We start from the raw sequence: 56865 nt of genomic DNA, 5'->3' as shown, positions 1-56865 counted from the left end.
GGCGGTGGATCGTACGGGACACGTCGGTGCCTCTCGTGAGAGCTGCTCGCTGATGACGAACACGAACTTAAGTTAGAACTCTAATCCTCGTCAATGTATTAACCCCAGTAAAGGCATTAACCCCTGCATGCGCGACTACCATGCCCGGATGACCTCCATGCCCGCCTCCGAGCGTCTCGGCTCCCACCTCAAGCGGGCCGAGCAGGCGCTCAACGCGACCAAGAACGCGGTGCTGAAGCCGGCGGGCCTCACCGTCGCGCAGTACGCGGCGCTGCTGTATCTGTCGGAGAACCCCGGCATCTCGGCCGCCGCGCTCGCCCGGCTGTGCGGGGTCACGCCGCCGACGATGAACACGGTGCTGAAGAACCTCCAGGACCGGGCCCTGATCGAGCGCACCCCGCACGCGTGGCACCGCAATGTGCTGGAGACCCGGCTGACCGACGAGGGCCGCACGGTGATGCGGGACGCGGACGAGCGGGCCGTACGGGTGGAGCGGGCGCTGGCCGCCGAGTTCACCGAGGAGGAGCGCGAGGCGCTCGTCGGGCTGCTCGGCCGGTGCGTGGAGCTGCTGGAGCGTGAACGGCCGTAGCTGACGGTCGATCATGTCCGGTGCATGGCACGCCTGTTACATCCGTGCAGGACCCTTGTGCAATTCCTGCGGAACCCTCAATCTTTCGGCTGACGCACAGGAGCGCCACAGCGGATTGACATGTCCCTGCCGCGCCCGCGGGTGTCTGCTCGATGAACCATCCCCCACCAGCAGCGCACCACCGATTGAGGAGGACCCCTCAGATGGCAGCGATGCGTACTCCCGGCGGAACCCCCCGACGAAGACTGGCCGCGATCGGTGTGGCGGCGAGCGCCGCGCTCACCGCGGGTCTCGTCTCCGCCCTGCCCGCCGGAGCGGCCCCCACCGCCCCCGAGGGCCGCATCCAGTACGAGGGCGCGGCGAACGCCGTCGCCGACAGCTACATCGTGACCCTCAAGGCCGACCGCGCCCGCTCGGCCACCGCCGCCGGACGCGCCGTGGCCGCCAGGTACGGCGCCGAGATCGAGCGGACGTACACCAAGGCCCTCAACGGCTACGAGATCCAGGCGAGCGAGGCCGAGGCCAGGCGCCTCGCGGCCGACCCGGCGGTCGCCTCCGTGGTGCAGAACCGCACCTTCCACATCGACGGCACCCAGCCCAGCCCGCCCTCCTGGGGCCTGGACCGCATCGACCAGCGCGCGCTCCCGCTGAACAGCTCCTACACCTACCCGGACTCCGCCGGGCAGGGCGTCACCGCGTACATCATCGACACCGGTGTCCGCATCACCCACAGCGACTTCGGCGGCCGCGCCTCCTACGGCTACGACGCCGTCGACAACGACAACACCGCCCAGGACGGCAACGGCCACGGCACCCACGTCGCCGGCACGGTCGCGGGCACCTCCTACGGCGTGGCCAAGAAGGCGAAGATCGTCGGCGTCCGGGTCCTCAACAACTCGGGCTCCGGTACGACCGCCCAGGTCGTCGCCGGCATCGATTGGGTGGCCCGCAACGCGGTCAAGCCGGCCGTCGCCAACATGTCCCTGGGCGGCGGCGCCGACTCCGCGCTCGACACCGCCGTACGCAACGCCATCGCCGCCGGTGTCACCTTCGCCGTCGCGGCCGGCAACGAGACCACCGACGCCTCCACCCGCTCGCCCGCACGCGTCACCGAGGCGATCACGGTCGGCGCCACCACCAGCTCGGACGCCAAGGCCAGCTACTCCAACTACGGCTCCGTACTGGACCTGTTCGCGCCCGGCTCGTCGATCACCTCGTCCTGGAACTCCGGCGACACCGCCACCAACACCATCTCCGGTACGTCGATGGCGACCCCGCACGTCGCCGGAGCGGCGGCGATCTACCTCGCCGACAACCCGACGGCGACCCCGTCGCAGGTGAGCAGCGCGCTGGTGAGCGCGGCCACCCCGAACGTGGTCACCAGCCCCGGCAGCGGCTCGCCGAACCGGCTGCTCTACGTCGGCGGCGGCAGCACGACCCCGCCCGGGCCGCGCTTCGAGAACACCGGCGACTACGCGATCAACGACAACGCCACGGTCGAGTCGCCGCTCACCGTCTCCGGCGTGTCCGGCAACGCCCCCGCCACGCTGGCCGTCGAGGTGCACATCGTGCACACCTACATCGGCGACCTCCAGGTCCAGCTGATCGCCCCCGACGGCACCGCCTACACCCTCAAGGGCTACGGCACCGGCGGCAGCTCGGACAACATCAACACCACGTACTCCGTGAACGCCTCCTCGGAGGTGGCCAACGGCACGTGGAAGCTGCGGGTCAGCGACAACGCCAACTACGACACCGGGCGCATCGACGCCTGGGCGCTGCAGTTCTGACGGCCTGACGGTCAGCCGCCACTGACCGCGTCACACTCGTCCTCGCGGAAGGGCTCGGGTTCCTCGACCCGGCCCGCCGCGAGGACGAGCCGTTTGTCCGGTTCGTCACCCGTGTTCCGCCTTCGGTCGTGCCACCCGTACGATGCGCCCAGCCGTACATCAGTTCTGCCGCCGAACCAGGAGCACGGTAGCCGTGTCCATACCTCCGCCGCCCGGGCCCCAGGGCCCGTACCAGCCGCCCGGGCCGCAGGGCCAGTACCCGCCGCCTCAGTGGCCGTACGGGCAGCAGCCGTATCCGCAAGTCCAGCCGTGGCCGCCGTACGGCCAGGGCGGCAGCCCCTCGGTCAACGGGCTCGCCGTCGCGGCTCTGGTGCTGGGCATCGTGTGCCTCCTGCCGGGGCTGGGCCTGGTGTTCGGGCTCGTGGCGCTGCGGCAGATCAAGCGGGGCGGCCAGCGCGGGCGGGGCATGGCGATCGCCGGAAGCGTGCTGTCCGCGGTGGGGCTCGTGCTGTGGGTGCTGTTCTTCACGACCGGCGCCGCCTCCGAGTTCTGGGACGGCGCCAAGGAGGCCGCGCGGGACAACTCCGCGGTGTTCTCGGTGAAGAAGGGCGAGTGCTTCGACACCCTCACCGGCTCCCTGGAGGGCATGGCCTACGACGTCGACAAGGTGCCCTGCTCCGGACGGCACGACGGTGAGGTCTTCGCCGTGGTCGAGCTTCCCGGCGGCGCCTTCCCCGGGGACAGCCGCGTCACCGACATCGCCGACGACAAGTGCTTCGCGCTGGAGAGCGACTACGTCCTCGACACCTGGGCCCTGCCCGAGAACGTCGACGTGTACTACCTGACGCCGACCCGGCAGAGCTGGGCGATCGGCGACCGCGAGATCACCTGCATCTACGGCAACACCGACGCCGAGGGCTCCCTGACCGGCTCGCTGCGCGCCGACGAGACCACCCTGGACGCGGACCAGCTCGCGTACCTGGAGACGGTCCGCGCCCTCGACGCCGTGCTGGAGAAGGAGCCCGAGGACTACCCCGACGAGGACCTCGAGGCGAACACCGGCTGGGCCGAGGACATGGAGGGCGCCCTCGTCGAGCAGGCCGCCGCCCTGCGCGCGCACCCCTGGCCGGCGGGGGCCCAGAAGCCCCTGGAGGCGCTCGCCGCCGAACTGGAGGCCTCCGCGGACGACTTCGGCAAGGCCGCCGGCGCCACCGACCCGGACGTCTTCTTCGAGCACTACGAGTCCGGCTACGAGGTCGTCGACGGCCCCGCCACCATCGACGCGCGCGAGGCGCTGGACCTGTCCACGACCCCGCCGGCGTACGACTACGACGACAGCTCCGGCGAGGACGGCGAGGCGGGGGACGGCTCCCTGAACGCGTAGGCGTGATCGCGCAGGTGAGAGCGTGCAGGTGTGAGCGCGGCCATAGCGGGGAGAAAGTGCCTGCGTAAAGCCCTCCCGCGGGCCTTGTCATCACATCGAGTGATTCTCTGGCCTTTGCTTGCACGGCTCAACCCACGGTTGCCACGCTGTTGCTGTCTGTACAACCTGATGGGAGCGGCCAGTGACATTCGGTGAGCAGCCGGCCTACCTGCGCGTCGCGGGAGATCTCCGCAAGAAGATCGTCGACGGTTCGCTGCCACCGCACACCCGCCTGCCCTCGCAGGCCCGCATCCGCGAGGAGTACGGCGTCTCGGACACCGTCGCCCTGGAGGCGCGCAAGGTGCTCATGGCGGAGGGCCTGGTCGAGGGCAGATCCGGCTCCGGGACGTACGTCCGCGAGCGCCCCGTGCCACGCCGTATCGCCCGCTCCGGCTACCGCCCGTCCGGCGGGGCCACCCCGTTCCGGCAGGAGCAGGCCGACGCGGGCGCCCGCGGCACCTGGGAGTCCAGCAGTCGGCAGGCCGAGGCCGGCCGCTGCGTCGCCGAGCGGCTCGCCATCCAGCCCGGCGACCGCGTGATGTGCACGCGCTACGTCTTCCGGGAGGCGGGCGAGCCGATGATGCTCTCCACCTCCTGGGAGCCCCTCGCCGTCACCGGCCGCACTCCGGTGATGCTGCCCGAGGAGGGCCCGCTCGGCGGCATGGGCGTCGTCGAGCGCATGCGTGCCATCGACGTCATCGTGGACAACGTCACCGAGGAGGTCGGCGCCCGCCCCGGCCTCGCCGAGGAACTGCTCGCCCTCGGCGGCGTCCCCGGTCATGTCGTCGTCGTCGTCCAACGCACCTTCTACGCCTCCGGGCGCCCGGTGGAGACCGCCGACGTGGTCGTCCCGGCCGACCGCTACCGCGTCGCGTACCACCTTCCCGTGAAGTAGCGCACACCAGTCCGCACGCCCGGTGAAGTGGGGCGCGCCCGTGTGGAGTTCGTCCTGCGGTGCGCCCGACGCGCCCCGGTGTGCGCCCCGTTGGTTTCGGTCGTTCTCGCAGGTCGTCCAGGGTGAGTGCGAGGGGCCGCCCGGCGGATGAGCCGCAGCGCGCGGGCGCCCTGCTCGCCGTTGTGCGCCCCGGAGTTACTGGCCGGTTGCCCACCCTTGCCATGTCTCTTTGTGAAAAGCCGTATTCGCTCCGTGAAGGTTGGGCGTAGGCTCGGGCATATGCGGAGTGCGGTTTCCTCAGCGGGCGGGCCGCGGCGTGGACCGCGGACGGGATCTGGAGGGGTGCGATGACCGAAGGCGGCACCATCGCGCTGCCCTGGCTCGTCATACGCCAGGACGACAACGGCAACCGCTACCGCGTGGGGCGTTACGCCACCAAGGCCGAGGCCCAGAAGATCGCCGACAGCCTCGACACCCGCGGCCACAAGCAGCTCTACTGGGTCGAACGGATCGGGCAGAACGGCAACGGCTCGCGGAACTGAGCCGGCGCACGCTCCCGTAGGCTCCGGCGCATGAAGGAACAGACCGTGGTCGTCGGCGCCGCCCTGATCGAGGGCGGCCGCCTCCTCGCTGCGCGCCGTAGTGCGCCCCCTGAGCTGGCCGGGCGCTGGGAGCTGCCCGGTGGGAAGGTCGAGCCGGGGGAGTCGGCGGAGGCCGCGCTGTGCAGGGAGCTGCGGGAAGAACTCGGCGTCGAGACCGAGGTGCTCTCGCGGGTGCCGGGGGAGTTTCCGCTGAGGTCGCCGTATGTGCTGCGGGTGTGGACGGCCCGGTTGGTGCCAGGGTCCGGCGAGCCTGAGCCGCTACAGGATCATGACGCGCTGCGGTGGCTGTCGGTCGAGGAGCTGTGGGACGTCGAGTGGCTGCCGCAGGATGTGCCGGCTGTGCGGGCCGTCGTTGCGATGGGGGTTTTCCCGGAGTCCCGCCGTTAAGGGTTGCTGTTCGGTCCCGGGTGCGGGTTGTCGTGGGTTGCTCGCGCAGTTCCTCGCGCCCCTATAGGGCGCCCCCCTGAAAGGGACGCTCCCCCCGTGCGCCGTTCGTGTCACCGTGCGCCTCCTTGGGCGGTAGCGAGGTCGGCATATCGGGTATGTGCCCATTAACCCCCTGAAAACGGACAGGGTGGGCTCGCTGGCTGGGAAGTGATCGGCGTGATCGACACCGAAGGCGACCGCGCCGAGTGGACGTTCCCGGCGGACCCCGGAGCCGTCCGCACCGCGCGGGCCTGTGTGCGCGGCCAGCTGCACGGCTGGGACCTCGACAGCGTCGGCGACATCACCGCCCTGCTGGTCAGCGAGCTGGTCACCAATGCGCTGCGGCATGCCACCGGCCCCATCGGGGTCCGCCTGGTGCGCCCCGCCGGGCTCCCCGAGACCCTGCTCGTCGAGGTCTCCGACCCGCTCCCGGACATGCCGCGCGAGCGCGCCCCGCGGCCCGACGACGAGAGCGGCCGGGGCCTGCAACTGGTGGCCTCCACCTCGCGCCGCTGGGGCACCCGCCCGGGGGAGACCGGCAAGACGGTGTGGTTCGAACTCGCCGTGCCGCGCTGAGGCGGCCCGCTGGACACGGCTCCACGGGGGTGGCACGGGTGTACAGCCGGAGCACTTCCGTCGGGGGCGCGATCCGGCCGCCGAGAGGTGCCCGTCGGTGGGGTTCGACGACGTGTGCGCTGGTTAGAAGTCTGGAAGTGTTCTCGCAGCACGGTCCGAAAACCAACTGGACCATGCTGTGATCGTGAACACCGTGTTGTGCGGCCCCGTTGTACTGGATACTGCGGGCAGCCGCCGCCGGTGACCGGTGCCGGACGCGGTGAGCTGGAGGGGACGGTTCGCGTGAGCGAGATACCAGCGAAGGCCACGGAGTTCGAGGATCCGTCGGACGGCGCGAGGACGGCGCCCGAGGCGGGCCTCGGCACGGGTGTGCCGGCCGGTGATCCGATGTGGCAGTCCAGTCCGCCCGGCTCGATGTACGACTACATAAAGGTCGCCTCCTTCTCCATCGGCCCCGACGGGCTCGTCGAGCAGTGGAGCCTGCGTGCCGAGCAGGTCTTCGGCATCCCCGCCGAGCGGGCCCTCGGCATGGACCCCATCGAGACGTTCATCCACCCCGACCGGCGCGAGCGCGGCCAGCGCAAGATGGCCGAGATCCTCGACGGCCGGGAGTGGACCGGGGTGGTCCCCTTCCGGCTGCCGGACACGCCGGACGGCACCCGCGGGACCGACGGGCTCGCCGAGGTCTATGTGATGCCCACCCGCACGGAGGAGGGCGCCAAGGCCGCCGTCTGCATCGTCGTGGACGTCCGGGTGCTGCGCACCATCGAGACCGACCTCGCGGCGTCGCAGGCGATTTTCGGCCAATCGCCGTTCGGTTTCCTGCTGATCGACACCGACCTCAAGGTGCGCCGCGCCAACCAGCGGTTCGCCTCCATCTTCGGCGGCACCCCCGACGACCACCGCGGCAAGGGCGTGCACGACTATCTGCCGCGCGCCGAGGCCGACCGGGTCTCCGCCACGCTGCGCCGCGTCCTGGAGACGGGCGACTCCATCACCGACATGCACGTCACCGGCTATGTGCCCGGCTCCGAGGAGCGCCGGCACTGGTCGATCAACCTCTACCGCGTGCACAGCGGCAGCGGCCGCCCCATCGGCGTCGCCTGGCTGGGCACCGACATCACCTCACGGCGCGCCGCCGCCCGCGAGGCCGCCGCGGCCCGCCGCAACCTCGCCCTTCTCAACGAGGCCGGCGCGCGCATCGGCAACTCCCTGGACCTGGAGACCACGGCCCGCGAACTCCTCGACGTCGTCGTCCCCGGCTTCTGCGACCTCGCCACCGTCGACCTCTACCAGGGCCTGCTGGCCGGTGACGAGACGCCGCCCGGCCTCGCCGACGGCAGCGCCGAGCTGCGCCGCGTCGCCTACGCCAGCGCCGTCTCCGACGCCCCCTTCGACGGGGCCGACACCCCCGTCACCGTCGGCGCGGTCCACCACTACTCCTTCAACTCGCCCTGCGCGGACGCCCTGCGCACCGCCCGGCCGCGTGCCGTCCCCGCCGAGGACGGCGGCCTGGTGCAGTCCACGCTGGCCGTGCCGATGGTCGCCCACGACACCGTCGTAGGACTCGTGCAGTTCTCCCGTACGAAGGGCAGCGAGCCGTTCGGCGACCGGGACCGCGACCTCGCGGTGGAGCTCGCGGCGCGCGCGGCGGTCTGTATCGACAACGCCCGGCTCTACCGGCGGGAGCACGAGCGGGCGTTGATACTGCAACGGTCCCTGCTGCCGCCCGGCGACCCCGTCGCCTCCGGCCTGGACATCGCCTGCCGCTATCTGCCCGGCAACGCCTCCACGGGACGGCCCAGCGAGGTCGGCGGCGACTGGTTCGACGTCATCGAACTGCCCGGCCACCGCACAGCGTTGGTGGTCGGCGACGTCATGGGCCGGGGACTGCGCGCGGCCGTGGCGATGGGCGAACTCCGTACGGCGGTGCGGACGCTGGCGCTGCTGGATCTGGAACCGGCCGAGGTGCTCTCGCAGTTGGACGAGATCGCCCGCGGTCTCGGCGCGCCCGGCGGCGTCCAGCAGGCAACGAGGGCCGCGCGGCGCCCCCGCGAGGCGGACCTGTCCGAGGTGTACCTCGCGACCTGCGTGTACGCCGTCTACGACTCGGTGACCCGGCGCTGCACCTTCGCCAACGCCGGCCATCTGCCGCCGGTGCTGGTCGAACCGGGCGAGGCGGCCCTCATGCTCGACGTGCCGCCGGGCATGCCGCTCGGCGTCGGCGGCGAGCCCTTCGAGGAGGTCGAGGTCGAACTGCCGGAGGGCGCGCTGCTGGCCCTCTACACCGACGGCCTGGTGGAGTCCCGCGACCACCCCTTGGACGAGGGACTGCAGGCGTTCGTCGGAGCGCTGACGGACCCCGCCCGGCCGCTGGAGGACGTCTGCGACCACGTCCTCAACACCCTCGACACCCATCACGGCGAGGACGACATCGCCCTGCTCATGGCCCGCGTCCAGGGCCTGCCCGCCGAGTCCGTCGGCGACTGGACGCTGCCGCGCGAGCCGCGCAGTGTGGGCCGCGCCCGGGAGTACGCCCGCGGGCAGCTGCTGTCCTGGGACATGGAGCCGCTGGTCGACACGGCCGAGCTGCTGGTGAGCGAGCTGGTCACCAACGCCCTGCGCTACGGCGAGGGCGAGATCAGACTCCGGCTGCTCCTGGACCGCACGCTCGTGTGCGAGGTCTGGGACTCCGGCCTCGTCCAGCCGCGCCGCCGCCGCGCCCGCGACACCGACGAGGGCGGCCGGGGCCTGCAGCTCGTCGGCCTGCTCAGCGCGGCCTGGGGCTCGCGCCGTACGCCGCGCGGCAAGACGGTGTGGTTCGAACTGCCGCTGCCCGACGGCGAGAACGGCCCGGTGGACCCGGCGGAGGCGCTGCTCAGCCTGTTCTGAGGCGCTCAGGGCGCCGACGTGCGGCGGCCGCGGCCGGCCGGGCCGCCGAAGCTCGCGGGGGTGTCGTCCGGGGCGTCGTCGAGCAGGACGCCTCCGACGTGGGCTCCGCCCTGGCCGCTGCCGGGGGCGTCGGTGCCGGCGAGCGGGTGGCCGTGCACACGGACGTCCTGTTCGGCGAGGTGCCGGGCCTGCCGGGCCAGTTCCTCGGCGTCGGTCCGGCCCTCGGGCCCGGTGCCCAGGAGCCGCCGGGCCTCCGCGAGCCGGGTGCGGGCCTGCGCGCCCACCGCGCCCCGGTGCGTGGCGACGAAGGCGTCCGCGTCCGCGACGGACTCCTCAGCCACCAGCCGCGCCGCCGCCCCCAGCACCCCGTCCTCCCCGCCCCCCAGCGGCACCACCGCCCGCACGATCCGCCGCAGCGCGTCGAGCGGGTCGTACGCCCCACCCGCCCGCTCCTCCCCCACGGCGGTCAGCACCAGCTCCAGCCGCAGCAGCCGGGCCCGCACCTCACCGACCGGCACGTCCACGGCGTCCTCGGCGGAAGCCGTGTCGCTGCCGATCTCCGCCGCCTCCGTCAGGGCGTCCGGCACCAGGGCGGCCGCCTCGGCGAGCGAGGTGTCGAGACGGTGGAGGGCGTCGAGGAACACGGCCGCCTGCGCGATCGCGGACTCGGCGGCGCGCAGGTGGGCCGCGGCACGGGCGGGAGCGCCCAGGTCGGCCGACTGGCGGGCCTGGTTGAGCCGGGTGGTGGCGAACACCAGGCGGTCCTTGGCCTGTTCGGTGTACCCGGTGACCGGGTTACGGGTGCTCGGCGGGAAGCGGCCGGCCAGCTCGGCGAACATCGACTCCGCCGTGACCGTACGCCCCGCCAGCTCACGGAACCTGGTCTCGGCCAGCTCCAGCGCGCGGGGGAGTCCGTCCCCCTCCAGATCGCGCAGGGCGTCGAACCCGGCGCTCTCCGCGTCCAGCCGCCGCCCCGCCTCCGCGCACCGCCCCACGATCCCGGCCAGCGCGTGCCGCCGCTCGGCCGGGTCGGCGGGCACGCCCTCGTCATACCGCTGCCGTATCCGGAAAGCGGCTGTCAGCTCCTCGCGGGCCTCGGCGACCGCCCGCGCGAACGGCTCGACGGCCTCTTCGCCCACCTGCTCCCGTGCCCAGCCCAGTTCCTCCTCGCTGGTCCGCACGCTGTCGTCCGCCGCGATCAGCGCGCGCCGGCAGCGTTCCTCCAGCTCGGCGACGGGCGGGGGAGCGGCGGGCCCGGGAGCGGGACGGGCCGGCACGGCCGGGGTACGGGCGCGGCGGGTCCGCCGTACATAGCCGTACGCCGCGAGGGCGCCCGCCGTGCCCACGGCGACCAGCGGCAGCACCAGGTCGGCCGTCGCCGTCTCGTCCTCCTCGGGCCCCTGCGCCACCGCACGGGTGCCCGGCCCGGCAAGGTCGGACCCGGCCCCGGCCGGCACCGTCGGCAGCACCAGCCACACCAGCCCCGCCGCACCGCCGAGCACGGTGTGGGCCACGCGCACGGATATGTGGCTCCGGCCCGGCCCGGGCCGCCCGCGGAAGGTGGAAGGCGTCACATTCGGGAGCGTATGGCCGGTTTCAGGCCCTCGCTACCGGGGTGCGCCGGGAGGCTTGGCTACCGCGACCGCCGTCCGATCTTCGAGCCCAGCCACACCAGCGGGTCGTACTTGCGGTCCACGGCCCGTTCCTTCAGGGGGATCAGGGCGTTGTCGGTGATCTTGATGCCCTCGGGGCAGACCTCGGTGCAGCACTTGGTGATGTTGCAGTAGCCGAGGCCGTGTTCGTCCTGGGCGGTGCGTTTGCGGTCCAGGCCCGTGTCCTCGGCGGCGTCCAGCGGGTGCATGTCGAGTTCGGCGATGCGCATCAGGAAGCGGGGGCCGGCGAACGCGGACTTGTTCTCCTCGTGGTCGCGCACCACATGGCAGGTGTCCTGGCACAGGAAGCACTCGATGCACTTGCGGAACTCCTGCGAGCGGTCCACGTCCTCCTGCATCATGCGGTACTCGCCCGGCGCCAGGTCGGCCGGCGGCACGAAGGCCGGGACCTCGCGCGCCTTGGTGTAGTTGAAGCCGACGTCCGTCACCAGGTCCCTGATCACCGGGAAGGCCCGCAACGGCGTGATCGTGACGGTCTCCGCGCGGTCGAACACCGACATCCGGGTCATGCACAGCAGCCGCGGACGCCCGTTGATCTCCGCCGAGCACGAACCGCACTTGCCCGCCTTGCAGTTCCAGCGCACCGCGAGGTCGGGCGCCTGGGTGGCCTGGATGCGGTGGACGATGTCGAGGACGACCTCGCCCTCGTTCACCTCGACCTCGAAGTCCGCGAGGCCGCCGCCGTCCTGGTCGCCCCGCCACACCTTGAACCGGGCCTGGTAGCCGCTCACTCGTACAGCTCCTCTTCGGCGAGGTACTTGACCAGCTCGTCCTTCTCGAAGAGGGCGAGCAGGTCCGGGCGGATGGGCGGGGTCGTCTCGCGCTCCAGGGCGATCTGCCCGCGCACCGGATCGGTCGCGGCGAGCCCGCCCGTCGGGTCGGTGAGCCGGCACAGCAGATTGACGTTGCGCCATCTGCGGTCCATGCCGGGGAAGTCCTCGCGGGTGTGCCCGCCGCGCGACTCGGTGCGCTCCAGCGCGGCCCGCGCCACACACTCGCTGACCAGCAGCATGTTCCTGAGGTCCAGGGCGAGGTGCCAGCCCGGGTTGAACTGCCGGTGCCCCTCGACGCCGGCCCGCCGGGCGCGCAGCCGCAGCTCGGCCAGCTTCTCCAGGGCCTGCCCCATCTCGGCCTCGCGGCGGATGATGCCGACCAGGTCGTTCATGGCCTGCTGAAGTTCCTGGTGCAGGGTGTACGGGTTCTCCGGCGGCCCGGTCTCGCCCTCGGTCTCCGCGGAGAAGGGCCGCAGCGCCTCCGCGGACGCCGCGTTGACCTCGGCCTCCGAGACCGACGGGCGCACCGTCTGCCCGGTGGCGTACTCGGCGGCGTGCCAGCCCGCCCGGCGCCCGAAGACCAGCAGGTCGGACAGGGAGTTGCCGCCCAGCCGGTTGGAGCCGTGCATGCCGCCGGCCACCTCACCGGCCGCGAACAGCCCCGGCACCCCGCGCGCGGCCGCCGTGTCGGAGTCGACCGCGACACCGCCCATCACGTAGTGGCAGGTGGGCCCGACCTCCATCGCCTCGGCCGTGATGTCGACGTCCGCCAGCTCCTTGAACTGGTGGTACATCGACGGCAGCCGCCGCTTGATCACCTCGGCCGGCATCCGCGTCGACACATCCAGGAAGACCCCGCCGTGCGGGGAGCCGCGGCCCTCCTTCACCTCGGAGTTGATCGCGCGGGCGACCTCGTCGCGGGGGAGGAGCTCAGGGGGACGCCGGTTGTTGTCGGGGTCCTCGTACCAGCGGTCGGCCTCCTCCTCGCTCTGCGCGTACTTCTCCTTGAAGACGTCCGGGATGTAGTCGAACATGAACCGCTTGCCGTCGGAGTTGCGCAGCACCCCGCCGTCGCCGCGCACCGACTCGGTGACGAGGATGCCCTTCACCGACGGCGGCCAGACCATGCCGGTCGGGTGGAACTGCACGAACTCCATGTTCAGCAGCGGGGCTCCGGCCAGCAGCGCCAGCGCGTGGCCGTCGCCGGTGTACTCCCAGGAGTTCGACGTCACCTTGAAGGACTTGCCGATGCCGCCGGTGGCGATCACCACCGCGGGCGCCTCCAGCACGAAGAAGCGGCCCGACTCACGCTCGTAGGCGAAGACCCCCGAGACCCGCCCGGCCTCGTCCTTGAGCACCCGCGTGACCGTGCACTCCTGGAACACCTTCAGCCGTGACTCGTAGTCGCCGGTCTCGCGGTGGTCCTCCTGCTGGAGCGAGACGATCTTCTGCTGGAGCGTGCGGATCAACTCCAGGCCCGTTCGGTCACCGACATGCGCGAGGCGCGGGTACTCGTGGCCGCCGAAGTTGCGCTGGGAGATGCGGCCGTCCTTCGTACGGTCGAACAGCGCGCCCCAGGTCTCCAGCTCCCACACCCGGTCCGGGGCCTCCTGGGCGTGCAGCTCGGCCATCCGCCACTGGTTGAGGAACTTGCCGCCGCGCAGGGTGTCGCGGAAGTGGACCTGCCAGGTGTCGTGCTCGTTGGCGTTGGCCATGGCCGCGGCGATGCCGCCCTCGGCCATCACCGTGTGCGCCTTGCCGAACAGCGACTTGCAGATCACCGCCGTACGCGCGCCGCGCTCGCGGGCCTCGATCGCGGCGCGCAGCCCGGCGCCGCCCGCACCGACCACGACGACGTCCCACTCCTGGCGGTCCACCACGGGCATCAGAACAACCTCGGATCGTCGAAGGCACCGGACGCGACGAGATACACGTAGAAGTCGGCGAGCGCCACGCTCACCAGGGAGGACCACGCCAGCAGCATGTGCCGGGCGTTGAGCTTCCCGACCAGCTGCCACATGCGGTAGCGCACGGGGTGCCGGGAGAAGTGCTTGAGCTTGCCGCCGACGATGTGCCGGCAGGAGTGGCAGGACAGCGTGTACGCCCAGATCAGCACGATGTTGACGACGAACACGAGCGTGCCGAGGCCCATGTGGCCCCACGCGTAACTCTCGTCGCGGAAGGCGAGCACGGTGTCGTAGGTGAGGATCCCGGCGACGGGGATGGCCGCGTAGAAGAAATACCGGTGGATGTTCTGCAGGATCAGCGGGAAGCGCGTCTCACCGGTGTACTTGCCGTGCGGCTCGGCGACCGCGCAGGCGGGCGGCGACGCCCAGAAGCCGCGGTAGTACGCCTTGCGGTAGTAGTAGCAGGTCAGCCGGAAGCCCAGCGGGAAGATCAGGATGATGATCGCGGGGGAGATGCCCCACCAGCCGCCGAACAGCTCCCAGTTGGGGCCGTGGCGCATCGGCGCGCAGTTCTCCGCCAGGCACGGCGAGTAGAACGGCGAGACGTAGGGCGCCGCGTAGTAGTCGGAGTTGGCGAAGGCCCGCCACGTCGAGTAGACGACGAAGGCGAGCAGACCGGCGGCGGTGGCGGCGGGCGCCAGCCACCACCGGTCGGTCCGCAGATGCCGGGCGCTGATCGCGGCGCGCGTCGCGGACCGTACGCCGCCGCCGAGCGGATGGGGTTCTTCTGTTCCTGGGGGTTCCGTACCTGTGGCCAAGGAGGGACTCCGTGTCTCACGGTGAGGGGCTCAGGGGGCGCGCCGATCGCGGGCGCCGAGGCCCTCGTCGTCGATGTCGACCCACAGGCTGTCGTCGTACGGGGTGTCGGGGATGGTGACCAGCTCCGGCTTGCGGGGCTGCCCCTGCGCCGAGGTCGCCTCCCTGAGCAGGGCGACGCTCTCGCGCAGGTGCTCGGCGTCGGCGCGGACCCGGCGCATGTCCAGGCCGGTGCTGCCGAGCTGCTGTTCCAGTCGGCCCACCGACCGGGACAGATCGTCGAGGCAGCGCTGGACCGACGTCAGTTCGTCGTGCACGGACATGACGTGACCTCTTTTCCATCGGCTGTGCGGCCGGGGGCCTTGCTCTCGATGGTGACGTTCATGCGCCTGCGAGTGTTGCGCGTCACACCGGTGGGTGGGAAGGGATGTGCACCGATTGGCCGAGGCGTACTGGTGCATTCCCCGGTGCGTTGCGCCGCACGGGTGGGCTTGTGGGCCGTCGCCGCCGTGTCGCCCCCTGCTGCCGAACCCTTTCCTCTTCAGTGGCAGCGGATATCCGAAAACATGTGATCAGCTCCAAATACCGCCAAACGTGATCATAACCCGCGGCTTCCGGAGGTAACCAGAGATGTCTCACGTCGGTGTCGGACCACGGGCGGTCATGCGCTCGGTCGCTTTCCTCACGTCGGGCGCCCTCGCGGTGACCCTGCTCGCCGGGTGCGGGTCGCCCGACGAGGCCGGAAAGCCCCTGGCCGGGCAGGACATCGGCCGTGCCGCCCGGGCGCAGATCGCCGACGGCGGCACCCTGCGCTGGGCCGTGGACGCCGTCCCCGAGACCCTCAACACCTTCCAGTCCGACGCCGACGCCGCCACCACCCGCATCGCCCAGGCCGTCCTGCCGTCGATGTACCGGCTCGACGCGAGCGGGCGCCCCGAGCGCAACGCCGACTTCCTCGAGTCCGCCAAGGTCGTCGAGACCGAGCCCCGCCAGGTCGTGCTGTACAAGCTCAACCAGCAGGCCGTCTGGAGCGACGGCCGCGAGATCGGCGCCGCCGACTTCGCCGCCCAGTGGCGCGCCCTGTCCGGCAAGGACAGCGCCTACTGGACGGCCCGCAACGCCGGCTACGAGCGCATCGAGAAGATCGAGCGCGGCGCCAACGACCTGGAGGTCAAGGTCACCTTCGCCCGGCCCTACGCCGACTGGAGGTCGCTGTTCTCGCCGCTGTACCCCAAGGAGGTCATGGGCACCCCGGACTCCTTCAACGACGGCGCCCGGCGCAAGCTCAAGGTCACCGCGGGACCCTTCTCCCTGAAGAAGGTCGACCGCAGGGACGACGAGGTCACCCTGACCCGCAATCCGCGCTGGTGGGGCGCGCCCCCCAAGCTCGACAAGATCGTCCTGACGGCCGTGCCGCGCGAGGAGCGGACCGCCGAGCTCGCCGCGGGGAAGATCGACCTGGCCGAGATCGACCCGGAGGCGGCCGCCCGTGTCGAGGGCGCCGCCAAGGGCTCGGCCGGGCCCCTCGCCGGTCCGGGCGCCGGGCGTACGGCGGCCAGGGCGCTGCGCTCCTGGGCCCTGGCCAACGGCTCCGACGAGGAGGCCGCCGAGGACGAGGTGTACGCCCGCACGAAGCTGCGCAGGGCGATCGCCCGGTGGGAGAAGGAGCGGCAGGCCCTGCGCGGCGTCGAGATCCGCAAGTCCCTGGAGCCCGCCTACACCCAGCTCGCCCTCAACGGCTCCGGAGGCCCCCTCGCCGACGAGCGGGTCCGCCGGGCGGTGGCCCGTGCCCTGGACCGCGACGAACTCGCCCGCGTGGTGCTGGGGCCGCTCGGCCTGCCCACCGAGCCGGTCGGCAGCCACCTCGCCCTGGCCGGGCAGGCCGCCTACGCCGACAACAGCGGCGCCCTCGGCGGCCAGGACACCAAGGAGGCCCAGGCCCTGCTCGCCGACGCCGGTTGGGAGCGGGGCGGCCCGCTGAAGGAGCCGGAGAAGGCCGAGGAGGCGGCCGGGGCGGCGGGCCGCAAGGCCAAGGAGGACAAGGCCAAGGAGGACAAGGCCAAGGAGGAGAAGGCCGAGAAGGACAAGGCCGAGAAGGACAAGGCCGGGGACTCCGAGCGCCCCGACGAGGGCGACGACGAAGGCACGTACATCGTCGGCGAGGACAGCGGGGACAGCGGGAACAGCGGGGACAGCGGGAACAGCGAGGACAGCGGGACCAGCGGGGACAGCGAGGACAACAAGGCCGACCAGGACGACCGCCGGCACAGCCGGGACGAGTCCCGCAACCTCGCCCAGGACGGCAAGCAGTACGCCGACGGGCGCCTCCAGCGGGGCGGGGCGCCGGGAGCGTACGCGCCGAAGGGCACCGCCGCGCCCGCGGGCGCGAAGCCCGGGACGCTGGCGAAGGACGGCGAGCCGCTGACCCTGCGGTTCGTGGTGCCCTCCGGGGACGGGTCGCGGTCGCTGCGGACGGTCGCCGAACGCATCCGGCGGATGCTGGACCGGGTCGGCATCCGCACGCAGATCACGAAGGTGTCCGACGAGAGCTACTTCAAGGACCACATCGCGTCCGGGGAGTACGACCTGGCCCTGTACTCCTGGCCCGCGTCCGCCTTCCCGGCCACCGACGGCAGGCCCATCTACGCCAAGCCGGTGCCCGCAGCGGACGGGTCGCTGAGCGTGGAGCAGAACTACACGCGCGTCGGCACCGACCAGGTGGACCAGCTCTTCGACCAGGCCGCCGCGACCCTGGACGAGGAGGAGAGCCGGGGGCTGATCCGCAAGGCGGACTCCCGGATCTGGGCGGCCGCGGGATCGATCCCCCTGTATCAGCGGCCCCAGCTGGTGGCGGTCCGCAAGAACCTCGCCAACGCCGGTGCCTTCGGCTTCCAGACGCCCGTGTACGAGGACATGGGATTCCTCGAGAAGGGCGTGAAGCTCTCGCCCTCGTCCTCCCCCTCGTCCCCGGGCAACTGATCATGGAACAGCCCCTGCGGAGGCCGTCTCCCGCAGGGGCACGTACGATGGGGTGAGGCCGTGGCGTGTCAAGCCCGGCAGGGCCCGCGTCACACGGACGTACGCGCGCGCCACCCAACACTCCGGGAGAACGCCTCACTATGGCCACGCGCCACGACATCCGCAACGTCGCCATCGTCGCCCACGTCGACCACGGCAAGACGACCATCGTCGACGGCATGCTGAAGCAGGCCGGTGCCTTCGCCGCCCACCAGCTCGACTCGGTCGACGACCGCATGATGGACTCGAACGACCTGGAGCGTGAGAAGGGCATCACGATCCTCGCCAAGAACACGGCGGTGAAGTACCACCCGAAGGACGGGGGGGACGTCATCACCATCAACATCATCGACACCCCCGGTCACGCCGACTTCGGCGGCGAGGTCGAGCGCGGTCTGTCGATGGTGGACGGTGTCGTGCTGCTGGTGGACGCCTCCGAGGGCCCGCTGCCGCAGACCCGCTTCGTGCTGCGCAAGGCGCTGCAGCAGCGCCTGCCCGTCATCCTGTGCATCAACAAGACGGACCGCCCGGACTCCCGTATCGACGAGGTCGTGAACGAGACCTACGACCTCTTCCTCGACCTGGACGCGGACGAGGAGCAGATCGAGTTCCCCATCGTCTACGCCTGCGGCCGTGACGGCATCGCCTCGCTGACCAAGCCGGAGAACGGCACCGTCCCGGCGGACTCCACCAGCCTGGAGCCGTTCTTCTCCACGATCCTGGAGCACATCCCGGCCCCGACCTACGACGAGGAGGCCCCGCTCCAGGCCCACGTCACCAACCTGGACGCGGACAACTTCCTCGGCCGTATCGCGCTGCTGCGCGTCGAGCAGGGCGAGCTGCGCAAGGGCCAGACGGTCGCCTGGATCAAGCGTGACGGGTCCATCACCAACGTCCGCATCACCGAGCTGATGATGACCGAGGCGCTCACCCGCAAGCCTGCCGAGAAGGCCGGCCCGGGCGACATCTGCGCCGTCGCCGGTATCCCGGACATCATGATCGGCGAGACCCTGGCCGACCCCGAGAACCCGGTGGCGCTGCCGCTGATCACGGTCGACGAGCCCGCGATCTCGATGACCATCGGCACCAACACCTCCCCGCTGGTCGGCCGCGGCGGCACCGGCAAGGGCGCGGACGCCAAGGCGGCCGTGAAGGACCGCAAGGTCACCGCCCGCCAGGTCAAGGACCGCCTGGACCGCGAGCTGATCGGTAACGTCTCGCTGCGCGTCCTCGACACCGAGCGGCCCGACGCCTGGGAGGTCCAGGGCCGTGGCGAGCTGGCGCTGGCCATCCTGGTCGAGCAGATGCGCCGCGAGGGCTACGAGCTGACCGTCGGCAAGCCGCAGGTGGTCACCAAGGACGTCGACGGCAAGACGTACGAGCCGGTCGAGCGCATGACCATCGACGTGCCCGAGGAGCACATGGGCGCCGTCACGCAGCTCATGGGCGTCCGTAAGGGCCGTATGGACAACATGTCGAACCACGGCTCCGGCTGGGTCCGCATGGAGTTCGTGGTGCCCTCCCGCGGCCTGATCGGATTCCGGACGGAGTTCCTGACCCAGACCCGCGGCACCGGCATCGGTCACTCCATCCACGAGGGCTTCGAGCCCTGGTTCGGCAACCTCCAGACCCGTAACAACGGCTCGCTGGTCGCCGACCGCTCCGGTGCCGTCACGGCCTTCGCGATGACGAACCTCCAGGAGCGCGGCGTGCTCTTCGTGGAGCCGGGCACCGAGGTGTACGAGGGCATGATCGTCGGTGAGAACTCGCGTTCCGACGACATGGACGTGAACATCACCAAGGAGAAGAAGCTCACGAACATGCGGTCGTCCTCGGCCGACTCGTTCGAGGCGATCGTGCCGCCGCGCAAGCTGTCGCTGGAGCAGTCCCTGGAGTTCTGCCGCGACGACGAGTGCGTGGAGGTCACCCCGGAGGCCGTTCGCATCCGCAAGGTGAACCTGGACGCCCGCGAGCGCGCCCGCGCCGCGAGCCGCGCCAAGCACGGCTGACGCCGACTCAACAGCAGTCCCAGAGGACCCGGTTCTCCCGGAGCGGAGGGCCGGGTCCTCGGCGTGCCCGGCCGGATCTGTTCAAGCCGCGGTCGAACACCGCTGGAACGCTGTTCGGATATCGGAGATCCAGCGATCAAGTTTCGGACATGTAAACAAAAATCCCTACCCGAATGTCCGAAATGCCGGGTCAGCGTCTCACCTGTCAAGCGCGCCTAGGTGTCAATCTTCGCAATTTTTGCTCAAAAATTTGAAGTTAGGGAGATCCCTATGTCTTCCGCCCTTGACGCGCGTTGATGCACTTGGCGAAAGTTCCCCCAAACCACAGAACCTGCCGGTATCTGTGCTGCGCTCAACTCTCCAACCCCCCGGGGGAAGAACACACATGACCAGTCCGACGAAGGCCGAGGGCTCCGGGTCCGCGGTCGCCTTGGACCCTGAGCTCGAGGCGACCTCCGAAGTCGCCAAGGGTGAGAAGAAGCTTGAGGGTCGTTCCCCTGGGCAGTTGATGTGGCAGCGCTTCAAGCGTGACCGTACAGGCATGGTCTGCGCCGGCGTAGTCATTTTCTTCTTCGTCGCGGCCCTCGCCGCTCCGCTGCTGACCATGCTCAGCGGGAGCGACCCGTACACCCTGTACGGGCAGGACCCGACCTACGCGGACAAGCCGGTCCTGGACGACTTCGGTCTGCCGCTCGGCTACTTCGGCGGCGTCTCCGGCGAGCACTGGTTCGGTGTCGAGCCGCAGTACGGCCGGGACCTGTTCGCGATGCTGATGTACGGCATGCGGACCTCGCTGCTGATGGCGCTCGGCGTGACCGTGCTGGTGATGGTCACCGGCGTCGTCATCGGCCTGATCGGCGGCTACTTCGGCGGTCGCGTCGACTACTGGCTGGGCCGGGTCACGGACTTCTTCCTGTCCTTCCCCTCGCAGCTGTTCTTCATCGCCTTCATGCCCGTCGTGACCGCGTTCTTCGTGGACCCGCGGGAGGAGACGCCCACGTACTTCCGGGCGCTGGCGATCCTGATCGTGCTGTGGGTGCTCGGCTGGATGGGCATGGCCCGCCTCGTGCGGTCCACCGTCCTCTCCCTGCGCGAGCGCGAGTTCGTGGAGGCCGCCAAGGTCGCGGGCGCCTCGCCCTGGCGGATCGTCCGCAAGGAGATCCTGCCGAACATCGTCTCGCCGATCCTGGTGCAGTTCACGTACCAGCTGCCCAGCACGATCCTCACGATCGCGTTCCTGTCCTTCGCGGGCGTCGGCTTCGTCGAGCCGACCCCGGACTGGGGACGGCTGTTCGCAGCGGGTGCCCACTACGCCGAGCAGGACCCGGCGTTCATGTTCTTCCCGGGCACGATGCTGGTGATCTTCATCCTGGCCTTCAACCTCCTCGGAGACTCGGTCCGGGATGCCTTCGACCCCAAGTCCGGGCGGTAACCGTCCCATTGGTGGGGGGTGGCTGCCGCCCCCGCGTCGGCCTACCAGCCGCGTCAGGCAGTACTCATGGATAACAACCGACAGGTAGGTGCATTCACCGCTATGAAGCTCACCTCGCGCAGAGCGCGTGCCATAGTCGTCGCGATCGCGGCCGGCTCCCTCGCGCTCACCGGCTGCTCGGAGAACAAGGGCACGAGCTCCAACAAGGACTCCAAGAAGGACCAGCAGGAGGCGGCGGGCCAGTCCAAGGCCGTCGTCTACGCCGACGCCGCCGCCTCCACCGGCCCGGCCGAGGAGGTCCCCGGTGCCAAGCCCGGCGGCACGATCACCGCCTACCAGGAGTCGGGTCTGACCCACCTGGACCCGGGCCAGATCTACGTCTCCGACGCCGGCCAGGTCGCCAACCTGCTCTTCCGCGGGCTGACGAACTTCGAGGAGGACGGCAAGGGCAACGTCTCGGTCGTCGGTGACCTCGCCACCGACTCCGGCAAGTCCTCCGACGGCGGCAAGACCTGGACGTACACGCTGAAGGACGGCGTCAAGGACCAGAACGGCAACGAGATCACCTCGGCCGACATCCGCCACACCTTCGAGCGTCAGTTCGCGAAGTTCATCTTCGACGGCCCGACCTACATCCAGACGTGGCTGGCCGGCCCGGACTACCGCAAGGCGCTCCCGGACGGCGGTTTCGGCAAGAAGCACCTGCCGGACACCATGCTGGAGACCCCGGACGAGAAGACGGTCGTCTTCCACTTCGACACGGCGCGCCCCGACCTGCCGCAGACGCTGGCCATGCCGGGCTACACCGTCGTGCCGGAGAAGACCGACACCAAGGAGAAGTACGACAAGGCCCCGGTCTCGACCGGCCCGTACAAGATCTCCGAGTACAAGGTCGGCAAGGTCCTCAAGCTCGTCAAGAACGAGAACTGGGACCCGAAGACCGACTCCGTGCGCCACCAGTACGTGGACGGCTGGGACTTCCAGTTCGGTGTCACCGAGTCGACGCAGACCAAGCGTCTGATCTCCGACCAGGGCGACGCCAAGAGCGCCATCCAGTTCACCGGCTCCGTGGACGCCACCCAGATCCAGGACGTCATCTCCGACGCCTCGGTCAACAAGCGCACGATCAAGGGCTACCAGCCCTACGTCATGTCGCTGACCTTCAACCTGGACCGGGTCAAGAACAAGGCCGTCCGTGACGCGGTGGCCTACGCGGTCAACTCCAAGTCGCTGATCGCCGGTGAGGGCGGCGCCTACGGCGGCGACGTGGCCCCGAACCTGTTCGCCCCGACCCTGCCGGGCTACGAGCCCACCTACGACCCCTTCGGCCGTCTGAAGACGCCGCAGGGCAACATCGCCAAGGCGCAGGAGCTGCTCAAGGGCGTTCCCGCCGCGCAGAAGAAGCTCGTCTTCGCGTACTCCAACTCCGAGGCGGGCCAGAAGCGCAAGGTCGCCGTCGAGGACGCCCTGACCAAGGTCGGCTTCGACGTCGTCTCCAAGGAGGTCGACTCGGCGAGCTTCTACGAGCAGATCGCCAAGCTCGACAACCCGTACGACATGTACATCACCGGCTGGGGCCAGGACTGGCCGTCGCCCGGCACGGTCGTCACCCCGATCTACGACGGTGACCAGGTCGCCGACGGTTCGTCGAACTACTCGCACATCGACGACCCGAAGGTCCAGGAGCTGATCAAGAAGGCCCTGACCCAGGAGCCCACCGAGGCCGCCAAGACCTGGCGCGAGGCGCACCACTACATCATCGAGAAGATCAACCCGGGCGCCCCGCTCTGGTACACCAAGCAGTTCCAGCTCTACGGCTCGAACATCGGCGGTGCCCGCTACAGCACCGAGTCGAGCTACATCGACGTCACCCGTCTGTTCCTGAAGTCGTAACTCTCTACGGCTGATCGCGGGAGTGCGCCCCCGGCGGAGCGCACTCCCGCGGTTCCGTGAAACCATCCACCGTCTGTCGCAGAGAGCAGCCTCCCCGCCATGCTTCAGTTCATCCTCCGGCGCTTGGTCGGTGCCGTCGTCACCCTGTTCCTCATCGGCGCCGCAACCTTCTTCCTGTTCGTCGCCGCGCCGTCCGACTACGCCTCACTGGCCTGCGGCAAGGACTGCTCCCCGGCGAGACTGGCGGACATCCGTGAGGCCCTGGGCCTCAACCTGCCCATCGCGCAGCAGTTCTGGGACTTCATGTCCGGCGTCGTGATGGGGCGTGACTTCCCCACCGGTCACTGCCCGGCGCCGTGCCTCGGCCAGTCGTTCTACTACGACGACGGCGTCTGGGACATCATCATGGACCGCTTCCCGGTGACGCTGTCGCTGACCCTCGGCTCGATCCTGGTCTTCCTGACCATCGGCATCGGCGCGGGCATGATCTCGGCGTACAAGCGCGGATCGGTGCTCGACAAGGTCGCCACCGGCACCTCGATGGTGCTCAGCTCCTTCCAGATCTACTTCCTCGGCCCGATCGTGCTGCTGATCTTCGTGTACAGCACCGGCTGGGTGGAGGACCCCAAGTACGTGCCGTTCACGGACGACCCCGCCGGCTGGCTGGCCGGTCTGTGGATCCCGATGATCGTGATGGCCACCATCTTCACCGCGCAGTACACGCGTATGGCGCGCGCTTCCCTGATCGAGCAGCTCGCCGAGGAGCACGTGCGCACCGCGCGGGCCAAGGGCATGTCGAAGAAGTACGTCTTCTTCCGCTACGCCTGGCGCGGCTCGCTCATCCCGATCGTCACCGTCCTCGGCATCGACATCAGCTCCCTGCTCGGCGGTGGTGTCGTCACGGAGATCACGTTCTCGCTGCAGGGCATCGGGCGCCTGGCCGTGGCGGGCGCGACCCAGAAGGACCTCCCGCTCACGATGGGCGTCATGCTGTTCGGAGCCTTCTTCATCCTGCTCCTGAACATCCTCACCGACATCGCGTACGCCTGGATCGACCCGCGCGTCCGGCTCTCCTAGGAAGAACCAACCACCGTGACCACACTGACCAAGACCGAGGACGCCCCGGCCCCGACCGGGCCCGAGAGCTTCCTCTCGGTCCGTGACCTGCGGGTGCAGTTCTCCACCGAGGACGGCATCGTCAAGGCGGTCGACGGCCTCTCCTTCGACATCGAGCGCGGCAAGACCCTGGGCATCGTCGGCGAGTCCGGCTCCGGCAAGTCCGTCACCAACCTGACGGTCCTCGGCCTGCACAACCCCCGCAGCACCACCGTCGACGGCGAGATCGTCCTCGACGGCCAGGAACTCGTCACCGCCACCGACAAGGAGCTGGAGAAGCTCCGCGGCAACAAGATGGCGATGATCTTCCAGGACCCGCTGACCGCGATGTCCCCGTACTACACGGTGGGCCGGCAGCTGTCCGAGCCGTACATGAAGCACATGGGCGCCTCCAAGAAGGAGGCCAAGGACCGGGCCATCCAGATGCTGGAGAAGGTCGGTATCCCGCAGCCCAAGGTGCGCTTCGACGACTACCCGCACCAGTTCTCCGGCGGTATGCGCCAGCGCGCCATGATCGCCATGGCCCTGATGTGCGACCCCGAGCTGCTGATCGCCGACGAGCCGACCACCGCGCTCGACGTGACCGTGCAGGCCCAGATCCTGGACCTGCTCAAGGACCTCCAGCAGGAGTTCGGCTCCGCGATCATCTTCATCACCCACGACCTGGGCGTCATCGCCAACATGGCCGACGACCTGCTGGTGATGTACGCGGGCCGGGCCGTGGAGCGCGGCACCGTCAAGGAGGTGCTGGGCGCGCCCAAGCACCCCTACACCTGGGGCCTGCTCAGCTCGATGCCGCGTCTCGACGGCGACATCCACCAGGAGCTGTCGCCGATCCCGGGCACCCCGCCGTCCCTGCTCAACCCGCCGTCCGGCTGCCGCTTCAACCCGCGCTGCACCTTCACGGACAAGGTCGAGGGCAACCTCTGCACCACGACCCGGCCGCCGCTCGGCGAGGGCCGCGCCGCCGCGTGCCACCTGACGGCCGAGCAGAAGCAGTCCATCTTCATCGACGAGATCCAGCCCCGGCTGCGCTAGGGAGAGACCGAGATCATGAGCGAGAACCTCACCCTCCCCGCACAGCAGGGCTCCGCCGACACCACGCCGGAGACGCTGCTCGAGGTCAAGGGCCTCACCAAGCACTTCCCGATCTACGGCGGCTTCCCGATCAAGCGGAAGGTCGGCGCGGTCCAGGCCGTCGACGGTGTCGACCTGACCGTCGGCGTCGCCGAGAGCGTCGGTGTGGTCGGCGAGTCCGGCTGCGGCAAGTCGACCATGGGCCGGCTCGTCACCCGTCTGCTGGAGCCGACGGCCGGCCAGATCACCTACCGGGGCCAGGACATCACCCACGCCTCGCGCCGGCAGATCGCGCCGGTCCGGTCCGAGATTCAGATGATCTTCCAGGACCCGTACTCGTCGCTGAACCCGCGGCAGACCGTCGGCACGATCATCAAGTCGCCGATGGAGGTCAACGGGATCAACCCCCCGGGCGGCCGCGAGACGCGTGTGCGTGAGCTGCTGGAGCTGGTCGGCCTCAACCCCGAGCACTACAACCGCTTCCCGCACGAGTTCTCCGGCGGCCAGCGCCAGCGCATCGGTGTCGCCCGTGCGCTCGCGCTGAACCCGAAGCTGATCGTGGCCGACGAGCCGGTCTCCGCGCTCGACGTGTCGATCCAGGCGCAGGTCGTCAACCTGCTGCAGAAGGTGCAGGACGAGCTCGGTATCGCGTTCGTCTTCATCGCCCACGACCTGGCGATCGTGCGGCACTTCTCGCAGCGCGTCGCGGTGATGTACCTCGGCAAGGTGGTCGAGGTCGGTGACCGGGACTCCATCTACAACCGGCCCCGCCACCCGTACACGCACGCCCTCCTGTCGGCCGTGCCCGAGGTGGACGTCTCCGACGACGCCGAGCCCCGCGAGCGCATCCGCCTGGCCGGCGACGTGCCCTCGCCGATCCACCCGCCGTCCGGCTGCCGCTTCCGCACCCGCTGCTGGAAGGCCCAGGACAAGTGCGCCACGGAGGAGCCCCCGCTGGTCCAGCTCTCCGGCAACCGTGCGGGCCACCTGACGGCCTGCCACTTCCCGGAGGACCCGACGGCGGAGCGCTCCGAGGCGGTCATCCTGGACCCGGCCCTGAAGGCGCTGGAGGACGCGGAGTGAGTTCCCGCTAGGCCCTTCGGGCCACGGTGACGATCTCGCGGCTGGCGGCGGGGGCATACGGCCCTCGCCGCCAGTCGCCGTATCGGGCCGCGACCTCGAACCCGGCCTCCGCCAGGAAGGCGTCCAGCGCGTCCGCGTCCAGGAACCGCAGGACGCTGCGGCTCACCCGGTCGCGGTCCCAGCGCTCGCTGGAGAACGTCTCGGTGAAGGTCACCCGGTCCCCGACGACCGGCCCGGCCACCTCGTGCCACACCCGCACCTCGGCGCCGTACGGATCGGCGATCTCGTGCACCCGGTCCGGCGTCCAGGCCTCCCACGCCCGTGCCGCGGGGTTGCGCGTCTCGAAGACGAAGCGGCCTCCCGGCGCCAGAGCCGACCGCACCCCGGCCAGCAGCCGCCTGACCGCCTCGTTCCCCAGCAGCTCCTGGAAGGCGTGTCCGGTCATCACGGCGAGGTCGAACTCGCCCTGCCAGCGGACCGACTCCAGGTCCCCGAGCACCCACTCCACGTCCGGCGCGGCCCGGCGGGCCTGCACCAGCATCGCCGCGGCCGGGTCGACGCCGGTCAGCCGCCCGGTGTGCCCGGCCGCCCGCGCGCCGCGCAGCAGCCTGCCCGTCCCGCAGCCGACGTCCAGCACGGCCCGCGCGGACATCACCAGGTCCAGGTAGAAGTCGTCGTCGGGCCCCCAGCCGTTGAGGGCGTCGTACAGCCGCGCGAGCTCCAGGTCGGCGTAGGAGTGATCAACCATCCCGGCAGTGTGCCTGCTGAATCGTCGGTCAGTACAGAAAACGCGGATTTACGCCCGGTGAACGCAGGGTGTACGCCCATCAGGACGCACGCGTCGCCCAAAGGGCCCCGTGCGTGTGCGGTGTGCACCGAATGCCCCGATATTGGCCGATGACGGGTCAGCGCCACGGCGCTGGCGGCACAGCGCACGACAGCGCATCACTGCGCATTCACGAGGAGGCACTCCATGCGCGGAGCCACGCACGCCAAATGGGCCGCATGCGCGACGGCGGTAGTCCTCGCGGCGACGGCCTGCGGAGGCGGCGACGACGGGGGCGGCGGCGGTGGCGAAGCCGACAGCGGCGCGGTGCTCTCCTCCTCCTGGACCGACCCGCAGAACCCGCTGGAGCCGGCCAACACCAATGAGGTGCAGGGCGGCAAGGTGATGGACATGGTCTTCCGGGGCCTCAAGCGCTACGACCCGAAGACCGGCGAGGCCAAGGACATGGTCGCCGCGAAGATCGACACGAAGGACTCGCAGAACTTCACCATCACCATCAAGGACTGGACGTTCTCCAACGGCGAGAAGGTCACCGCCCAGTCCTTCGTGGACGCCTGGAACTACGGCGCGAGTCTGAAGAACAACCAGAAGAACGCGTACTTCTTCGGCTACATCGAGGGTTACGACAAGGTCCACCCGGACAAGGGCAAGCAGACCGCCGAGACCATGTCCGGCCTGAAGGTCGTCAACCCGAAGACCTTCACCGTCAAGCTCACCCAGAAGTTCTCGAGCTTCCCCGACACCCTCGGCTACACCGCCTTCAACCCCCTTCCCCGCGCCTTCTTCGACGACCACTCCGCCTGGCTGTCCAAGCCCGTCGGCAACGGCCCGTACACCGTGGAGTCGTACACCAAGGGCTCCGAGATGCGGCTGAAGACGTGGGACGCCTACCCGGGCCCGGACGGCGCGCAGAACGGCGGCGTCACCCTCAAGGTGTACACCGACAACAACACCGCCTACACCGACCTGATGGCCGGCAACCTCGACCTCGTCGACGACGTGCCCGCCGCCCAGCTGACCAACGTCAAGGCCGACCTCGGCGACCGCTACCTCAACACCCCGGCGGGCATCATCCAGACGCTCGCCTTCCCGTTCTACGACAAGAACTGGAACAAGCCGAACGGCGACAAGGTCCGCAAGGGCCTCTCTCGCGCCATCGACCGCGACCAGATCACCAAGACGATCTTCCAGAACACCCGCACCCCCGCAACCGACTGGACCTCACCCGTCCTCGGTGAGGAGGGCGGCTTCAAGGAGGGCCTGTGCGGTGAGTGGTGCGAGTACGACGCCGACGAGGCCAAGAAGCTGATCAAGGAGGGCGGCGGCCTCCCCGGCGGCCAGGTCAAGATCACGTACAACGCGGACACCGGCTCCCACAAGCTGTGGGTCGACGCCGTGTGCAACTCCATCAACAACGCCCTCGACAACGAGAAGGCCTGCGTCGGCAACCCCATCGGCACCTTCGCCGACTTCCGCAGCCAGGCCTCCACCCAGAAGCTCCACGGCCCCTTCCGGGCCGGCTGGCAGATGGACTACCCGCTCATCCAGAACTTCCTCCAGCCGCTGTACTACACCAACGCCCCCTCCAACGACGGCAAATGGTCCAGCCCGAAGTTCGACGACCTCGTCGACAAGGCCAACGCCGAGACCGACATCGCCAAGGCCGTGGAGACGTTCCAGCAGGCCGAGGAGGTCGTCCGCGACGAGATGGCCGCGATCCCCTTGTGGTACCAGAACGGCAGCGCGGGCTGGTCCGACCGGCTCTCCAATGTGGCGCTGAACCCGTTCAGCGTCCCCGTCTACAACGAGATCAAGGTGGGCTGAGCGCGCCATGGGGCGGTACGTCGTCCGCCGACTGCTGCAGATGATCCCGGTGTTCATCGGGTCCACCCTGCTGATCTTCCTCATGGTCAACGTGATGGGCGACCCCATCGCGGGCCTGTGCGGCGACCGGCAGTGCGACCCGGCGACCGCCGCACAGCTCCGTCATGAGTTCGGCCTCGACAAGCCCGTGTGGCAGCAATACCTGACCTACATGGGGAACGTCTTCACCGGCGACTTCGGCACCGCCTTCAACGGCCAGGAGGTCACCGAGCTGATGTCGACGGCCTTCCCCGTCACCATCCGGCTCACGATCGTCGCGATCCTCTTCGAGATCGTCATCGGCATCACCCTCGGCGTGGTCACCGGACTGCGCCGGGGGCGGCCCGTCGACACGGCCGTCCTGATCGCCACCCTCGTCGTCATCTCCGTGCCCACCTTCGTCACCGGCCTGCTGCTCCAGCTGCTGCTCGGCGTCGAATGGGGCTGGATCCGCCCGTCCGTCTCCTCGGGCGCGCCCTTCGACGAGCTGATCCTGCCCGGCCTCGTCCTGGCCTCGGTCTCCCTGGCGTATGTCACCCGCCTGACCCGCACCTCCATCGCGGAGAACCGGCGCTCCGACTACGTCCGCACCGCCATCGCCAAGGGCCTGCCGAGGCGCCGGGTCATCTCCCGGCACCTGCTGCGCAACTCCCTGATCCCCGTGGTCACCTTCATCGGCGCCGACGTCGGCGCCCTGATGGGCGGCGCGATCGTCACCGAGCGGATCTTCAACATCCACGGCGTCGGCTACCAGCTCTACCAGGGCATCGTCCGGCAGAACACCCAGACCGTCGTCGGGTTCGTGACCGTCCTCGTCCTGGTCTTCCTGGTCGCCAACCTGCTCGTCGACCTCCTGTACGCCGTACTCGACCCGAGGATCCGCTATGCCTGACCCCCAGGACACCGGCGCACACGACGGCGCCATCGCCGGCACCGGCATGGGCGGCGCGATGGACCTCGCCGCGAGCGAGGCGACCACGCTGGAGAAGGCACCCGGCCCCGGCGGCACCGGCCCCACCGGCAAACCCCGCAGCCTGTGGTCCGACGCCTGGCACGACCTGCGCCGCAACCCCGTCTTCATCATCTCCGGCCTGGTCATCCTGTTCCTGGTCTTCGTCTCCCTGTGGCCCTCGGTCATCGCCTCCGAGAGCCCCCTGAAGTGCGACCTCGCCAAGGCCCAGCAGGGCTCCCAGTCCGGCCACCCCTTCGGCTTCGACGGACAGGGCTGCGACGTGTACACGCGCACCGTCTACGGCGCCCGTACGTCCGTCACCGTCGGCGTGTGCGCCACGCTCGGGGTCGCGCTCCTCGGCTCGGTGCTCGGCGGGCTCGCCGGGTTCTTCGGCGGCGTCTGGGACGCGATCCTGTCCCGCATCACCGACGTCTTCTTCGCCATCCCGGTCATCCTCGGCGGCCTGGTGCTGCTGTCCGTGGTCACCAGCAACACCGTCTGGCCGGTCATCGGGTTCATGGTGCTGCTCGGCTGGCCGCAGATCTCCCGCATCGCCCGCGGCTCCGTCATCACCGCCAAGCAGAACGACTACGTCCAGGCGGCCCGCGCGCTGGGCGCGTCCAACTCCCGCATGCTGCTGCGGCACATCACGCCCAACGCCGTCGCCCCGGTCATCGTCGTCGCCACCATCGCGCTCGGCACCTACATCGCGCTGGAGGCCACCCTGTCCTACCTCGGCGTCGGCCTGAAGCCGCCCAGCGTCTCCTGGGGCATCGACATCTCCGCCGCCTCCCCGTACGTCCGCAACGCCCCGCACGCGCTGCTGTGGCCCTCCGGCGCGCTCGCCGTCACCGTCCTGGCCTTCATCATGCTCGGCGACGCGGTGCGCGACGCCCTCGACCCGAAGCTGAGGTGACGGCCCGATGCTGCTCGAAGTGCGCGATCTGCACGTGCAGTTCAAGACCCGCGACGGCATCGCCAAGGCCGTCAACGGCGTCAGCTACGCCGTCGACGCCGGCGAGACCCTCGCCGTGCTCGGCGAGTCCGGCTCGGGCAAGTCGGTGACCGCCCAGGCCGTCATGGGCATCCTCGACATGCCGCCCGGGAAGATCACCGGCGGCGAGATCCTCTTCCAGGGCAAGGACCTGCTCAAGCTCAAGGAGGAGGAGCGGCGCAAGGTCCGCGGCGCCGAGATGGCGATGATCTTCCAGGACGCGCTGTCCTCGCTGAACCCCGTCCTGTCCGTGGGCGACCAGCTCGGCGAGATGTTCGTCGTCCACCAGGGCATGTCGAAGAAGGACGCCCGCGCCAAGGCCGTCGAGCTGATGGACCGCGTCCGTATCCCCGCCGCCAAGGAACGGGTCCGCCAGTACCCCCACCAGTTCTCCGGCGGCATGCGCCAGCGCATCATGATCGCCATGGCGCTGGCCCTCGAACCGGCCCTGATCATCGCCGACGAACCGACGACAGCCCTCGACGTCACCGTCCAGGCCCAGGTCATGGACCTGCTCGCGGAACTCCAGCGCGAACTGCGGATGGGCCTCATCCTCATCACCCACGACCTCGGCGTCGTCGCCGACGTGGCCGACCGCATCGCGGTGATGTACGCGGGCCGCATCGTGGAGACGGCCCCCGTCCACGGCATCTACAAGAACCCCGCGCACCCCTACACGAGGGGCCTGCTCGACTCCATCCCGCGCCTGGACCAGAAGGGCCAGGAGCTCTACGCCATCAAGGGCCTGCCGCCGAACCTCCTCCACATCCCCCCGGGCTGCGCCTTCCACCCCCGCTGCCCGATGGCCAGGGACGTCTGCCGCACCGACGTACCACCCCTCTACGAGGTCGACGAGGACCGGCGCAGCGCCTGCCACTTCTGGAGGGAGTGCATCGATGGCTGATGCCTCAACGACCGAGCCGATCATCGAGGTGCGCGGACTCGTCAAGCACTACCCGCTCACCCAGGGCATCCTCTTCAAGAAGCAGATCGGCGCGGTCAAGGCCGTCGACGGAGTGGACTTCACCCTCCACCGCGGCGAGACCCTCGGCATCGTCGGCGAGTCCGGCTGCGGCAAGTCCACCGTCGCCAAGCTGCTGGTCAACCTGGAGAAGCCGACCGCGGGGGAGATCCGCTACAAGGGCGAGGACATCACCAAGCTGTCCGGCAGGGCCCTCAGAGCCGTCCGCCGCAACATCCAGATGGTCTTCCAGGACCCGTACACCTCCCTCAACCCCCGTATGACGGTGGGCGACATCATCGGGGAGCCCTACGAGATCCACCCCGAGGTGGCCCCCAAGGGAGACCGCCGCAGACATGTCCAGGACCTCCTGGACGTGGTCGGCCTCAACCCCGAGTACATCAACCGCTACCCCCACCAGTTCTCCGGCGGGCAGCGCCAGCGCATCGGCATCGCCCGGGGCCTGGCGCTGCGCCCCGAGGTGATCGTGGCGGACGAGCCGGTGTCGGCGCTGGACGTCTCCGTCCAGGCCCAGGTCATCAACCTCATGGACCGCCTCCAGGCGGAGTTCGACCTCTCCTACGTCTTCATCGCCCACGACCTGTCGATCGTCCGGCACATCTCCGACCGGGTCGGGGTGATGTACCTCGGCCGGATCGTCGAGCTCGGCAGGGACGCCGAGATCTACGACCACCCCACCCACCCCTACACACAGGCCCTGTTGTCGGCGGTCCCGGTGCCCGACCCGGAGGCCCGGGAGCACCGCGAGCGCATCATCCTCACCGGAGACGTCCCGTCCCCGACGAACATCCCCTCCGGCTGCCGCTTCCGCACCCGCTGCTTCAAGGCCCGCCCCCGCTGCGCCGAAGAGGTCCCCCTGCTCGCGATCCCCTCCCATCTGGCCCCCGCCGGCGGCCCGGGCGCCCATGACTCGGCCTGTCTGTTCGCGGAGGAGAAGCAGGTGGTGCCGCCGGAGGACCCGGGCCCCGCGAAGGGCCGGGTGCCGGAGTAACACGGGCGCAACTCGGCCGACCCTGTTCCGATATACGGACGCGCGAGGCTGAACAGCGTACGGCCGTGCGGGTGCCGTAAGCGGGCCGGGATGCACCATGTCATCCCGGCCCGCCGCCGTGCGGTCAGGCGAGTCCCAGGGACCGCTTGAGGAAGTCGACCTGGAAGAGAAGCAGGTTCTCGGCGACCTGCTCCTGCGGGGTCATGTGGGTCACGCCGGACAGCGGCAGCACCTCGTGCGGGCGTCCCGCGGCCAGCAGGGCCGAGGACAGCCGCAAGGCGTGCGCGAAGACCACGTTGTCGTCGGCGAGCCCGTGCACGATCATCAGCGGCCGGTGCGGCTCCGCGGGGGCGGACAGCCCCTCGTCGGTGACCAGCGAATTCAGCGCGTACACCGCGGGGTTGGCGACCGGGTCGCCCAAGTACCGCTCGGTGTAGTGCGTGTCGTACAGCCGCCAGTCCGTCACCGGCGCCCCGGCGATCCCCGCGTGGAACACGTCCGGCCGCCGCAGCACAGCCAGCGCCGCGAGCCAACCGCCGTACGACCAGCCCCGGATGGCCACCCGCGACAGATCCAGCGGATGCGAGCGGGCGAGGTCCTGCAGCGCGTCGATCTGGTCGTCGAGGGAGGCGGTGAAGGCGTGCTGGACGCTCTTCTCCCAGGCGGGCGACCGCCCGGGCGTGCCGCGTCCGTCGGCGACGAGCACGGCGAACCCCTGCTCGGCGAACCACTGCGAGGTCAGATGCGCGTTGTGCGCCCCGACCACCCGCGGCCCGTGCGGACCCCCGTAAGGGTCGAGCAGCACCGGCAGGGGAGTGACTCCGTCGTAGTCCGTAGGCATAAGCAGGGCGCACGGGATGCGTCGTGCGCCCCCCTCGGTCAGCAGCATGCGCGGGGACAAACCGGGATCTTCGGCGTACGACATGACAGTCGCGGCCGGCTTCCCGTCCCGCAGCACCCGCACCCGGGACCCGGGCCGGTCGGGGGTCGCCGACACCAGCACGGTCACGCCCCCGGCGCGCACCGCCGCGTGCACGCCGGGCTCCTCCGACAGGCGTTCCACGCCGAGCTCGTTGACCCGGTAGACGTGCACCTCGCCGACCTCGGGGTCGGCGGCGCCGGCCCCCGCGGAGGCGGAGACCAGGACATCGTGGTCCCCCACGTCGAGTACAGCCCGCAGATGCAACTGCGCCCCGGTCAGCGGCCGTTCCCCGACCGCCAGCACCCGCGCGCCGCCCTCGTCCGCGATCCGCACGAGCTGCCCGGAGGGCGACCAGCAGGGCACCCCGGCGAAAAGATCAAGCCAAATCGGGTCCTCGTCCGCGTGCACCATCCGGGTCGCGCCGGTGTCCGGGTCCACAGCCAGATACAGCTGGCTGCGCTGGTCCCGGGCCTGCACCAGAATCAGCGGCGCACCCGCCCCTGACCAGTGCACATGCGCGAGATACGGGTACCGCGCCCGATCCCAGACGACTTCGGTCCGCACCCCGTCGAGCCCGAACACGAACAGCCGCACGTCCGCGTTCGCCGTCCCGGCAGCCGGATAAGGGACGTGTTGTGGGTCACGTTCCGGCTGCGCCGGATCCGAGATCCACCACCGCCGCACCGGCGTGTCGTCCACCCGCGCCACCAGCAGCCGATCCGACTCCGGCGACCACCAGAACCCCCGCGAACGCCCCATCTCCTCGGCCGCGATGAACTCCGCGAGTCCGTACGACACGCCGTCCGACTCCGCCGCCGCCAGCACCCGGTCCTCCTGCCCCTCGGCCCCGACCACCCGCAGCCCGCCCGCGTGGACATAGGCGACGAGACGCCCGTCCGGGGAGGGCCGCGGATCGATCACCGGCCCCGGCACGGGCAGTTCCCGGGTGGTCCCGGCCCGCAGCTCGGCCGCGAACAGCCGGCCGGACAGCGCGAAGGACGCCAACTCCACGGCCCTGTCGGTGGCGTACCCGACGATCCCGGCCCCGCCCTCCCGGCTGCGCTCACGCCGCGCCCGCTCCTGCGGGGACAGCTGCTCCCGGCTGTCGCCGAGCAGGGCGCGAGGATCGGCGGCGACCCGCTCCCGGCCGTCGGCCTGGTTGTCCGCCAGGTCCAGCACCCACAGGGAGTTGGCCCGGTCCGTGCCGGAGGCCGACCGCAGGAACGCGACACGCGAACCGTCCGGCGCGACCGTGAACGAACGCGGCGCGCCGAGCGTGAACCGCTGGGTCCGGGCGTGCCGGCGGGGGAAGGAGTCAGCAGGCTCGATCGTCATGAGCCGACCCTATGGGGGACGACGCCGATGATTGGCCATGCGCTCCCTTGCGCATCCGTGCGCCCAACTATGCGCGCGCACGGATAGCTATGATCACTAACGCTATGTGGGTATGAACCTGCTGGCTCCGGTATGGATTTACGGCTGTACGGATGTACGGCTTCCCGGTCAATGTGCTCCGAGTGGATCTGAGTGGAGGTGAACCGCCGTGGCACTCTCGATTTCGGCGGTGGTGCTGCTGGCGATCATCGTCTTCATCCTGATCAAGAAGTCGGGACTGAAGGCCGGACATGCTGTCGTCTGCATGCTCCTGGGCTTCTACCTCGCCTCCTCGACCCTGTCACCCACGATCAACGAACTGACGACCAACATCGCCGACATGGTCGGCAGCATCAGCTTCTGATCCGGGCCGGGCGGGGCCTGCGCGCTGCACCGAGGTCCGCTGCCTCGGCCGCGGCCCCCCACCTCGTACCCTTACCCCATGACCCACCTCCCTGCCCGGCGTCTTCTGCTGGTGCACGCGCACCCGGACGACGAGTCGATCAACAACGGCGTCACGATGGCGAAGTACGCCGCGGACGGGGTCGGGGTGACCCTGGTGACCTGCACGCTGGGGGAGCTGGGGGAGGTCATTCCGGCGGAGCTGGCGCACTTGAGCGGGGACGCGCTGGGGGAGTACCGGCGGCGGGAGCTCGGGGCTGCCATGGAGGCGCTCGGGGTGTCCGACTTCCGGCAGCTCGGCGGGGCCGGGCGGTACCGGGACTCCGGAATGATGGGCCTGGCCGACAACGAGCTGCCCGGTGCCTTCTGGGGGGCCGATGTGGACGAGGCCGCGGGGCATCTGCTGGAGGTCATCCGGGAGGTGCGGCCGCAGGTGATGGTCACGTACGACCCGAACGGCGGCTACGGCCACCCCGACCACATCCAGGCCCACCGCGTCGCGATGCGAGCCGTCGAGCTGGCCGACGCCGAGGGCGTGCCTGTCGAGCGCGTGTACTGGAACCGGGTCCCGCGGACCGTCGCCGACGAGGCCTTCGCGCGGCTGGACGACGAGCTCGCCGGGCTGCCGTTCGACAAGAGCGCGGTCGTCGCCGACGTACCCGGTGTCGTGGAGGACGAGCAGATCACCACCCGCGTCCACGGCGCCCCCGCCCACGTCGCCGCGAAGGCCGCCGCGATGCGCGCGCACGCGACCCAGATCGCTGTCGCGGAGCCCTGGTTCGCGCTCTCCAACGAGCTCGCGCAGCCGCTGTTCGCCGACGAGTACTACGAGTTGGTGCGCGGCGAGCGCGCCGAGGGCGACGACCGCGACCTGTTCGCCGGAATCGGAGAGGCACCGTGAACGACCGTCCCTCGATGCTCGCGCAGCCGCTGCGCGCGCCCTCCGCCGCGCGGATCGCCGTCTACGTGCTGCTGCTCGTGCTCGGCGCGGTCGTCGGCGCGGCCGGGGCGCTGGTGCAGTCCGGCTGGTTCCCGGGCGGCCTGCTGCTCGCGCTGCTCGGCGCGGCCGGGCTGTTCCTGGGCGCGGCCCGGGCCACCGGCGGGCGCGGCGGGGCCGTGGCGGGCGCGGCCGGCTGGATGGTCTCCGTGGTCCTGCTCACCGCCAGCCGTCCGGAAGGCGACTTCGTGTTCGCGGCGGGTGCGGGCTCGTACCTTTTCCTGCTCGGCGGCATGGCCGTCGCTGTGATGTGCGCCACGCTTGCGCAGGGACGGCAACCGGACGGCCCCGCCGTCCGACTTGGGAAGTGACGTACCACTTCGCCGTCACGCGCGCGTGGGAGTCCCGTGTGGGTTTCCACAGCGGTCGTGGGATACGCGCCACAAGCGGCCAGTATGGTGGTGCGCGCCGCCGAGCCTCCCCCAGCGCTCGACTTCCACTCGGGCCGGGGGGACCCCCAAGCAGAGTGAGGTCGCAACGGGCGGCGGAGCCAACCGGGAGAACCTGCCTTGAGTCGTGAAACTGACAGTCCGTCCTCCGGGCCCAACGGGCGCGGCGGAGCCGCATACCCCTCGGGCACGCCGCCGTACGGCACCCCTGTGGTCGCCGACGGGGGCGCGGGAGCGGGCCGTTCGCCCGCGCCCGAGGAACGCAAGACCGAGACCACGCTGACCACCCGGATCCGGATCAACATCCCCGGGTCCCGGCCCATCCCGCCGGTCGTGGTGCGCAAGCCCGTCGGTGACAGCGAGGCCGGCGACACCTCCGCCGAGCCCGAGGCGCCCGCCGCACCGGCCGCGCCCGCCGCCGAGGCTTCCGCCGAGCCCGCGCAGGGCGGCGCGGAGGAGAAGACGAGCGAGTGGTTCGCCCCGCGCAAGTCCGGTGCCGCCAAGCCCGGTCCGACCGGAGGCTCCGGCAACGGCGCCCCGCCGCCCGGCACTTCGGGCGCGCCCTCCACGGGCCCTGCTGCGGGCGCCGCACCCGGTGGCGCGCGCCCCGGTGCCGCTCCCGCCCCCGGCGGGCCGCGTCCCGGCGCGGGTCGTCCCGGTGGTGTGGTCGGCTCGATGAACATGCCCGGCGGCTCCCGCCCCGGTGGCACCAACGGCGCCGGTCTGCCCGGTGCGACCGGCGGCCCCGTGGCTCCCGGCCACGGCGGCGGCACCGGTTCCTTCGACGTCACCGAGGCGCTGGCGGCCGGCCCGCTGGGCGGCGGCACCCGCCCGGGCGCCGACGAGCCGCGCCGCGACGACCTGCCGTACTTCGCCGACGGCCAGGACGGGCAGGCCCCGCAGGGCACCCGTCCCGGCTACGGCGGCCCCGACCAGCCCGGACCCGCCGGCCAGGGCCCGGGCGGCCCGAACGGCTTCAACGGCCCCGACGGCCGAGGCGGCCGCGGTGGCCCCCAGGGCCCCGCGGGCCCCACCACCGGCCCGGTCACCGGCGACGGCCCGGTCGTCCCGCCGGTCGCGGGCGCCCCCGGCCCCAACGGCGGCCCGGGCAATGGCCTGGCAGGCCCCGGCCCCCACGGCGGCCCCGGCCCCAACGGCATCCCGGGCAATGGCCTGGCGGGCCCCGGCCCCCACGGCGGCCCCGGCCCCAACGGCATCCCGGGCAACGGCCCGGCAGGCCCGGGCCCCTTCGGCGGCCCCGGTGGCCCCGGCGGCACCCCTGCCACCCACCGCGTGCCCGGCGCCCCCGGTGCCCCCCGCCCGCCCCAGTCCCCCCACGCCCCGACCGGCCCCGGCGCTCCCACCGCGCCGGGCGGCACCCCGTACCCGGGTGGCGGCCCCGGCGGTGGCATGAGCGACGACACCGCGATCCTCACCCCGCAGAAGCCGGCCCCCGAGCCGCCCGGCGGCTTCGCGAGCCCCGCGGACAACATCTCCGGCCACACCGTCACCAGCGGCATCCCGGTCGTCCCGCAGGACGCGCACGACTTCGCCGGCCCCGGCACCGACGGGCCCCTGCACCACGCCCCGCCGAAGCTGCCCGAGCCGGTGCAGCAGAACGTGCCCGCGGCGGCGCCGGCCCGCGGCAAGGGCGCCAAGAAGAAGGGCCGCAACAAGCTGGTGCTGCTCGGCAGCGGCGTGATCGTGATTGCGGCGGGGGCGTACGGCGCCGGCCTGCTGATGAACCACTCCGACGTGCCCAAGGGCACCACCGTGCTCGGCGTGGACATCGGCGGCGGCACCCGCGACGACGCCGTCAAGAAGCTCGACGAGGCCTTCGGCGACCGGGTCGACAACCCGCTCAAGCTCACCGTCGGCGACGACACGGTCGCGCTGAAGCCGGACCAGGCGGGTCTGCAGTTCGACACCCAGGCCACCGTCCGCGAGGCCGCGACCAGCGACTACAACCCGGTCTCGGTGATCGGCTCGCTCTTCGGCAACGAGCGGGTCGTGGAGCCGGTCATGCCGGTCGACGAGGAGAAGCTGCACTCGGCCCTGTCCACGGCCGCGGGCGGCTCCGGCTCGGTGACCGAGGGCACGATCAGCTTCGCGTCCGGCAAGGCGGTCGCGGTCTACGGCAAGCCGGGCAAGGGCATCGCCGTCGACCAGGCCGGCCAGGCCGTCGAGGACGCCTTCCGCACCCAGGTCGAGTCCGGTGCGACCACGCCGGTGCGGGTCCCCACCACGACCCGGCAGCCGACGATCAGCAACGCCGAGGTCGACCGGATGATGAAGGAGTTCGCGCAGCCCGCGATGTCCGACCGCGTCACGGTCAAGGTCGACGACGCGCACAGCATCGACTTCGGCTCGCTCTCCCTGCCCAAGATCCTCGGCGTCAAGGCCATCGACGGAAAGCTCGTCGACACCTACGACCTGGACGCCCTCAAGGAGGCATACGGCAGCACCTTCGAGGGCGTGGAGATCCAGACGGCCACCGGAAAGCGCGGCGTCCTGCCCGAGGACGTGGTCGGCGCCCTCCGCCAGGCGCTGCGCGGCAAGACCAAGGCGGAGCGCACGGCGACGATCGACACCAACCCGAACTGAGGCAAGCGGCACAAGGAGGGGCACCCGCACGAAAAAGCGGGTGCCCCTCGACGTGCCCCAAAGGGGCGCGGGGAACTGCGCGCAACCACCCGCGACCCGCACTCGCAGGACGACGAAACCCCCCACGGCGAGGCGCACACCCACACGCCTCAGTTCAGCAACGCCCGCGCAGCAAGGGCCTCCCCCCGCACCCGCTCCGCCAGCGACTCGTCCACGACCTCCACCAGCTCGGCGTAGGTCTCCATCTCCTCGGCCCCCGCGACGAACTCGCCGCGCCGCACGAGCACCTGCCCCCGCTCGTACCGCAGCCGCGCCGGATGCGAAGGCAGCAGCAGCGCCAACTCCACGGCCCACAGCGCCACGTCCGACCGCTCGGGCCGCGCGGCGGCCCACGCCCGGATGTTGTTGAGGATCCGCGAGATCACCTCCAAGGGCGCCGCGGGCACCAGCATCGACGGCTCCAGCGGCGCCCCCGTCGCCCCCACCACCAGCAGGTCCGCGTCCGTCCCGGTGAGCACCCGCCCGGCGTCGAACGGGTCGGCGAGCACCTGCCCCTCCACGGGCCCGAAGCCGACGACGAAGTGCCCCGGCAGGGCGACCCCGTACACCGGCGCCCCGGCCCGCCGGGCCACCTCGATCCACACCACGGACAGCAGGATCGGCAGCCCGCGCCGCCGCCGTACGACCTCGTGCAGCAGGGACGACTCCAGGCGCTGGTAGTCCGCGGGGGAGCCGGCGAAGCCGTAGCGCTCGCCCAGCAGGTCGCGCACTGCAGCGGCCCAGGCCTGCGGGGAGCCCGGCCGGTAGGGCAGCTGTCCGGCCAGGTCGTCCAGCTCGGCCTGGACGGCGTCCATGCCCGCCTCGTCCAGCGTGCTGTCGGCCTCCGCGCCCACCAGCAGGCACAGCAGCGACAGGTCGGGCCGCTCGGCGCGGGCCTCCTCGGCGAACCGGCGGCGCAGCTCGGCGGAGCGTTCGCGCATATCTGGCTCGTGCCCTCTCTTCGTGATCGCTACCGGCCCGCCGGGGACGTTCCGGGCTCGCGGTAGTGGTGGTAGGCGTGGTGCGCGGCGAAGCCCATACGGGCGTACAGGGCGCGTGCCGCGGTGTTGTCGGTCTCGACCTGGAGCCATGCGGCGGAGGCGCCCTCGTCGAGGGCCTGGCGGGCCAGCGCGGCCATGACGGCGGTGGCGAGGCCCTCGCGCCGCCGCTCGGGGGCGACCTCGACGGCGGCGAACCCGGCCCAGCGGCCGTCGACGACCAGCCGCCCGATCGCGGCGGGAGCACCGCCCTCACCGGGCACGGACGCGAACCACACCGACGGGCCGCTGCCGAGCACCCGCAGGGCCACCTCGCTCAGCCCCTTGCGCTGGTAGCGGGCCAGCCAGGCCGCGTCGGCGGTCCGGGAGAGCGTCACCCCGCCGGGCTCGCGCAGGTCCGCGACCGGTGCGAGCGCCCCGATCCACAGCTCGGCCGTCACCTCGCGCACCCAGCCGCGCTCCGCCAGCTCCGCGCACAGCAGCTCCTGCGTGCCCGCGGCGCCGGTGGCCGTCTGGAGGTAGGCGGGCAGGCCGCGGTCGCCGTACCAGCGGCGTACGGCGGTCAGGGCGTCGTCGAGCGGCAGGCCCGGATCGCCGAGCGGCAGCACGGAGTTGGCGCGCCGGGTGAATCCGGAGGCCGCGCGCAGTTCCCACTCGCCGAGCCGCTCGCTCTCCACAGGCCGCCAGGCGCGCGCGGAGATGTGGGCGAGTTCCTCGTAGGTGGCCGCGGGGCCCTTGCGGCGAGCCGGTGCGGCGGGCACGATCTTGCCCGCGACCAGCGAGGATGCTGCGATCCGCACCTGTTCGCCGTCCCGGCGTGTGATCACCAGCACATCCTTGTCCCATGATGTGAGAACACCCACCGTGTCGGTGAATTTCTCTACCGAGGCGCCCGAGTCGCTCAACCGCCGTACGGAGACGCGTTTGCCCACGTCAGCAGCGGTGATGCGGACCTCGAGGCGCCCTGCCGCGGAGATTTCCACAGGTCGGTCCACCCCTCCTGTTCGGATCGTGCCCAGGAACGGAGATACTAGGGGCGGGCATCGACGACGCCGCGCTCCCGCGCGCCAGGCGGCGGAGCCTGAGGAGGCCCGCCAGCGCCCTATCGAGGAGGAACGACAGCGTGACCTACGTCATCGCGCAGCCTTGTGTCGACGTGAAGGACAAGGCGTGCATCGAGGAGTGCCCGGTCGACTGCATCTACGAGGGCCAGCGGTCCTTGTACATCCACCCGGACGAATGCGTCGACTGTGGTGCCTGTGAGCCGGTCTGCCCGGTCGAGGCGATCTTCTACGAGGACGACACTCCGGAGGAGTGGAAGGACTACTACAAGGCGAACGTCGAGTTCTTCGACGACCTGGGCTCCCCGGGCGGCGCCAGCAAGCTCGGTCTGATCGAGCGGGACCACCCGTTCATCGCCGCGCTCCCGCCGCAGAACGGCTGACGGCGGCACGCACCACCCGCGCCGCCTCGGTCCCGTACGGCCAGATCAGCGTCCTGATCGCCGTACGGGACCGAGGCGTTTGCCGTGACAGCCCTACGGCGGCCCGTACGACCAGAAAGTGAGCCAAGCACTCGTGTCCGCAGTCTCCGACCGCCTGCCCACCTTCCCCTGGGACAAGCTGGAGCCGTACAAGAAGACGGCCGCGGCCCACCCGGACGGCATCGTCGACCTGTCGGTCGGCACGCCGGTCGACCCGGTGCCGGAGCTCATCCAGAAGGCGCTGATCGCCGCGGCGGACTCGCCGGGCTATCCGACCGTGTGGGGCACGCCCGAGCTGCGGGACGCGCTCACCGGCTGGGTGACGCGCCGGCTGGGCGCCCGTGAGGTCACCCACCGCCATGTGCTGCCGATCGTCGGCTCCAAGGAGCTGGTGGCCTGGCTGCCGACCCAGCTGGGCCTCGGCCCCGGCGACAAGGTGGCCTATCCGCGGCTGGCGTACCCGACGTACGAGGTCGGCGCGCGGCTGGCCCGCGCCGAGTACGAGGTCTACGACGACCCGACCGAGCTGGACCCCGCCGGGCTGAAGCTGCTGTGGCTGAACTCGCCGTCGAACCCGACCGGCGAGGTGCTGCCCAAGGAGGAGCTGACCCGGATCGTCGCCTGGGCCCGTGAGCACGGCGTGCTGGTCGTCTCCGACGAGTGCTACCTGGAGCTGGGCTGGGAGGCCGACCCGGTCTCGGTGCTGCACCCGGACGTCAACGGCGGCTCGTACGACGGCATCGTGGCGGTCCACTCGCTGTCCAAGCGCTCCAACCTGGCCGGTTACCGTGCCGCGTTCCTGGCCGGCGACCCGGCCGTGCTCGGCCCGCTCCTGGAGATCCGCAAGCACGGCGGCATGATGACCTCCGCGCCGACCCAGGCGGCCGTGGTGGCCGCGCTCGGCGACGACACGCATGTGGCCGAGCAGCGCGAGCGCTACGCCGCCCGCCGCACCGCCCTGCGCGAGGCGCTGCTCGCGCACGGCTTCCGCATCGAGCACAGCGAGGCCAGCCTCTACCTGTGGGCGACCCGCGACGAGTCCTGCTGGGACACCGTGGCGCACCTGGCCGAGCTCGGCATCCTCGTGGCTCCCGGTGACTTCTACGGCACGGCGGGCGAGAGGTTCGTCCGCGTGGCGATGACGGCGACGGACGAGCGGGTCGCGGCGGCGGTGAAGCGCCTCACCGCCTGAGGCGGGCATGACGACGGGGCCGGAGGCGAAGATCGCCTCCGGCCCCGTCGCCGTGTTCAGATCCGGCTGTCTCAGCCCAGCGGCAGGTCCTTCACCGGCAGGGTCTGCGCGGGGATGCCGCCGCCGGTGACGGAGTCGGTGGGCAGGCCGCCCTTGGTGAGGCCGTCGGTCGGCAGGCCGCCCTTGGTGGCGGAGGAGGCGGTGTCGCCGACGATGTCCCCGGTGGTGCCTGCCGCCTCACCGGCGGCCTTCTGCATCGCGGGCGTGGCCTTCTTCACGGCCTTGCCGCCGGTCTTGCCCGCGGTCGGGACGGCCTGCTCGACCGCCTTGCCGCCGGCCTGTCCCGCGATGCCGGTGACGTCCTGCGCCGCGCGGTCCGCGGTGTTGCCGACGTGCGCGCCGTCCAGGGCGGTCAGGCCGCCCAGGTTCGGGGTGGCGGGCAGGTCGGGGGCCGCGCTGGCGGAGCCGGCCGCACCGACCCCGGCAGCCGCCCCCGCAGCGACGAGCAGCGCGGCACGGGCGATCCGGCGGGTCAGGGGGAGGGACATGGTGCTCCTTTGACGGGAGGGAACGTGTGAAGTGTCCGACCGCGCCCGCCGGTTGACCGGGCGCGGACACCGTGACTACCGCTCGAACCCCGCCGAGGTTGCGGCGAGATAACGTAAAGAGTTGGTAATGCGTCGCATTATCTGCTGTGGATAAAAACGGGCAAAGGGCTTCCGCCGCGGGAATCTGCTGAATCCTTACAGCTCTTGATTCCCAAGGGCTGTGGCAGCCGTGAGGGTGACGCCGCGAAAACCTGCGCACCCCCTCGACCCGGAGGCGGCCGCATAACCCCTGCGGGTGAGGGCTCGTACTACTGCGCGGTGACGATCCGTACGGCGTCCGAGTCGGCGGACGGGCGCCACTCGCTGTCGGTCGTGCCGGCGGTCCACTCCCGCCCGGCGTACGAGACGCGCTCTATGCGCAGCGCCGAGGCGTTGGCCACCGCCCAGTGCGCCAGCTGCCAGCCGCGCTGCCGTGAGCCGGCCGGCACGGTCACCGTGCGCCCGCTGGTCCGCGCCGCGACGACGGAACCCGCCGCCCCGCGGGCGCCCTCGGCGGCCACCTCCGCGCCCGCCGGCGCCATCGCGTCGCGCCCGAAGTCCCGTACCAGCGCCGAGCGCACCGCGTCCGGGCCCTTCGCCGCCGCGCCGCCCGCCGGACGGCCCTCGCAGGTCAGCGTGGCCGCGGCCCGGCCGGTCAGGGCGGCGGCGAGCAGCGAGGCGTCGTGCTCGTGCTTGGCGTACGCCAGCGGATAGCCGCTGCGCTGCACGCGCTGGGCGGCGTCGGTGAGCGGCAGCTCCGTGTAGTCGGGAACCTTCTCCAGGTGCGCGTAGAAGATGCCCGCCGCGTAGGCCGGGTCCATGATCTGCCGCGGGGTGCCCCAGCCCTGGGAGGGCCGCTGCTGGAACAGGCCGAGGGAGTCCCGGTCGCCGTGCTCGATGTTGCGCAGCGCCGACTCCTGCAGCGCGGTCGCCAGCGCGATCGTCACCGCCCGCTCCGGCAGGCCCCGGTCCACGCCCACCGCGGTGATCGTCGCCGCGTTCACCGCCTGCTCCGGCGTGAACTCGTACGCCTCACCCCTGCCGTCGGCCGCGACGACCCGGCAGTCGGGCTCGCCCGCGCCGCCGCTGACGTACTGGACGACGAGATAACCCGCGAGCGAGAGCAGCACGAGGAAGGCCGCACCGGTGCGGCTGCGACGCCTGGGAGTGGGGGACGGCTCGGACACGCCGTACAAGGTAGCGGAGGATGTTCGGTTTCTGTCCGGCCGGTCGGACGGAGGTTGTTCGGATCGCCGCGCGCCGGTCGGACGGAGGCTGTTCGGATCGCCGAGCGCCGGTCGGACACATCGCGGATGGGCGGAGCAGGAGGCGGGGCCCCGGCGTTAGGGTCGAGGCCATGGCCGATACCCCGCTTGACCTCACCCTGGACGCCGCCCGGCTCACCGCGCAGCTCGTCGACTTCCCCTCCGAGTCCGGCACCGAGAAGCCGCTCGCGGACGCCGTCGAGCACGCGCTGCGCGCCCTGCCGCACCTCACGGTCGACCGGCACGGCAACAACGTCGTGGCCCGCACGAACCTGGGCCGGGCCGAGCGCGTGATCCTGGCCGGGCACATCGACACCGTGCCCATCGCCGGCAACGTCCCCTCGCGCCTGGACGAGGACGGCGTGCTGTGGGGCTGCGGCACCTGCGACATGAAGGCGGGCGTCGCCGTCCAGCTGCGGATCGCGGCCACCGTCCCGGAGCCCAACCGCGACCTGACGTTCGTCTTCTACGACAACGAGGAGGTCGCCGCCGACCTCAACGGGCTGAAGCACGTCGCCGAGACGCACCCGGACTGGCTGGCCGGCGACTTCGCGGTGCTGCTCGAGCCGTCCGACGGACAGGTCGAGGGCGGCTGCCAGGGCACGCTACGGGTGCTGCTGAGGACCACGGGCGAACGCGCCCACTCGGCCCGCTCCTGGATGGGCTCCAACGCCATCCACGCCGCCGCCCCGATCCTGGCCCGCCTGGCCGCCTACGAGCCGCGCTATCCGGTCATCGACGGCCTGGAGTACCGCGAGGGCCTGAACGCCGTCCGTATCGAGGGCGGGGTCGCCGGCAATGTCATCCCCGACGAGTGCGTGGTCGCGGTCAACTTCCGTTACGCGCCCGACCGCACGCCCGAGGAGGCCGTCGCGCACGTCCGTGAGGTGTTCGCCGACTGCGGGGTCGACGAGTTCGTGATCGACGACCACAGCGGCGCCGCCCTGCCCGGCCTGTCCCACCCGGCGGCCGCCGCCTTCATCGAGGCGGTCGGCGGCACCCCGCAGCCCAAGTACGGCTGGACGGACGTCTCCCGTTTCAGCGCGCTCGGCATCCCGGCCGTCAACTACGGCCCCGGCAACCCGCACCTCGCGCACAAGCGCGACGAGCGCGTCGAGACGGCGAAGATCCTCGCGGGCGAGGAACGGCTGCGGAACTGGCTGACCGCCTAGTTTCGGATACGCCGACGTCCCCCGCGCGTAACCCGCGTAGATCTACGCTGAGGCGGAAAGACCCGAGCGGAGGGAGCGCACATGGCCACCGGGATTCCTGAGGACGGCACACAGCCGGAGGAGCAGCGCCTGGGTCCGGTGCTCCGGCGGCGCGGTCAGGTCACCTCGAGCACCACCGACCAGCGCCTGCTGGACGCGGGCGGGCCCTCGGACTGGGTGCACACCGACCCCTGGCGGGTCCTGCGCATCCAGTCGGAGTTCATCGAGGGCTTCGGCACCCTCGCCGAACTCCCGCCCGCGATCAGCGTGTTCGGCTCGGCCCGCACCCGCCCGGACTCCCCGGAGTACGAGGCGGGGGTCCGGCTCGGCCGCGGGCTGGTCGAGGCGGGCTGGGCCGTCATCACCGGCGGCGGCCCCGGCGCGATGGAGGCCGCCAACAAGGGCGCGTGCGAGGCCGGCGGCATCTCCGTCGGCCTGGGCATCGAGCTGCCGTTCGAGCAGGGGCTCAACCCGTACGTCGACATCGGCCTGAACTTCCGGTACTTCTTCGTCCGGAAGATGATGTTCGTGAAGTACGCCCAGGGGTTCGTGGTCCTGCCCGGCGGACTCGGCACCCTGGACGAACTCTTCGAGGCGCTGACCCTGGTGCAGACCCAGAAGGTCACCCGCTTCCCGATCGTCCTGTTCGGCAGCGCCTACTGGGGCGGCCTGCTCGACTGGCTGAGGAACACGCTGATCGCCGAGGGCAAGGCGTCCGAGAAGGACCTGCTGCTGTTCCACGTCACCGACGACGTCGACGAGGCGGTCGCCCTGGTGTCCAAGGAGGCGGGCCGGGACTGAGGCGCCTCCCGGCGTGATCGCGGCTACGCCAGGCCTCTGCGGGCCACCGCCGGCTGCCGGTGGCCCGCGATGGCCGCGACCATGTCCAGCACCTGCCGGGTCTCGGCCACCTCGTGCACCCGGTACACCTGCGCGCCCAGCCACGCGGACACGGCGGTGGTGGCGAGCGTGCCCAGCACCCGCTCCTTGACCGGCTTGTCCAGCGTCTCGCCGACGAAGTCCTTGTTCGACAGCGACACCAGCACGGGCCACCCGGTCTCCACCATCTCGGGCAGCCTGCGCGTCGCCTCCAGACTGTGCCGGGTGTTCTTGCCGAAGTCGTGCCCGGGGTCGATCAGCACCGACTCGCGCGGCACACCGAGCGCCACGGCCCGCTCGGCCAGCCCGACCGTGACCCGCAGGATGTCCGCCATGACGTCGTCGTACGTCACCCGGTGCGGACGTGTCCGGGGCTCCGCCCCGCCCGCGTGGGTGCACACCAGGCCGACCCGGTAGCGCGCGGCGACCTCCGCGAGCCGGGGGTCGACCCCGCCCCAGGCGTCGTTCAGCAGGTCGGCGCCCGCCTCGCAGACGGCCTCGCCGACCTCGTGCCGCCAGGTGTCGACGCTGATGATCACGTCCGGGAAGCGCCGCCGCACCTCGGCGACGAAGCCGACCGTGCGCCGCGCCTCCTCCTCGGCGGTGACCTCCTCGCCGGGGCCTGCCTTCACGCCGCCGATGTCGACGACGGCCGCGCCCTCGGCGATCGCCTGCTCGACCCGCGCGAGCGCCGGCTCGTCGTGGAAGGTGGCTCCCTGGTCGTAGAAGGAGTCCGGGGTCCGGTTCACGATCGCCATGATCACCGGCTCCTGCGGGTCGAACTCCCGCTTGCCCAGCCTGAGCATCCCCTGTGACCTCTCCTCGTACGCGCTGGTCTTCGGCCGTCTGCGACCCTAACTGTCAGCGTCGCATGGCACGATCGGAGCCTGACACATTCGGCGCCGACCCCCGGGACTTAAGCGATGGTCATGTTCTTGTTCCTGGTTCTCGCGCTCGCCGTCGTGGTCGCCGCGGTGACACTCGCCGTGGTGGGCGGCGGCGAGGGCGGCGGACCCCTGCCCGAGGCGGCGCCCCAGCGGCTGTGGGACCAGCTCCCGCCGGACCGCCCGCTGCGCCGCGCCGACGTCGACGCCCTGCGCTTCCCGCTCGCCGCCCGCGGCTACCGCATGTCCGACGTCGACGACGCCCTGAACCGGGTCGCCGTGGAGCTCGCCGAGCGCGACGCCCGCATCGCCGAACTGGAGTCCGCGCTGGCCGGCGCCCGCGCCGCCACGCCCCGGGTGCCGCTGGACAAGCCCGAGCCGGAGGACCAGCAGTGACCGAGGCGATCCCGGGCCCCGACGGCGCCCTGCGCTGCCCCTGGGCCCTGTCCACCGAGGACTACGTGGCGTACCACGACGAGGAGTGGGGCCGCCCCGTCCACGGCGACGACGCCCTCTTCGAACGCCTCAGCCTGGAGGCCTTCCAGTCCGGCCTGTCCTGGATCACGATCCTGCGCCGCCGCCCCGGCTTCCGCGCCGCCTTCTGCGACTTCGAGATCGCCAAGGTCGCCGCCTTCACCGACGCCGACCGCGACCGCCTCCTGACCGACGCCGGCATCATCCGCAACCGGGCCAAGATCGACGCGACCCTGGCCAACGCGAAGGTGCTCGCGGAGTGGGGCGAGGGCGACCTGGACGCGCTGATCTGGTCCTACGCCCCCGACGCCGCGGCCCGCCCGATACCGCGGACCCTGGCCGACGTCCCCGCGGTCACCCCGGAGTCCACCGCCCTGTCGAAGGCCCTGAAACAGAGAGGTCTCCGCTTCGTGGGCCCGACGACGGCATACGCCCTGATGCAGGCGTGCGGCTTGGTGGACGATCATTTGGAGGGTTGTTCAAGGAGAGGTACCTCTTAGGGGCGGACCCGAGTCCTACCGCCCCAAATACTTGGGCCGCTCCTTGTTCACGAACGCCTGCACAGCGATGGTGTGATCCTCGGAGGACCCGGCCCGCTCCTGAAGCTCGTCCTCCTTCTCCAGCGTCTCGGAGAAGGAGTGGGTGAGCCCGTACGCCACGGACTCCTTCAGCGCCGCGTACGCCACGGTCGGCCCCTCGGCCAGCCCCCGAGCCACCTTCTCGGCCTCACTGCGCAGGTCCGCGGCCGGTACGACTCGGTTGGCGATCCCCAGCTCCAGAGCCTCCTGAGCCCGGACATTGCGCGGGAAGAGCAGCAGATCCATGGCACGGCTCGGCCCGATCACCCGCGGCAGCGTCCACGAGATCCCGGAGTCCGCGGTCAGCGCCACCCCCGCGAAGGACGTGTTGAAGGAAGCCGTGTCGGCCACGACCCGGTAGTCCGCGGCGAGCGCGAACCCGAACCCGGCCCCGGCGGCGACGCCGTTCACCGCGGCGACCACCGGCTTGGGCGCCTCCACCAGCGCCCGAGCGATCGGGTTGTAGTGCTCACGCACCGTACTCATCGTCCGCCCCTCACCCGCCGTCTCCCGGTCAGCTGCCAGCAGGCCCACGTGCTCCTTGAGGTCCTGCCCCACACAGAAGGCCCTCTCGCCCGCCGCGGTCAGCAGGATCCCCCGTACGGCGGTGTCGTCGGCGGCGGCCCGCGCGGCATCCCGCAGCGCCACCTTCGTGGCGATGTTCAGCGCGTTCATCGCCTCCGGGCGATTCAGCGTGATCGTCGCCAGTCCGTCGCTCACCTCGTAGAGCACGGTGTCGGCCATGGGGCGTCCCCTCCATCGGTCGCGGATCGGCGTACCGGTCGGTACGCCCTGAGGTCCGAAGGACAGCATGGCGGACACGGACCTCGGGGGAGGTGTGACCTGCGTCAAAGAAAATGAGGCGGTTCTCGGCCGCCGGATGTCCTGAGGGCGGCGCAGTATCGCAGCCACATCGCCGAATTGAGTGGTTTTGCTCGCGCGCGTTGCCCAAGCGATGCGGACCGATGTTGGTCATCGGGTCGTGGGATGCGGGATAATGGCTTGGAAGCAATGTGTTCGATGCCGGTGTCGCGTGTCCTGCGCAGGATCCCGCGTGCCCTCCCAACGGGGCGGAGCCCCGTCTGTGGGCCGTCGGCTTTGACGATGAGCTGGTTTCAGGAAGGGGAACGAGCATGGCGGCCATGAAGCCGCGGACGGGCGACGGCCCGCTCGAGGTGACCAAGGAGGGGCGGGGCATCGTCATGCGCGTTCCGCTCGAAGGCGGCGGTCGGCTTGTCGTCGAGCTGACCCCTGACGAGGCCGACGCGCTCGGCGATGCCCTCAAGAAGGTTGTGGGCTGACGCGCAAGCGACCCTACTCGTTCGGCCGCCCCGGTACCGCAAAAGGTGCCGGGGCGGCTGCGTTCTCTCGGGTCGGTCTGTCAGACGCAGACGCCGGTCATCTTTGACGGGCACCTTTAGGCGGGCACCTTTGGACGGGTCACCTTTAGAGGGGTCACCTCAAGACGGGTCACCTTTTGACGGCGCACAGCAGCCCGTCGCCCACCGGCAGCAGGGACGTCACCAGCTCCTGGCTCTCCCGGACCGCCCGCAGCAGCTCCCGCAGCCGCACGACCTCCGTCGGCTGGGGCCCGGAGTCGACCGTGCGGCCGCTCGCGAAGACGCCCTCGAAGGCCACCAGGCCACCCGGACGCAGCAGGCGCAACGATTCAGCGAGGTAGTCCAGGACCTCCTGCCGGTCGCCGTCGCAGAAGACGAGGTCGTAGCCGGCGTCGGCGAGGCGGGGCAGGACGTCCAGCGCGCGGCCGGGGATGAAGCGGGCGCGGTTGCTGGCGAAACCGGAGGCGCGGAAGGCCTGGCGGGCGAACTGCTGGTGCTCCGGCTCGGGGTCGACGGTCGTCAGGACGCCGTCGGGGCGCATCCCGTGCAGCAGGTGGATGCCGGAGACACCGGTCCCGGTGCCGATCTCCGCGACGGCCTTGGCGTCCACGGACGCGGCGAGCAACCGCAGCGCGGCGCCGGTGCCCGGCGTCACCGGGCGCAGCCCTGCCTCCAGGGCCCGCTCACGGGCCCAGTGCAGCGCTTCGTCCTCGGCGACATAGGCGTCGGCGAACGCCCAGCTCGTCGGCCGGTTGCCGGTAATGACCCTCTCCTGTCCCCTGATTGCCTCGGCGTGACTGTATCCGTTGGCGCCGGGAACCCGCAGATGGGACCGGGCGTTTAGAGGGGTGTGGACGAGTACGGGGGGACACAGTTGGATCACGACGACGGGCGGGGCGTCGAGCAAGTACTGACGCAGCCGCATGAGCCGGACCAGCGCAGATCAAATTCTCGTAAAACCGCTTATCCGGTCCTAACGGGCGAGGTGGCTATGGTAGGGGCTCCGCTGGACACCACCAGAGCCGATAGGGGAGGTGCGGCTGCGCCTGTGGATCGCGGAGGAGCGCTGCGGCGCTTCCTCGGATCGGCGGGCAGGCCGAAATCCGTGAACGACACCGCTGCTGACCCCAGCCACGCCGCTGGCCAGACCCAGACCGCGACCTTCTCCACCGACGCGGACGGGCAGGCGTGGACTCCGCCCACCTGGGAGGAGATCGTCAGCACGCACAGCGGCCGTGTCTACCGGCTCGCCTACCGCCTCACCGGCAACCAGCACGACGCCGAGGACCTCACCCAGGAGGTCTTCGTCCGCGTCTTCCGCTCCCTGTCGACCTACTCGCCGGGCACGTTCGAGGGCTGGCTGCACCGCATCACCACGAACCTGTTCCTGGACATGGTCCGCCGCAAGCAGCGCATCCGCTTCGACACCCTCGGCGAGGACGCGGCCGAGCGGCTGGCCGGCCGTGAGCCGTCGCCGCAGCAGGTGTTCAACGACGCGCACTTCGACGCCGACGTCCAGCAGGCCCTCGACACCCTGGCGCCCGAGTTCCGCGCCGCCGTCGTCCTGTGCGACATCGAAGGACTGTCGTACGAGGAGATCGCCGCGACCCTGGGCGTGAAGCTCGGCACCGTCCGCTCCCGCATCCACCGCGGCCGCTCCCAGCTGCGCAAGGCCCTCGCGCACCGCTCCCCTCAGGCGCGCGCCGAGCGCCGCTCCTTCGCCGCCCGCATTCCCGCACTGGGAGGAGGGGGCGCGTCCGCGTGAGTGGATCATGGCCGAAACCCGGCGAGGAGCGCCTCGCGGAGCAGCATCTGGGGGACCGACTCGCCGCCCTGGTGGACGGCGAGCTCGGTCATGACACGCGTGAGCGTGTGCTGGCGCATGTGGCCACCTGCCCGAAGTGCAAGGCAGAGGTCGACGCCCAGCGCCGACTGAAGAACGTCTTCGCGGAGGCGGCCCCGCCGCCTCCCTCCGAGAGCCTGCTGGCGCGGCTCCAGGGGCTCCCCGGGGGAGGTGACCTGGACGGTGGTGGCTCGCCGTCGGTCGGGGGAGGGTTCCCCGGAGGACTCGGCGGACGGCCCGCCGGGGTGTTCGGCATGAGGCGCGGCGAGCGCTTCGAGTTCGACTACGTCCCCGCGGGCTCGCACGCCCTGCTGCCGTCCGACCCCGCGTCCGGCCGCGGCTTCCGTATCCATGACGTCGGCCGCTCCGACGCCGACCGCTCCGCCTCGCGCGGGCGCCGCTTCGCGTTCGTCGCCGCCGGGGCGGTGTCCCTCGCCGCGATCGCGCTCGGCGGGGTCACCACGGGCGTGCCCGCCGACACGGCCGAGGCACGCGGCGGCTCGGGCGGGACCAATGTGACTCCGGCCCGCACCGGCGGCACCGGCGCGGCCACGGCCCCCGAGAACCAGCGCCGGCGTGCGGGCGGACACCTGCTCGCCCAGGGACAGGGCGGCCGGCAGTCCGTCGGTGGCTCCGGCGTCGCCCCGACCCAGGTGTCGGCGCCCCTGCTGCCCGGGTTCACGGCTCCCGACGAGCAGTCCTCGCAGCAGCAGGCCGCCACACCGGTGATGGCGGACGCGGCGGCGATGTCCCCTTTGATACGGCCGTTCGCGACGACGTCCTCGCTCGGCCTGAACACCTGGCCCACGGTTCCCGGCCTCACCCCGCCCGGCCTGCTCACCGCGCCGGTCACCGACCCGACGGCCTCTCCCTCGGCCTCCCAGGACGGCTGACCGTCCTCTGCGCGCCGGCCCGCGAACCTGGTTGAATCCAGGGTGGGCCGTGCCCGCGGCAGGCGGCCGGGTGCGGCGGCGGAGTTCGACGAGCCGCGGCCAGCGCCTGCACACGCCGTGCCGCGGCCAGCTGTGGGGAGAGCATGAACGAGGGCAGGCCCACGCAGGACCCTTCGGGACAGCGGACCGAGGCGGAAGACGACTTCCACCTGGAACGCCCGTCCGGGACGGCAACCTCCGACGACGGGGACTTCGAGCTGCGACGGCCTGGGGAGGACGCTGCGCCTCTGGGGTCGGCCGTGGGGGGCGCCGCGCCGGTCGAGGGTGCCGGGCTGTTGGCGGCGGCTGCTGAGGAGGGTTCGGCTGCGCAGGAGGGCCCGGCTGCTCTGGAGGGGCCGGCCGTGCAGGAAGCTCTGCCCGCGTATGAGGGTCTGGCCGCTCAGGACGGCCCGGCTGCTCCGGAGGGTCCAGCAGTGCAGGGAGCTACGGCCGCGCAGGACGTGCCGGCCTCACTCCACGTCCACCAGGAGCCCCCCGCCGCCCCAGCCGCACCCTCCGCCCACCACGAGCCTCCCGCCGGGCAGCAGCACCCCGCCGCCCCGGCCGCACCCTCCGTCCACCAGGAGCCTCCCGCCGGGCAGCAGCATGCTGCTCCGGCCTCACCCCCCGCCGCCCAGCAGGGCCCTCCCGTCCACCAGGAGCCCCCCACCCCGCGCCAGCCCCCCACCCCCGTCGGCGCGCAGCAGATGAAGCCCCTGCACGACCCCGACCCCTACAGCACTCCCCCCTACGGCGAGCCCGGTCCCTGGGCGCCCGCGCCGCCGGTGCAGCATCCGGCGACGACCCCGGCGCACGGCACGGCCGTACCGGCACCGGCGCAGCCGCCGATGGCTCACGGCGGCGAGCTGCCTCCAGCGGTGGCGCTGCCGCAGGGCACCGAGACGGCCGCCCCGGCGGTGTCCCACGGCACCGAAATGCCCGCCCCGGCGGTGTCCCACGGCACCGAAACGGCGACCCCGCCCCCGCCCCCCGGCACAGAGCTGCCCGGGCTCGTGCCCGGCACCCCCGCAACGCCCGCTGCCCAGGACGGCGCGGCAACCACACCACCCGCCGCCGCCCCGGCTGGCGCCGTACCCACCCCACCCCCCGGCGCCGTACCCACCCCACCCCCCGGCCCCTCCATACCCGGCGCCCCCGCCGACCCTTGGGCGCGCTACGACCCCTGGGCCACCGCGCCCGCAGGGCCGTTGCAGCAGACCGGGCAGGCCGCGCCGAGTGTGGCGCAGCGCAGGCGGCGGGCCAGGAAGGCGCTGGTGCTGGGAGCCGTGCTGCTGGCGCTGGTGTCCGGCGGCGTCGGTGGGGCCGTAGGGGCGTATCTGGAGCGCAACGGCGGCATCGGCGGGGTGGAGCTTCCGCAGGCCGGGAAGGAGCCGGCCGGGCGGGACCCGGACAGCGTGGCCGGGATCGCCGCGCGGGCCCTGCCCAGCGTCGTGACGCTGCATGTCAGCGGTAGCGAGCAGTCGGGCACCGGCACCGGTTTCGTGCTGGACGACCAGGGCCACATCCTCACCAACAACCACGTCGTCGAGCCCGCGGGCGAGGACGGCGAGATCACCGTGACCTTCCACAGCGGCGACACCGCCGAGGCGGAACTCGTCGGCGGCGACACCGGCTACGACCTCGCCGTCGTCCGGGTCAAGGGCGTCAGCGGCCTGCAGCCCGCGCCCCTCGGCAACTCCGACAACGTCCAGGTGGGCGACCCGGTGGTCGCGATCGGCGCCCCCTTCGACCTCGCAGGCACCGTCACCTCGGGCATCATCAGCGCCAAGCAGCGCCCGATCACCGCGGGCGGCGAGAGCGGCGACGGCGGCGACATCTCCTACGTCGACGCCCTGCAGACCGACGCGCCGATCAACCCCGGCAACTCCGGCGGCCCGCTGCTGGACTCCCGCGGCCGGGTCATCGGCATCAACTCCGCGATCCGTTCCGCGGGCGGCGGCTCCGAGGCCGAGGGCGAGCAGGCCGGGTCGATCGGGCTCGGTTTCGCCATCCCCGTCAACCAGGGCAAACGCGTCGCCGAGGAGCTGATCAACACCGGCCGGGCCACCCACCCGGTCATCGGCATCACCCTCGACATGGACTACAGCGGCGACGGCGCCCGGGTGGGCACCGAGAAGAGCGGCGGCCGCGCCCCGGTGACGGCCGGCGGACCCGGCGACCGGGCCGGTATCGAGGCCGGGGACGTGATCACCGAGGTCGACGGGCAGCGCGTGCATTCGGGTGAGGAGCTGATCGTGAAGACCCGCGCCCACCGGCCGGGTGACCGGCTGGAGCTGACCGTGGAACGCGGCGGCAAGGAACGGACGGTCTCGCTGGTGCTCGGCTCGTCGGACGACGGGTGACAAACCGTACAGACGTGCTCCAAATCTCACAGGTCCGGCCGCATACACGCAGTCGGACGTCACGGGACGGTACCGGTCGGACAGGATCGGCGGGTACCGTGGACCCGGCCCGGGACATCGCAAGGAGCTTCAGGTGTTCAATGACATAGGACCGCTCGAGCTGGTGACGCTCATCGTCCTCGCCGTGCTCGTCTTCGGTCCCGACAAGCTCCCCAAGGTCATCCAGGACGTGACCCGCACGATCCGGAAGATCCGCGAGTTCTCGGAGAGCGCCAAGCGGGACATCCGCGACGAACTCGGCCCGGAGTTCAAGGACTTCGAGTTCGAGGACCTCAACCCCAAGACGTTCATCCGCAAGCAGCTGGACAACGACGACCTGGGGCTGAAGGAGATCCGTTCCGGCTTCGACTTCAAGAAGGAGATGGCCGAGGTCTCCGACGTCGTGCACGGCCGCGACGGCGAGTCCTCGTCCGGCGCCGCCGACTCCTCCGGCGGCCGGGTCGACATGGTCAAGAAGCCCGAGTCCGGCGGCGTCGAGCGCCCGCCCTTCGACGCGGACGCCACCTGATCCCGTAGCGCGCGCAGGCCGTGCGCGCGGCCCGCGCGCGACCCACGCGCCCGGTGCTTTCCCGGCTGCCCCCGGTGGTGTGGATATGCTGCCGAGTTGTTGTGCGGACCGTACGCAGATGAGCAACGCCGCCCGAAGGGGGGCGGGCCGCTCGGTCCGACGAGAGCGAGGAGGCGTCCGGGCACATGGAGACGACGAGTCGGGCAGTCGCGCAGGCGCCGGCCGCGGAGGGTGGACAGCAGGTCCCCTCCGCCCGGCGTACGGTCGACGGCTACCTGAGCGCGCCCTTCCCGTGGTACGGCCTCGACGAGGCGTTCACGGGACCGCGCTGGCTGATGCAGGTCGGGACCGCCGCCGACGGGGCGGTGGAGCACGGGTCCATCGGACACGGTGACGAGCCCTCGGTGCGGGCCGATGCGGAGGACCGGGAGAAGTTCGCGGTCGTGGTGACCGTCGCGGCGAATCCGTCGCGCAGAAGTGCGGACGGTACGGGCCTGCTGGAGGCCACGTCGGTGTCGTCGGCGGCGTGGCTGGCCGGGGTGGGGCTGCTGTCCTTCACCTGGCCCGGCCAGATGGACCACGCGCTGCGGGACGACTGGCTGGAGCAGCAGACGGAGACGGCGTGGGCGCTGGCCGACGACCTCGACGGGTCCGAGTGGTCGACGCTGTCCCTGCCCGTGGACGGCGCGCCCACGCCCTTCCACTACCGGGAGTCCGAGTTCGGCTGGGTGCTGGCCGGCTCCACTCAGGAGGGGGTGCACGTGGGGGCGTACGGCAGGGGCATGAGCGCGTACGGGCTCGGCTTCGCCATGATCAAGGACATCTCGGCCTACGCGTAGGCCGGGGTGACGACGAGGGGGGGGGGGGGGCGGGGGGCCCCCCCCCCCCCCCCCGGCCCCCCCCCCCCCCCCCGGTTTTGGGGGTTGTCCAACAACACCCCCCCCCCCCCCCCCGGCGGGCCGCCCCCCCACCCCCCCCGGGG

The 56865-nt window shown here is 71.4% G+C and carries 51 protein-coding genes (1 of these 51 cut by a window edge); 36 read left to right on the top strand and 15 right to left on the bottom strand.

Annotated features, from left to right (window positions below; translation table 11 throughout):
- On the bottom strand, nucleotides 1-22 hold the 5' end (the start) of the coding sequence (locus tag ACIQ6Y_RS26450; protein WP_404042463.1) for an SMP-30/gluconolactonase/LRE family protein. The gene continues 953 nt to the left of window position 1, outside the view; only the first 22 of its 975 coding nucleotides appear in the window; it begins with the start codon at nucleotides 20-22; the stop codon falls past the left edge of the window.
- Between the two features lie 126 nt (nucleotides 23-148).
- On the opposite strand from ACIQ6Y_RS26450, the gene ACIQ6Y_RS26445 reads away from it, so the two are divergent.
- From ACIQ6Y_RS26445 to ACIQ6Y_RS26410, 8 genes are all read left to right on the top strand, one after another.
- Entirely contained in the window at nucleotides 149-589 is a 441-nt protein-coding gene (locus ACIQ6Y_RS26445) for a MarR family winged helix-turn-helix transcriptional regulator (RefSeq protein WP_404042462.1), read from the top strand.
- A 203-nt stretch (nucleotides 590-792) separates the two neighbouring features.
- On the top strand, nucleotides 793-2379 hold the full coding sequence (locus ACIQ6Y_RS26440; RefSeq protein ID WP_404042461.1) for a S8 family peptidase: 1587 nt from the start codon (nucleotides 793-795) through the stop codon (nucleotides 2377-2379).
- 193 nt (nucleotides 2380-2572) lie between these two features.
- Entirely contained in the window at nucleotides 2573-3763 is a 1191-nt protein-coding gene (locus ACIQ6Y_RS26435) for a DUF4190 domain-containing protein (RefSeq protein ID WP_404042460.1), read from the top strand.
- Nucleotides 3764-3944: 181 nt separating this feature from the next.
- Nucleotides 3945-4697 carry a GntR family transcriptional regulator gene (locus ACIQ6Y_RS26430; RefSeq protein ID WP_404042459.1) on the top strand — a complete coding sequence of 251 codons (753 nt, stop codon included), beginning with the start codon at nucleotides 3945-3947 and terminating at the stop codon, nucleotides 4695-4697.
- Nucleotides 4698-5044: 347 nt separating this feature from the next.
- Nucleotides 5045-5239, top strand: a complete 195-nt coding sequence (locus ACIQ6Y_RS26425) for an SPOR domain-containing protein (protein ID WP_404042458.1) — start codon at nucleotides 5045-5047, stop codon at nucleotides 5237-5239.
- Nucleotides 5240-5269: 30 nt separating this feature from the next.
- A complete protein-coding gene (locus ACIQ6Y_RS26420; protein WP_404042457.1) occupies nucleotides 5270-5686 on the top strand; it encodes a (deoxy)nucleoside triphosphate pyrophosphohydrolase in 417 nt (138 codons plus the stop codon).
- 207 nt (nucleotides 5687-5893) lie between these two features.
- Nucleotides 5894-6301 (top strand): ATP-binding protein, encoded by a 408-nt coding sequence (locus ACIQ6Y_RS26415; RefSeq protein ID WP_404042456.1) that lies wholly within the window; start codon nucleotides 5894-5896, stop codon nucleotides 6299-6301.
- 282 nt (nucleotides 6302-6583) lie between these two features.
- Complete coding sequence (locus tag ACIQ6Y_RS26410; protein WP_404042455.1) at nucleotides 6584-9193, top strand: SpoIIE family protein phosphatase; 2610 nt, start codon at nucleotides 6584-6586, stop codon at nucleotides 9191-9193.
- A 5-nt stretch (nucleotides 9194-9198) separates the two neighbouring features.
- Here the strand turns inward: ACIQ6Y_RS26410 and ACIQ6Y_RS26405 are convergent, their stop codons facing one another.
- From ACIQ6Y_RS26405 to ACIQ6Y_RS26385, 5 genes are read right to left on the bottom strand one after another with little or no spacing between them, the layout of a single operon-like run.
- The gene (locus tag ACIQ6Y_RS26405; RefSeq protein ID WP_404042454.1) at nucleotides 9199-10767 is read right to left on the bottom strand and encodes a hypothetical protein; all 1569 of its coding nucleotides are present in this window, start codon (nucleotides 10765-10767) and stop codon (nucleotides 9199-9201) included.
- 59 nt (nucleotides 10768-10826) lie between these two features.
- Nucleotides 10827-11597: a succinate dehydrogenase/fumarate reductase iron-sulfur subunit gene (locus ACIQ6Y_RS26400; protein WP_404042453.1), complete on the bottom strand. Its 771-nt coding sequence runs from the start codon at nucleotides 11595-11597 to the stop codon at nucleotides 10827-10829.
- On the bottom strand, nucleotides 11594-13525 hold the full coding sequence (locus ACIQ6Y_RS26395; RefSeq protein ID WP_404042452.1) for a fumarate reductase/succinate dehydrogenase flavoprotein subunit: 1932 nt from the start codon (nucleotides 13523-13525) through the stop codon (nucleotides 11594-11596). Before ACIQ6Y_RS26395 ends, ACIQ6Y_RS26400 begins: the two co-directional genes overlap by 4 nt.
- The gene (locus ACIQ6Y_RS26390) at nucleotides 13525-14364 is read right to left on the bottom strand and encodes a hypothetical protein (RefSeq protein WP_404042451.1); all 840 of its coding nucleotides are present in this window, start codon (nucleotides 14362-14364) and stop codon (nucleotides 13525-13527) included. Before ACIQ6Y_RS26390 ends, ACIQ6Y_RS26395 begins: the two co-directional genes overlap by 1 nt.
- Before the next feature lie 30 nt (nucleotides 14365-14394).
- Complete coding sequence (locus ACIQ6Y_RS26385) at nucleotides 14395-14685, bottom strand: hypothetical protein (RefSeq protein WP_404042450.1); 291 nt, start codon at nucleotides 14683-14685, stop codon at nucleotides 14395-14397.
- A gap of 307 nt (nucleotides 14686-14992) precedes the next feature.
- Here ACIQ6Y_RS26385 and ACIQ6Y_RS26380 point away from each other — a divergent pair, with 307 nt between their 5' ends.
- From ACIQ6Y_RS26380 to ACIQ6Y_RS26350, 7 genes are all read left to right on the top strand, one after another.
- A complete protein-coding gene (locus ACIQ6Y_RS26380) occupies nucleotides 14993-17341 on the top strand; it encodes an ABC transporter substrate-binding protein (RefSeq protein WP_404042449.1) in 2349 nt (782 codons plus the stop codon).
- A 140-nt stretch (nucleotides 17342-17481) separates the two neighbouring features.
- Nucleotides 17482-19389 (top strand): translational GTPase TypA, encoded by a 1908-nt coding sequence (gene typA, locus ACIQ6Y_RS26375; RefSeq protein WP_404042448.1) that lies wholly within the window; start codon nucleotides 17482-17484, stop codon nucleotides 19387-19389.
- Between the two features lie 385 nt (nucleotides 19390-19774).
- A complete protein-coding gene (locus ACIQ6Y_RS26370) occupies nucleotides 19775-20821 on the top strand; it encodes an ABC transporter permease (protein ID WP_404042447.1) in 1047 nt (348 codons plus the stop codon).
- 102 nt (nucleotides 20822-20923) lie between these two features.
- The gene (locus ACIQ6Y_RS26365) at nucleotides 20924-22714 is read left to right on the top strand and encodes an ABC transporter substrate-binding protein (RefSeq protein ID WP_404042446.1); all 1791 of its coding nucleotides are present in this window, start codon (nucleotides 20924-20926) and stop codon (nucleotides 22712-22714) included.
- 99 nt (nucleotides 22715-22813) lie between these two features.
- Nucleotides 22814-23791, top strand: a complete 978-nt coding sequence (locus tag ACIQ6Y_RS26360; protein ID WP_404042445.1) for an ABC transporter permease — start codon at nucleotides 22814-22816, stop codon at nucleotides 23789-23791.
- 15 nt (nucleotides 23792-23806) lie between these two features.
- Nucleotides 23807-24868: an ABC transporter ATP-binding protein gene (locus tag ACIQ6Y_RS26355; protein ID WP_404042444.1), complete on the top strand. Its 1062-nt coding sequence runs from the start codon at nucleotides 23807-23809 to the stop codon at nucleotides 24866-24868.
- Between the two features lie 15 nt (nucleotides 24869-24883).
- Nucleotides 24884-25990 (top strand): ABC transporter ATP-binding protein, encoded by a 1107-nt coding sequence (locus ACIQ6Y_RS26350; RefSeq protein WP_404042443.1) that lies wholly within the window; start codon nucleotides 24884-24886, stop codon nucleotides 25988-25990.
- 7 nt (nucleotides 25991-25997) lie between these two features.
- On the opposite strand, the gene ACIQ6Y_RS26345 is transcribed toward ACIQ6Y_RS26350, so the two are convergent.
- Nucleotides 25998-26738, bottom strand: coding sequence for a class I SAM-dependent methyltransferase (locus tag ACIQ6Y_RS26345; RefSeq protein WP_404042442.1), 741 nt, complete (start codon nucleotides 26736-26738; stop codon nucleotides 25998-26000).
- A 225-nt stretch (nucleotides 26739-26963) separates the two neighbouring features.
- Between ACIQ6Y_RS26345 and ACIQ6Y_RS26340 the strand changes: the two genes are divergently transcribed.
- From ACIQ6Y_RS26340 to ACIQ6Y_RS26320, 5 genes are read left to right on the top strand one after another with little or no spacing between them, the layout of a single operon-like run.
- On the top strand, nucleotides 26964-28601 hold the full coding sequence (locus tag ACIQ6Y_RS26340; RefSeq protein ID WP_404042441.1) for an ABC transporter substrate-binding protein: 1638 nt from the start codon (nucleotides 26964-26966) through the stop codon (nucleotides 28599-28601).
- Nucleotides 28602-28608: 7 nt separating this feature from the next.
- Nucleotides 28609-29532 carry an ABC transporter permease gene (locus ACIQ6Y_RS26335; RefSeq protein WP_404042440.1) on the top strand — a complete coding sequence of 308 codons (924 nt, stop codon included), beginning with the start codon at nucleotides 28609-28611 and terminating at the stop codon, nucleotides 29530-29532.
- Nucleotides 29525-30508 carry an ABC transporter permease gene (locus tag ACIQ6Y_RS26330; RefSeq protein WP_404042439.1) on the top strand — a complete coding sequence of 328 codons (984 nt, stop codon included), beginning with the start codon at nucleotides 29525-29527 and terminating at the stop codon, nucleotides 30506-30508. The genes ACIQ6Y_RS26335 and ACIQ6Y_RS26330 overlap by 8 nt, the downstream gene beginning before the upstream one ends.
- Nucleotides 30509-30515: 7 nt before the next feature.
- Nucleotides 30516-31490 carry an ABC transporter ATP-binding protein gene (locus tag ACIQ6Y_RS26325; protein ID WP_404042438.1) on the top strand — a complete coding sequence of 325 codons (975 nt, stop codon included), beginning with the start codon at nucleotides 30516-30518 and terminating at the stop codon, nucleotides 31488-31490.
- Nucleotides 31483-32559, top strand: a complete 1077-nt coding sequence (locus ACIQ6Y_RS26320) for an ABC transporter ATP-binding protein (protein WP_404042437.1) — start codon at nucleotides 31483-31485, stop codon at nucleotides 32557-32559. Before ACIQ6Y_RS26325 ends, ACIQ6Y_RS26320 begins: the two co-directional genes overlap by 8 nt.
- Before the next feature lie 124 nt (nucleotides 32560-32683).
- Here the strand turns inward: ACIQ6Y_RS26320 and ACIQ6Y_RS26315 are convergent, their stop codons facing one another.
- The gene (locus ACIQ6Y_RS26315) at nucleotides 32684-34816 is read right to left on the bottom strand and encodes a prolyl oligopeptidase family serine peptidase (RefSeq protein ID WP_404042436.1); all 2133 of its coding nucleotides are present in this window, start codon (nucleotides 34814-34816) and stop codon (nucleotides 32684-32686) included.
- Between the two features lie 208 nt (nucleotides 34817-35024).
- Here ACIQ6Y_RS26315 and ACIQ6Y_RS26310 point away from each other — a divergent pair, with 208 nt between their 5' ends.
- The 4 genes from ACIQ6Y_RS26310 to ACIQ6Y_RS26295 all read left to right on the top strand — a co-directional run bounded on the left by ACIQ6Y_RS26310 (nucleotide 35025) and on the right by ACIQ6Y_RS26295 (nucleotide 39247).
- Nucleotides 35025-35219 carry a hypothetical protein gene (locus tag ACIQ6Y_RS26310; RefSeq protein WP_399645409.1) on the top strand — a complete coding sequence of 65 codons (195 nt, stop codon included), beginning with the start codon at nucleotides 35025-35027 and terminating at the stop codon, nucleotides 35217-35219.
- A 78-nt stretch (nucleotides 35220-35297) separates the two neighbouring features.
- Nucleotides 35298-36158 (top strand): N-acetyl-1-D-myo-inositol-2-amino-2-deoxy-alpha-D-glucopyranoside deacetylase, encoded by an 861-nt coding sequence (mshB, locus tag ACIQ6Y_RS26305; RefSeq protein ID WP_404042435.1) that lies wholly within the window; start codon nucleotides 35298-35300, stop codon nucleotides 36156-36158.
- Entirely contained in the window at nucleotides 36155-36565 is a 411-nt protein-coding gene (locus ACIQ6Y_RS26300; protein ID WP_404042434.1) for a DUF6113 family protein, read from the top strand. The genes mshB and ACIQ6Y_RS26300 overlap by 4 nt, the downstream gene beginning before the upstream one ends.
- A 198-nt stretch (nucleotides 36566-36763) precedes the next feature.
- On the top strand, nucleotides 36764-39247 hold the full coding sequence (locus ACIQ6Y_RS26295) for a hypothetical protein (protein WP_404042433.1): 2484 nt from the start codon (nucleotides 36764-36766) through the stop codon (nucleotides 39245-39247).
- Between the two features lie 149 nt (nucleotides 39248-39396).
- On the opposite strand, the gene ACIQ6Y_RS26290 is transcribed toward ACIQ6Y_RS26295, so the two are convergent.
- A complete protein-coding gene (locus ACIQ6Y_RS26290) occupies nucleotides 39397-40227 on the bottom strand; it encodes a tetratricopeptide repeat protein (RefSeq protein ID WP_404042432.1) in 831 nt (276 codons plus the stop codon).
- Between the two features lie 29 nt (nucleotides 40228-40256).
- A complete protein-coding gene (locus ACIQ6Y_RS26285; protein WP_404042644.1) occupies nucleotides 40257-41267 on the bottom strand; it encodes a GNAT family N-acetyltransferase in 1011 nt (336 codons plus the stop codon).
- Nucleotides 41268-41407: 140 nt separating this feature from the next.
- Here ACIQ6Y_RS26285 and fdxA point away from each other — a divergent pair, with 140 nt between their 5' ends.
- Both fdxA and ACIQ6Y_RS26275 read left to right on the top strand, forming a co-directional pair.
- The gene (gene fdxA / locus ACIQ6Y_RS26280) at nucleotides 41408-41728 is read left to right on the top strand and encodes a ferredoxin (RefSeq protein WP_031078476.1); all 321 of its coding nucleotides are present in this window, start codon (nucleotides 41408-41410) and stop codon (nucleotides 41726-41728) included.
- 133 nt (nucleotides 41729-41861) lie between these two features.
- Nucleotides 41862-42959, top strand: coding sequence for a bifunctional succinyldiaminopimelate transaminase/glutamate-prephenate aminotransferase (locus ACIQ6Y_RS26275; protein WP_404042643.1), 1098 nt, complete (start codon nucleotides 41862-41864; stop codon nucleotides 42957-42959).
- A 71-nt stretch (nucleotides 42960-43030) separates the two neighbouring features.
- Here ACIQ6Y_RS26275 and ACIQ6Y_RS26270 read toward each other — a convergent pair whose 3' ends face one another.
- Entirely contained in the window at nucleotides 43031-43507 is a 477-nt protein-coding gene (locus ACIQ6Y_RS26270) for an ATP-binding protein (RefSeq protein WP_404042431.1), read from the bottom strand.
- Nucleotides 43508-43815: 308 nt separating this feature from the next.
- Entirely contained in the window at nucleotides 43816-44733 is a 918-nt protein-coding gene (locus tag ACIQ6Y_RS26265; protein ID WP_404042430.1) for a heavy metal transporter, read from the bottom strand.
- Between the two features lie 170 nt (nucleotides 44734-44903).
- On the opposite strand from ACIQ6Y_RS26265, the gene dapE reads away from it, so the two are divergent.
- Nucleotides 44904-45983 carry a succinyl-diaminopimelate desuccinylase gene (dapE, locus tag ACIQ6Y_RS26260; RefSeq protein ID WP_404042429.1) on the top strand — a complete coding sequence of 360 codons (1080 nt, stop codon included), beginning with the start codon at nucleotides 44904-44906 and terminating at the stop codon, nucleotides 45981-45983.
- Between the two features lie 81 nt (nucleotides 45984-46064).
- Nucleotides 46065-46823 (top strand): TIGR00730 family Rossman fold protein, encoded by a 759-nt coding sequence (locus tag ACIQ6Y_RS26255; RefSeq protein ID WP_404042428.1) that lies wholly within the window; start codon nucleotides 46065-46067, stop codon nucleotides 46821-46823.
- 23 nt (nucleotides 46824-46846) lie between these two features.
- Here the strand turns inward: ACIQ6Y_RS26255 and folP are convergent, their stop codons facing one another.
- Nucleotides 46847-47707 carry a dihydropteroate synthase gene (folP, locus tag ACIQ6Y_RS26250; protein WP_404042427.1) on the bottom strand — a complete coding sequence of 287 codons (861 nt, stop codon included), beginning with the start codon at nucleotides 47705-47707 and terminating at the stop codon, nucleotides 46847-46849.
- A 123-nt stretch (nucleotides 47708-47830) separates the two neighbouring features.
- On the opposite strand from folP, the gene ACIQ6Y_RS26245 reads away from it, so the two are divergent.
- Together ACIQ6Y_RS26245 and ACIQ6Y_RS26240 are read left to right on the top strand one after the other, a co-directional pair.
- A complete protein-coding gene (locus ACIQ6Y_RS26245; protein ID WP_404042641.1) occupies nucleotides 47831-48181 on the top strand; it encodes a DivIVA domain-containing protein in 351 nt (116 codons plus the stop codon).
- Entirely contained in the window at nucleotides 48178-48759 is a 582-nt protein-coding gene (locus ACIQ6Y_RS26240) for a DNA-3-methyladenine glycosylase I (protein WP_404042426.1), read from the top strand. The genes ACIQ6Y_RS26245 and ACIQ6Y_RS26240 overlap by 4 nt, the downstream gene beginning before the upstream one ends.
- A 15-nt stretch (nucleotides 48760-48774) precedes the next feature.
- On the opposite strand, the gene ACIQ6Y_RS26235 is transcribed toward ACIQ6Y_RS26240, so the two are convergent.
- On the bottom strand, nucleotides 48775-49581 hold the full coding sequence (locus ACIQ6Y_RS26235; protein ID WP_404042425.1) for an enoyl-CoA hydratase/isomerase family protein: 807 nt from the start codon (nucleotides 49579-49581) through the stop codon (nucleotides 48775-48777).
- 389 nt (nucleotides 49582-49970) lie between these two features.
- Between ACIQ6Y_RS26235 and ACIQ6Y_RS26230 the strand changes: the two genes are divergently transcribed.
- On the top strand, nucleotides 49971-50138 hold the full coding sequence (locus ACIQ6Y_RS26230) for a DUF3117 domain-containing protein (RefSeq protein WP_003966491.1): 168 nt from the start codon (nucleotides 49971-49973) through the stop codon (nucleotides 50136-50138).
- A gap of 169 nt (nucleotides 50139-50307) precedes the next feature.
- Here the strand turns inward: ACIQ6Y_RS26230 and ACIQ6Y_RS26225 are convergent, their stop codons facing one another.
- Nucleotides 50308-51102: an O-methyltransferase gene (locus ACIQ6Y_RS26225; RefSeq protein WP_404042424.1), complete on the bottom strand. Its 795-nt coding sequence runs from the start codon at nucleotides 51100-51102 to the stop codon at nucleotides 50308-50310.
- A gap of 66 nt (nucleotides 51103-51168) precedes the next feature.
- Here ACIQ6Y_RS26225 and sigE point away from each other — a divergent pair, with 66 nt between their 5' ends.
- From sigE to ACIQ6Y_RS26200, 5 genes are all read left to right on the top strand, one after another.
- Nucleotides 51169-51942 (top strand): RNA polymerase sigma factor SigE, encoded by a 774-nt coding sequence (gene sigE / locus ACIQ6Y_RS26220; RefSeq protein ID WP_404042423.1) that lies wholly within the window; start codon nucleotides 51169-51171, stop codon nucleotides 51940-51942.
- Nucleotides 51939-52913, top strand: a complete 975-nt coding sequence (locus tag ACIQ6Y_RS26215) for an anti-sigma factor family protein (RefSeq protein ID WP_404042422.1) — start codon at nucleotides 51939-51941, stop codon at nucleotides 52911-52913. The genes sigE and ACIQ6Y_RS26215 overlap by 4 nt, the downstream gene beginning before the upstream one ends.
- A 143-nt stretch (nucleotides 52914-53056) precedes the next feature.
- A complete protein-coding gene (locus ACIQ6Y_RS26210; RefSeq protein WP_404042421.1) occupies nucleotides 53057-55315 on the top strand; it encodes a trypsin-like peptidase domain-containing protein in 2259 nt (752 codons plus the stop codon).
- 133 nt (nucleotides 55316-55448) lie between these two features.
- Nucleotides 55449-55883 (top strand): sec-independent translocase, encoded by a 435-nt coding sequence (locus tag ACIQ6Y_RS26205; RefSeq protein ID WP_404042420.1) that lies wholly within the window; start codon nucleotides 55449-55451, stop codon nucleotides 55881-55883.
- Nucleotides 55884-56068: 185 nt separating this feature from the next.
- Complete coding sequence (locus tag ACIQ6Y_RS26200) at nucleotides 56069-56722, top strand: hypothetical protein (protein WP_404042419.1); 654 nt, start codon at nucleotides 56069-56071, stop codon at nucleotides 56720-56722.
- Nucleotides 56723-56865 lie beyond the last annotated feature (143 nt).

The sequence above is a fragment of the Streptomyces sp. NPDC096205 genome (genome assembly GCF_044763135.1).
Classification (GTDB): Bacteria; Actinomycetota; Actinomycetes; order Streptomycetales; family Streptomycetaceae; genus Streptomyces.
Note: the sequence above shows the minus strand (reverse complement) of the source record. Positions and strands in the feature narration are given on the sequence as shown.

Excerpts from the sequence above, each read along its gene's own strand:
- ACIQ6Y_RS26440 (WP_404042461.1), top strand. The coding sequence starts at position 793 with ATGGCAGCGATGCGTACTCCCGGCGGAACCCCCCGACGAAGACTGGCC.
- folP (WP_404042427.1), bottom strand. The coding sequence starts at position 47,707 with ATGCTCAGGCTGGGCAAGCGGGAGTTCGACCCGCAGGAGCCGGTGATC.
- ACIQ6Y_RS26290 (WP_404042432.1), bottom strand. The coding sequence starts at position 40,227 with ATGCGCGAACGCTCCGCCGAGCTGCGCCGCCGGTTCGCCGAGGAGGCC.
- ACIQ6Y_RS26335 (WP_404042440.1), top strand. The coding sequence starts at position 28,609 with ATGGGGCGGTACGTCGTCCGCCGACTGCTGCAGATGATCCCGGTGTTC.
- ACIQ6Y_RS26445 (WP_404042462.1), top strand. The coding sequence starts at position 149 with ATGACCTCCATGCCCGCCTCCGAGCGTCTCGGCTCCCACCTCAAGCGG.
- ACIQ6Y_RS26325 (WP_404042438.1), top strand. The coding sequence starts at position 30,516 with ATGCTGCTCGAAGTGCGCGATCTGCACGTGCAGTTCAAGACCCGCGAC.
- ACIQ6Y_RS26230 (WP_003966491.1), top strand. The coding sequence starts at position 49,971 with ATGGCGGCCATGAAGCCGCGGACGGGCGACGGCCCGCTCGAGGTGACC.
- ACIQ6Y_RS26270 (WP_404042431.1), bottom strand. The coding sequence starts at position 43,507 with ATGTCCCTCCCCCTGACCCGCCGGATCGCCCGTGCCGCGCTGCTCGTC.
- ACIQ6Y_RS26425 (WP_404042458.1), top strand. The coding sequence starts at position 5,045 with ATGACCGAAGGCGGCACCATCGCGCTGCCCTGGCTCGTCATACGCCAG.
- ACIQ6Y_RS26255 (WP_404042428.1), top strand. The coding sequence starts at position 46,065 with ATGGCCACCGGGATTCCTGAGGACGGCACACAGCCGGAGGAGCAGCGC.
- ACIQ6Y_RS26385 (WP_404042450.1), bottom strand. The coding sequence starts at position 14,685 with ATGTCCGTGCACGACGAACTGACGTCGGTCCAGCGCTGCCTCGACGAT.
- ACIQ6Y_RS26320 (WP_404042437.1), top strand. The coding sequence starts at position 31,483 with ATGGCTGATGCCTCAACGACCGAGCCGATCATCGAGGTGCGCGGACTC.
- dapE (WP_404042429.1), top strand. The coding sequence starts at position 44,904 with ATGGCCGATACCCCGCTTGACCTCACCCTGGACGCCGCCCGGCTCACC.
- ACIQ6Y_RS26330 (WP_404042439.1), top strand. The coding sequence starts at position 29,525 with ATGCCTGACCCCCAGGACACCGGCGCACACGACGGCGCCATCGCCGGC.
- ACIQ6Y_RS26370 (WP_404042447.1), top strand. The coding sequence starts at position 19,775 with ATGACCAGTCCGACGAAGGCCGAGGGCTCCGGGTCCGCGGTCGCCTTG.
- mshB (WP_404042435.1), top strand. The coding sequence starts at position 35,298 with ATGACCCACCTCCCTGCCCGGCGTCTTCTGCTGGTGCACGCGCACCCG.
- sigE (WP_404042423.1), top strand. The coding sequence starts at position 51,169 with ATGGTAGGGGCTCCGCTGGACACCACCAGAGCCGATAGGGGAGGTGCG.
- ACIQ6Y_RS26315 (WP_404042436.1), bottom strand. The coding sequence starts at position 34,816 with ATGACGATCGAGCCTGCTGACTCCTTCCCCCGCCGGCACGCCCGGACC.
- ACIQ6Y_RS26340 (WP_404042441.1), top strand. The coding sequence starts at position 26,964 with ATGCGCGGAGCCACGCACGCCAAATGGGCCGCATGCGCGACGGCGGTA.
- ACIQ6Y_RS26245 (WP_404042641.1), top strand. The coding sequence starts at position 47,831 with ATGTTCTTGTTCCTGGTTCTCGCGCTCGCCGTCGTGGTCGCCGCGGTG.
- ACIQ6Y_RS26345 (WP_404042442.1), bottom strand. The coding sequence starts at position 26,738 with ATGGTTGATCACTCCTACGCCGACCTGGAGCTCGCGCGGCTGTACGAC.
- ACIQ6Y_RS26395 (WP_404042452.1), bottom strand. The coding sequence starts at position 13,525 with ATGCCCGTGGTGGACCGCCAGGAGTGGGACGTCGTCGTGGTCGGTGCG.
- ACIQ6Y_RS26225 (WP_404042424.1), bottom strand. The coding sequence starts at position 51,102 with ATGCGGCTGCGTCAGTACTTGCTCGACGCCCCGCCCGTCGTCGTGATC.
- ACIQ6Y_RS26200 (WP_404042419.1), top strand. The coding sequence starts at position 56,069 with ATGGAGACGACGAGTCGGGCAGTCGCGCAGGCGCCGGCCGCGGAGGGT.
- typA (WP_404042448.1), top strand. The coding sequence starts at position 17,482 with ATGGCCACGCGCCACGACATCCGCAACGTCGCCATCGTCGCCCACGTC.
- ACIQ6Y_RS26360 (WP_404042445.1), top strand. The coding sequence starts at position 22,814 with ATGCTTCAGTTCATCCTCCGGCGCTTGGTCGGTGCCGTCGTCACCCTG.
- ACIQ6Y_RS26235 (WP_404042425.1), bottom strand. The coding sequence starts at position 49,581 with ATGGCCGACACCGTGCTCTACGAGGTGAGCGACGGACTGGCGACGATC.
- ACIQ6Y_RS26420 (WP_404042457.1), top strand. The coding sequence starts at position 5,270 with ATGAAGGAACAGACCGTGGTCGTCGGCGCCGCCCTGATCGAGGGCGGC.
- ACIQ6Y_RS26350 (WP_404042443.1), top strand. The coding sequence starts at position 24,884 with ATGAGCGAGAACCTCACCCTCCCCGCACAGCAGGGCTCCGCCGACACC.
- ACIQ6Y_RS26210 (WP_404042421.1), top strand. The coding sequence starts at position 53,057 with ATGAACGAGGGCAGGCCCACGCAGGACCCTTCGGGACAGCGGACCGAG.
- ACIQ6Y_RS26380 (WP_404042449.1), top strand. The coding sequence starts at position 14,993 with ATGTCTCACGTCGGTGTCGGACCACGGGCGGTCATGCGCTCGGTCGCT.
- ACIQ6Y_RS26365 (WP_404042446.1), top strand. The coding sequence starts at position 20,924 with ATGAAGCTCACCTCGCGCAGAGCGCGTGCCATAGTCGTCGCGATCGCG.